This is a genomic window from Streptomyces melanosporofaciens (assembly GCF_900105695.1).
Taxonomy (GTDB): domain Bacteria; phylum Actinomycetota; class Actinomycetes; order Streptomycetales; family Streptomycetaceae; genus Streptomyces; species Streptomyces antimycoticus.
This window is the reverse complement of the sequence record NZ_FNST01000002.1, coordinates 6,751,581-6,807,347: the sequence shown is the minus strand read 5'-3', so window position 1 is coordinate 6,807,347 and position 55,767 is coordinate 6,751,581. Positions and strand designations below refer to the sequence as shown.

Below are 55,767 nucleotides of genomic sequence, written 5' to 3'. Positions count from 1 at the left end.
GTGGGCGCACGTCTCCGACCAGCTCTCCCGCTACCAGGCCACGGTCGGCATGGTCAGCGCCAACGCGGAGGGCTGGGCGCTGTACGCGGAGCGGCTCATGGACGAACTGGGCTTCCTGTCGGACCCGGAGCGGCGGCTGGGCTATCTGGACGCGCAGATGATGCGGGCGCTGCGGGTGATCGTCGACATCGGGATGCATCTGGAGCTGGAGATCCCCGCCGACTCGCCCTTCCACCCCGGTGAGCGGTGGACCCCGGAGCTGGCGCGCGAGTTCTTCGGGCTGCACTGCGGCCGTCCGGCGGAGTTCCTCGACAGTGAGCTGGTGCGCTATCTGGGCATGCCGGGCCAGGCCATCGGCTACAAGCTGGGCGAGCGGGCCTGGCTGACGGGGCGGGAGGCGGCCCGTAAGGCGCACGGCGACGCCTTCGACGCCAAGAAGTGGCATATGGCGGCGCTGTCGCAGGGCTCGCTCGGTCTCGACGACCTGGTGGAGGAGCTGTCGGCGCTCTGAGTCCGCGCTGAGCGCGCGGGGCGGGCCGCATCCTTACGGGGGTACGGCCCGCCTTACGGTGCGGCTCGCCCTCCGCTAGTGCGCGGCGGCCGTACGATGCCGTACGGCCGAGCCCTCGCGGCCCTTGACGACCTCCAGCTGGGCGGGGATCCGACGGCGCAGATCGGCGACATGGCTGACGATGCCGACCGTACGGTCCCGCTCGCGCAGCGAGTCCAGCACGTCCATGACCTCGTCCAGGGTCTGCTCGTCGAGGCTGCCGAACCCCTCGTCGATGAAGAGGGTGTCCAGGCGGACCCCGCCCGCCTCGTCGGTGACCACGTCCGCCAGACCCAGCGCGAGGGCGAGCGAGGCGGAGAAGGTCTCGCCGCCGGAGAGGGTGGCGGTGTCGCGTTCGCTGCCGGTCCAGGCGTCGATGACATGCAGTCCGAGACCGGAGCGGCCGCGTCCGCCGGAGCGGGCGTCGGAGTGCACCAGCGTGTAGCGCCCGGAGGACATATGGCGCAGCCGCGCGCTCGCCGCCGCCGCGACCTGTTCCAGCCGGGCCGCCAGCACGTACGCCTCCAGCCGCATCCTGCGCTCGTTGTCCGTGGACGTGCCCGCGGCGAGCGAGGCGAGGCGGGCGATCCGGTCGTGGTCCGCGCGCAGCGGGGCGAGCCGGCGGGCGTCGGCGACCGCCTGCGCGGAGAGCGCGTCGAGGTCCTCGCAGCGGGTGCGGGCCGCGGCGTCCGCTGCCGAGACCTCGCGCAGCGCGCGGGTCGCCGCGTCGGCTGTCGTCTGCGCCGCCGTTGGGTCGGCGGGCGGCGCCTGCGCGGCGGCGAGCACCCTGGGATCGGACAGCTCGGCCGCGGCCGCCGCCGACTCCGTCTGCCATGCGTCGAGACGGCGGCGCGCCTCGCGCTGCCGGTCCGGGGGCAGCACGGCCTCGGCGGCCTGCTCCGGGGTCTGGAACCCGGCCCGGTACGCGGCGTCGGCGAGCCGGGCGTCGGCCTCCTTCAGCCGGCTCGCGGCCACCTCGGCACCCCGCGCCGCGTCGGCGGCGCGGGCCAGCAGCCCCGCCTGCCGCTCGAGCCGCGCCGCGCGCTCGGCGACGGTGGCGTCCGCGCCGCGTGCCTGCTCCAGCTCCGCCAGCAGCGCGGCCCGCTCCCGGGCCAGGGTTTCGCGGCGCGAGGTGCGGGCGGCCGCCCGCCGCTCGGCCTCCTGCCGCTGGGCCGTACGCCGTGCGTGCTCGCCCTCGGCCCGGTCCAGGGCCTCGCGGGCGGCGTGCCCGTCGGCCGCCGCGTCACGGGCCTCGGCATACGCGGCCCGCAACTCGGCCAGGGTCCGGTCGAGTTCGGCCGCGTCCTCGCCCTCGGCCGTGGCTTCAGCGCCCGCGTGGGCCTCCCGCAGCGCGTTCCGGGTGCGCTCGGCCTCCTCGCGGAGCTCCTCGGCGCGCTGGGAGTCCGCCAGCGCGGTCTCCTCCGCCGTACGGTCCACATGCCCGGCCCCAGGCCGTGCCGGGCCCGGGTGCTCGGTCGCCCCGCACACCGCGCAGGGCTCTCCGGCGCGCAGCCCGGCCGCCAGCTCTGCGGCGATGCCGCGCAGCCGGGCCTCCTTGAGGTCGAGCCAGTTCTGCCGCGCGGCGGCGGCGCCTTCCCGCGCCCGCAACAGCTCCTCCCGCGCCTGCCGCTCCTGCCCGGCGAGCCGGTCCCGCCGCCGGGCGGCCTCGAGGCGCCGCTCGGCGGGCTCGATCCGCCCGCCGAGTTGCTCGGCCCGGGTGGCGGCCTCCTGGGCCGCCTCGACCCGCCGCTGATGCGCCCGGTGGGTCTCCTCCCACCCGGCGAGCCACTGGGCGGCCTCCTCAATGGCCTCGTCGTCGGCGCGGGCCTCCCGGTCGAGCGCGGCGATCTCGCCGACCACGGCCTCCGCCCGCGCCTCCCCCGCCGAGCGGCCCCCAACGCCCCGAGCTCCTCCCGCACCCGCCGCTCAACCCGCCCCAACCACTCGGCATCGGCCTCGCCGAGCACCGCGGACGCGTCCGAGCCGTACGGGTCACGTTCGCCCGAGGCCACCGCCTCCCGCCCCGAAGCACGCGCTTCACCGGAGGACGCCGGGCCCGGCAAAGCCCCCCGTCCGTGCCCGCCGTGCTCAACCGCCGCGCCCGGCGCGGCGGCCGCGCTCGCGTGCCGGGTGCTCTCGTTGGGGGACGCGGTGCCCTGTGCGGGCAGGGACGTGCCGGGCGATGTCGTCGGGGCGGGGGGTGTGCGCTGGTCGGGGATGTCCGGGATCGCCGCGAGGGCCGTCGCCGCCAGGCCGGGTTCGGCGGTCAGGCGGGCGCGGGCCTGGCGTTCGGTGGCCTCGGCCGCGCGGTGGTCGCGGGCGGCGGCGGTGCGCAGGTCGAGCGCGGGGACCACCGCGTCGGCCGCGCGGGCTCGTTCCAGCAGCTCGCGCAGCCGGTCGTGGTCGGGCCGCTGCCGTTCGAGGTCGTCCGCCCGGCGGCGGGCCTCGGCGTGGCGGCGCTGCAGCTCGGCCCGTTCGCGTGTCGCGTCGGCCGCCCGCTGGGCGGCGTCGTGGGCGGCCTCGGCGGCCCGTACGGCCAAGAGCGCGATGTCCCGCCGTTCGCGCGCACCGGTGCGGGCGACGGCGGCCCACTCCAGGACGGCGTCGGCCAGCCCCGGCTCACCGGGGGTCAGCTCGGGCAGCGGATGCCCGTCGAGCTCCGTGGTGCGGCCTGCCGCCTGCGCCATCCGGTGGGCGAGCGCGAGCAGCCGCTCGTCGCCGGTCGCGACCCGCTTCTCAGCCGCCCGCCGCAGCTCCGCCAGCCGTTCCTCCACGGCGGCGAAGCGGCCGGTGTCGAACAGCTTGCCCAGCAGCTTGCCGCGCGCCAGTTCGTCCGCGCGCAGAAAGCGGGCGAAGTCGCCCTGCGGCAAGAGCACCACCTGGCAGAACTGCTCCCGGCTCATGCCGAGCAGCTGCGCCATCTCCTCGCCGATCTCCTGGTGGGAGCGGCTGAGTGCCTTCCACTGCCCCGGCTCGGATGCCGAATCGGGCGCCGCCACCGGGGTGTACTCGCGCAGCAGGGTCTGCGCCTTCTCCCGCGTCATCCCGGTGCCCCGCTTCTTGGGGCGTGGCTGCTCGGGGCGCCGGGTGATCTCCAGGCGCCGCTCGCCGACGGTGAATTCGAGAACGACCTCGGTCGGGGTCAGCGGTTCGGCGTGGTCGCTGCGCAGCGAGAGCCCATTGCCCTGGCGGGCGCCGGGCACCTGGCCGTACAGCGCGTAGCAGACCGCGTCCAGGACGGACGTCTTACCGGCGCCGGTCGGCCCGTGCAGCAGGAAGAGCCCGGCGGCGGACAGCTCATCGAAGTCGATCTTCTGGGTGGCGCCGAACGGGCCGAAGGCCGTGACGGCGAGCCGGTGCAGCCTCATCGCGCCGCCTCCCCCGTCATCGCTCCCGCAGTCGCCGCCCCGGCGCCGTTCTCCTCGCCGGGCACAACGCCCTCGTGCGCCTCGCTCCGTACGGCCTCCAGCGCGTCGCCGAGCAGCGCGCGCTCCGCCTCGTCCGGGCCGCGGCCGCCCCGCACATGGGCCACGAAGTCCTCGGCGATCTGCCGGTCCGAGCGACCGCGCAGCCGCTGTGCGTACGAGGCGAGCGGATCCTCGGGGGGCCGGTCGGGGTCGAAGACCAGCGTGAGGACGTGGGGGAAGCGCCGCGCCAGCCGGGCCATCGGCTCATGCGGCCGCACCGCGTCGGTCAGCGTGGCCTCGACCCACGCTTCCTCGTGGCGGTCGAGGTCGGGGTCGTCCAGCAGCTCCTCGATCCGGCCGCGGATCCGGGCCAGCGGCCGCGGCACCGGGCAGTCCACCCGTTCGCACGACGGCGCCTCGCCCGCCGCCCCAGCTCCACCATCCACAGGGACTTGCGGTGCGCCGCCTCGGAGAAGGAGTACGCGAGCGGGGAGCCCGAGTAGCGGATGCGCTCGGTGATGGTCTGGGAGCCGTGCAGATGGCCGAGCGCGGCGTAGTCGACGCCGTCGAAGACGTCGGCGGGTACGGAGGCGACTCCGCCGACCGTGATGTCCCGCTCGCTGTCGCTGACCGCGCCACCGGTGACGAAGGCGTGCGCGAGGACGACGGAGCGGGTGCCGGACGGCCGGGTGGCGAGGTCGGCGCGCACCCGGTCCATGGCGGCGCCCAGCACCGCCGTATGACCGGCCGCGGAGGCACCCAACTCCTCGCGCACCAGGCCGGGTTCGAGATACGGCAGACCGTAGAAGGCCACCTCGCCGTGGTCATCGGAGAGGACGACGGGGGTGGCGCATCCGGCGGGGTCGGTGCGCAGGTGGATTCCGGCCCGGTCGATCAGCCCGGCGCCGACGCCGAGACGGCGGGCCGAGTCATGGTTGCCGGAGATCATGACCGTGGGCACGCCGAGGTCCGCGAGCCGGTGCAGGGCGTCGTCGAAGAGCTCGACGGCGGCGAGCGGCGGCACGGCCCGGTCGTAGATGTCACCCGCGACGACCACCGCGTCGATGTGCCGCTCGCGCACGGTGGTGACGAGGTGGTCGATGAACTCCCGCTGCGCGGCAAGGAGGCTGACCCGGTGAAAGGACCGTCCGAGGTGCCAGTCGGAGGTGTGCAGCATTCTCACAAGCGGTCTCCGACCTGCACTTCTGTCCTTCCTCCACCCCAGTGGCCGGCATCACGCCCGCGGCGTGCGTACGGCGCGGGCATCGACCACGTTAGCCGCGGTCGGTGCCCGGTCTCTCATGGACCTCGTATTTCCCACCCGTTTCGGTTCCGGGATCCCGGAGCCGTCCCGGTCTCAGGTGTCCTGGTACGCCTCGCCGCCGAGTTCCAGCGCGGCGGTGCCGGCGGTGGCGTCCGCCAGCCAGTCGCGGAAGGCGTCCACATCGGCCTCGGGCAGGCCCAGTTCGATGGTCACGGCCTCGGCGTAACGCACCTCCCGGACCGCCCGCCCCGTCGCCCGCAGATCGTTCTCCAGCTTTCCGGCCCGCTGGTGGTCGACGGTGACGGTCACCAGCCGGAACCGCTGCCGGGTGACCGTGCCCAGCGTGTCGAGCGCTTCGCCGACCGCACCGCCATAGGCCCGGATCAGACCGCCCGCGCCGAGCTTCACGCCGCCGTAGTAGCGGGTGACGACGGCCACCGCGTACCGGACCTCGCGGCGCAGCAGCATCTGCAGCATCGGCACCCCGGCCGTACCGCCCGGCTCCCCGTCGTCGCTCGCCTTCTGCACACCGCCGTCCGCGCCGATGACATAGGCGAAGCAGTTGTGGGTGGCGGTGGGGTGCTCCTTCCTGACGCGCTGGATGACGTCCTGCGCCTCCTGCTCGGTCGCGGCGGGCGCGAGCGTGCAGAGGAAGCGCGATCTGTTGATCTCGATCTCGTGCACGCCCTCGCGCGCGACCGTCCGGTACCGCTCCTGCATCAGGCCACCCTATGTCCCGGCCCGTGTGCGCTGAATCACGCGCGTGCGGTCACCGACAGCCCTGGTCGCATGCGTACGGTCACCGACGGGCCTGGTCGCGCGTGTACGGTCGCGCGCCGGTCCCGCCGTACCGTCCTGGCTCACCCTTTTTCGCCGCGGCCGAACCGGGCCGGCCTGTGCAACGGCCCCCACTCGCCCCGCTGGCGGGCCACCACGTCCTCGGCTTCGGCGATCACGCTCTCGGCGATCCAGGCGACGGGCTCCACATCGCGGACCAGGGGTTCGTTGTCCGGCCCCCGGCCGGACTCCTCCCCCTTGAGCACCCAGGGGTGGACATCGGCGGGGCCCTGGTCGTCGTCCCGGAGGTGGATGTAGTCGCACAGCCGCCGGGCGACCCAGAGGGTCGTGGGCAGATCCTTCGCCCATTCCTCGAAGACCAGAGGGTTGGCCGACAGGCCCGGCAGCTTGGTGCCGGTGAGCCCGTCCCTGCTGGCCGCGCTCCCCTCCAGGTCCGCCTGAGGCCCTCGTGACCAGCGGACGAAGACCGGAGGGCCCTGCTCGATCAACTCCACGAGCTGGTGCAGAGTGGTGTAGGTGGGGAGTGTCTGGTCTGGCATGATCGCCCTTGAGTACCCGCAGCCGTCGCCGCCAATCGCCCGCCCCCCATCAGGCGGACGCCGCCCGGCCGCGCTGTCGCGCGGGGAGGGGCGGCGCACCGCGGGAAGGGGCGGCGATATCCAGGTCAGCGGCCCAGGGCCTTGGCCAGCTGGTCCTTGGTCATGTTCGAGCGGCCCTCGATGCCGCGCTGCTTGGCCTCGTTGTACAGCTGGTCGCGCGTCGGGCCCTTGGGACCCGTCCGGTTGCCGGAACGCTGGCCGCCACGCTGCGGCGCGGACTTCCGGTCCTGGGTCGAGGTCTTGCTGGCGGACTTGGACTCGCCCGCGCGGGCGCGCTCCTTGTTCACCGTACGGGCGGCCATTTCCTTCGCCCGGCCGGTCGAGGCACCCCGCTGCTCGGCGCCTTCCTTGATGTGCTCGTACTGCCGTTCACGCTTACGGCTGGATCCTGCGGGCATGGTCTCTTCCTCTCCTTCCGCCCCCTCGGTCGGTCGCGGTCGGCGGTTGATGGTTGCCGAACGCATGAGTCGGGTTCCCCCCACGTCCGCCCCTATAACCAGCATGCGTCTCCTGGGCGTCGGCCGGATGCCGTGCGGGGTGCGCATATGGGATTGGTCTTTCGGCAGTGTCCGCCGGTCCACGGTTTTCGTAAGGTCACCTCTGCGAGTCGGCTGATCACGCAGGTGGGGGACATGACGACACACAGAACCGGATTCACCGGCCGCCCGGGAGCCCGCTGGAGCGGGCACCTTCCGCTCGCGGCCACCGTCGCCGCCGCCGGGTTGAGCGTGATCAGTCTGTGGTGGGTGGTGCCCACGGCGCTGTGCGCCTTCGTGGCGGGGTGGCGGCCCGGGCGGACGTGGTCCACGGCGGTGGGGCTGATCGGGGTGGTCGCGGGCGCTGTGGTGGCGGTCGCCGCGGTGCCGTCCTGGATCACCTGGGCCGACCGCTTCGTGGCGGTGGTGGCGGGGGCGGTCGTACTGCCGTGGTTCGTGGGGCGGTTCTGCCGTCAGTACCGGGAATTGGTCCGGGCGGGGTGGGAGCGGGCCGCGCGGCTGGAGCGCGAGCAGCGGCTGATCGCCGAGCAGGCCCGGCTGCGGGAACGGGCCCGTATCGCCCAGGACATGCACGACGTCCTGGGCCATGAGCTCAGTCTGATCGCCCTCTCGGCCGGGGCCCTCAAGCTGGCGCCCGGGTTGGCGGACGGCCACCGGGACGCCGCCCGGGACATCAGGGCCAGGGCGGCGGCCGCCGTGGACCGGCTCGGCGAGGTGATCGGCGTCCTGCGCCAGGAGCCGGACGGAGCGCCGCCGGAGCCGGGCGGCGCCGGGGTGGCGGAGCTGGTCGAGCGGGCGTCGGCGTCGGGGCTCACGGTCCGGCTGCGGACCGACGGCGAGCCCGGCGAACTGCCGGCGGACGTGGAGCGCGCCGTGCACCGTGTGGTGCGAGAAGCGCTGACCAACGTGGCCAAGCACGCCCCCGGCGCGGAGGCGGCCGTGCGGGTCCGGCATACGGCGGAGGAGACCGAGGTCCGGGTGGCGAACGGCCCCGCGCCCACCGCCGTGGCCGTCCGCTCCGGCGGCGCGGGCTTCGGTCTGATCGGCCTGGACGAGCGCGTCGGGCTGGCGGGCGGCACGTTCGGCTACGGCCCCGAGTCGGGCGGTTTCGCCGTCCGCGCCACGTTTCCCCGTACCCCCGCGCCGCGGCGAGCGGCACAGGCCACGCCCCATGCGCCCGACGGCACCGATGCCCCCGGCAGCGCGGACGGCGCGGTGGCGGATGACCACCGGCGCGCCCGCCGCCGGCTCGGCCGCACCCTGGTCGCGGCCGTCATGGTGCCCCTGGTCGCGGGCGCCCTGCTGATCGGGGCGCTGCGGGTGTGGGACACCCTGAGGGCCCGGGAGTCGGTGCTGGCACCGGACGACTACGCCCGGCTGCGCATCGGACAGGACCGTGACCGGATCACGGAGTATCTGCCCGAGCGCCAGACCGGCCACCGGCCCACGGCGGCCGAACCGAGGGGAGCCGGTCTTGACTGCGAGTACTACGCGATGACGGCCGATCCCTTCGACGACCGGTCCGGGGACGTGTACCGGCTGTGCTTCCGGCACGACACCCTGGTGACCGCCGACGCCTTCACCGGGAAGGGTGTCCGATGATCCGGGTCCTGATCGCCGACGACGAGCCGATGATCCGCGCGGGCATCCGGGCCGTGCTCACCACCGATCCGGACATCACCGTGGTCGCCGAGGCCGGCGACGGCCACCAGGCGGTGGAGCTGGTACACCGCCACCGCCCCCGGGTGGCGGTGCTGGACATCCGCATGCCCGGCACCGGCGGTATCGAGGCCGCCCGGGAGATCCACCGGACGGCGCCGGCCACCGGCGTCATCATGCTGACCACCTTCGGCGAGGACGACTACATCCTCCAGGCGCTGAGCGGCGGCGCCACGGGCTTCCTCATCAAGTCCGGTGAGCCCGCGGAGCTGATCGCGGGGGTGCGCGCGGTGGCCGATGGCGCCGCCTATCTGTCACCGAAGGTCGCGGCCCGCGTCGTGGCGCATCTCGCCTCCGGTGGCGCGGGGGCCCTGGCCGACCGCCGCACCGCCGCCCGCGAGCGGGTCGGCGCCCTGACCGCCCGGGAGCGTGAGGTGCTGGCCCACCTCGGTGGCGGGCTGTCCAACGGCCAGATCGCCCGTCGGCTCCATGTGGTGGAGGGAACGGTCAAGGCCCATGTGAGCTCGATCCTGGCCCGGCTGGGTGTGGAGAACCGGGCGGCCGCCGCCGTGGTGGCCCATGAGGCCGGGATCCTTCCCCCACCGGCGTCCGAACAGCGCTGACACCGCCCGAGCGGCCGGACGACTCGCCACGACCAGCGTCGCCACCACCACGGCGGCGCCCAGGAGCGCACCGGCGGCCACATCGTGCGGATAGTGCACCCCCACCGCCACCCGCAACAGCGCGGCCACTCCCGCCAACGGCAGCGCCACGGCGGCGAGACGGGGCCTGAGCACCGCCAGCCCGACCGCGATGCCGGTGGCCAGGGTGGCGTGGTTGCTCGGAAACGACCAGTCCCCCGCCTCGGGGCACTCCGCCAACGCCGCGACTCCCCGTACCGCCCGGCACGGCCGTTCCTCGTCCACCACCAGCTTCACCGCCTCGCTGACCACGTAGGCGGCCACGGTGCCGATACCGGTGAGGACGACTCCGGCCACGCCGGAGGCGTCCGCGCGCCGGAAGGCCGACCACCCCGTCCACAGCAGCAGCAGCCCCAGCGCCACCAGCGTGCCCGCGGTGGCCACCTCCAGCAGCGGCCCCGCCCACGAGGGCGCCCCGGCGACCGCATCGGTCACCTCGCGGTACACCGACGCCGAGGCGCCGTGCGTGACCTCCACCCGATCCGCGTCGCCCAGCCCACCGGGCGACAGCCACATCACCGCTCCCGCCCCGGCGGCGCACAGTGCCACCGAGGCCGGCAACCGACGGCCGAAGCCGTATCGCGTCCTTGATTCCATGGCCAGTGACCGTAGGAACGGCGAAGGCCCGCCACCTCTGGCGAACGGCGAAGGCGAACACCTGACCTTCGTCGGGGTTGACACCCCGGCGGGCTCACGGAAGCGCCGCGTCGGCCCGTCATGTCACCAGGGCACGACACCCCCGTCGTCGAAGAAGCCGCCGCGCGGCCCGTCGTCCGGCAGGGTGGCGAGCCGGATCGCTGTCGCGGCACCCTGCTCGGGCGTCCGCGGCGCGTTGAAGCCGGTGAAGTCGGTCGCGACATAGCCCGGGCAGGCGGCGTTCACGATGACGTTCGTGTCGGCGAGTCGGCGGGCGTACTGTGCCGTGACGCTGTTGAGCATGGACTTCGACGGTGCGTACGCGGCCATGATCGGGCCGGTCTGCAGCGTCAGCGAGCCCATGTTGCTCGACATGTTGACGATGCGCGGCGCGTCCGCGCGGCGGAGCAGCGGGAGCATCGCGTTCGTCACCCGGACGACCCCGAATACGTTGGTGTCGAGGACGGTGCGCACGACGTCGAGGTCGAGCGTCGTCGGATCTTGTGCGTCCCCGTCGGTCCGGCCGCCGATGCCCGCGTTGTTGACGAGCACGTCGAGCCGTCCTGCCGTCTCCTCGATTGCCGCCGCTGCCGCCGCGACGCTGTCATCGGAGGTGACGTCGAGCGCGACCCCCAACGCGTCGATGTCCGCGGCACGCAGACGCTCCACGGCCTCCTTGCGCCTGACATCGTCGCGGGCGCCCACCGCGACCGTGAAGCCGATCGCTCCGAGACCCTGTGCGATGGCGAAGCCAATTCCCTTGTTCGCGCCGGTGACCAGCGCGATCTTCGTGTTGTTCACCCGATCCATGCTCGACGCCTCGCGCACTCGCTGTCCAAGACCGATGGGGCAGGCTGTGATACTCGCCGGGTATCAGTCGGTAGGCTCCATCCGTGGACGATCTCGAGACCCGTCAGCTCCGCTACTTCGTCGCCGTCGCCGAGGAACTGCACTTCGGGCGGGCCGCCGATCGGCTCGGGATCGCGCAACCGCCGCTCTCCCGCGCGATCCGCCGGCTGGAGCAGCGGCTCGGTGTCCGGCTCCTCGACCGGGACCGTCGTGGAGTGGCGCTCACCGACGCCGGCAGGGTGCTGCTCCGGGAGGCCAACGTGTCCCTCGACGCGGTCGCGGCCGCCGCGCGCCGGACGCGGCGTGCCGCGGATCCGAAGCGTCCGCTGGTGCTCGTGACGAAGGCCGGAGCCTCCCACGAGCTGCTGCAACGGCTCCTCGACGCGCTGGCGAGCGAACCCGGTGCGGCACCGGTCGAGGTCCTCCTGTGTGAGGTCGGCGAGCAGGCAGGACTCCTGCGCGACGGGCGCGCCGACGTGGCACTGATGCACCGGCCGTTCGACGACCTCGCCGGGTTCGACACCGAGGACCTCCACACCGAAGGCCAGATCGCGCTCCTTCCCGCGGGGCATCCGCTCGCGTCACGCGATCAGCTCACGCTGGCGGAGGTCCGCGATGTGCCGGACCTGCCGATCGCTCGATGGCCCCGGCTCGACGGGACCTATCCGGACGGGCCCGGTCCGGAGGTGCACACCCAGTCACAGCTCGCCCAGCTCGTGGCGCTCGGCAGGACGCTGCTCGTCATCCCGGCCTCCAGCCGCGCCTGGCAGTGGCCCGATCACGTCGCGGTGCCCGTCGTCGACGCGCCGGACGTCACCACGGTGATCGCCTGGCCACCCAGCAGTCGCTCCCCGGCGGTCGCCTCCCTCGTCCGCTCGGCGGCCGGGCTCCACGGCACCACGCTGCCCGCGTCCGCGCGCTGAGAACCTCCTTACGCCGACTCGTTCGTCATCTCGCCGCCGGCGGTTCATCAGATAGTGCGAACTGGTGCTTGTCACTCTGTGGGGTCGGATGGGGCTCTCATACGCTCTGTCGCGTCGTCCCAAAGGGGGCGGCATCCGTCGCGCGCTGCCCGCGTCCCGACCGCTCCGGCCGTCTGCGCCGGCGCGGATCGCGTTCTGGCAGTTCACATGTGGAGGGGACATGACCTCGGCTCTTTGAACGTCACGCAGATGCAGTTGGAAAACATCAGCGCGACCGTCGTCGACGCCGTCACCGGACAGCCCGTCCGCGGTGTGCAGGTCCATTTCTACGCCGTCGGCGGCCGACTGCTGGGGACGGCCTACACGAACTACAGCGGCATCGCCGCGATCGCCGCATCAGAGAACCTCGGCCCCGGCACGGTCCAGGAACTGCTGGCCGGATACGACGCCGTGCTGATCGGGGACGACATCCACACCCCTGCCTCCGCTCACGGAGCGATCACCGTCGGAGACGACTTCGTGCCCCTCCGAAGTGTGCTTTTCAGTGACCGCACGCTCAAGCGGGACGTGCTCCCGGTCGACTGGAGCCGGTAGGGGTGCGGTTCTTCCGTCGGCGGTCTCGGGCGGCCGACCACAGCGCCCCGCCTCGGCCCTCGGCCGAAGCGCGGGAGAGCGGCGGTGTGGCCCCGGTCGGCGCGGTCAACGGCTACGCGGTCCTGCGGACCGTGGCCGCGCTGCCCGTCAGCACCTGGCGCTACCACTGGGAGCCCGAAAGCGTGCGTCACCTCGGACCGATGGCCCAGGACTGGCACGCTGCCTTCGGCTTCAACCAGGACGACACCACAATCCCCGTCATCGACGGCCTCGGCGTCGCCCTGGTGTGCATCCAGGCGCTGCACCGCCGCGTGGAAGAACTCACGGCCGAAGTGGACCGTCTACGGGAGGCCGCGAGCGGGAACGAGTCCGAGGCCGTGCCGTAAGCGTTCACGCATCACCGCTTTGTCAGAGCCTGTCCCGCGTACGGCAGCCGGATGTGATCCACGGCACATAGATTGCGCGAGAAACCCGCGTAAGGACTCCGCCGATGCGCCCTCTCCATGGCAGGCCCCGCCAAAAACCACGCGCGGGCCCCACCACTTGGGAGGGCTTACTCATGGGCGGTCAGATGGACCAGCGGACAGCGCTGTTGCTGCTGGCGGGCGGTGGCTCTGTGTACGTCGCATTCGAACATCCTTCCTTCGGCACCGCTGTCTTGGTCGGCGTCGGTGTGGTGACGCTGCTGCACCTTCTGCTGAAGGACCACTGACCCGTGCCTCCGGTTTGGCTGATCCTCTCCGCCAGGTCGCCCACACCGTGCTGGTCACGGTTCGAGTTCGAGGCAGAGCCCGACCTGGTGTCCGCCCGCTCGGTTCTGGAGGGCGATCGTGGTGGCCTCGCCGATCGGTGCGACGGCGGTGGCGGGGGCGGCCACCAACTGCTGTCGAAGCTCAGGCTCTGGTCCACTTCGTGTGGTCGCGTACACCCGGTGACTGTTGATCTTCGCCTCCTGGCGGGTCCAGTGGTCGTAGGGCGGTCAGTGCTCCCATGACTGGCCGGCCGCGCATGAACCTGGCTCCTCTCATCAGGCCCCTTGGAATTGAACGTCTAGGCTGGCGCGGTGACTGATGAGCAGGAGTGGGTGCGGCCGTCGGGCGTGTGGGCCACGGCGGTGGGGGTGGCCAGGGTGCGGGCGCTGGAGACCGAGCGGGAGAACGCGCTGTTCCGCGACCCACTGGCACAGGCATTCGCCGCCGCCGGCGGCCTGTGGCCCTCCTCGCCGCCGCTGCCCGATGACGAAGCGGCGCGACGCCGCCGACGGGCCGTGTCGTACTCCATCGTCATCAGGACGAAGTTCCTCGACGACCTGTTGCAGCAGGCCTCCGCGTCCGGAGTCCGGCAGGTCGTGCTGCTCGGCGCCGGCATGGACAGCCGGGCCTTCCGAATCGACTGGCCCGAGGGCACCCGGCTGTTCGAGGTCGACACTGCCGCGCCACTGGACTTCAAGGCTTCGGTGCTGCGCCGGGAGCGGGCCGTCGCACGCTGCGAGCGGATCACCGTCGCGGTGGATCTGCGTGCGGACTGGCCAGGCGCGCTGGCCGCCGCCGGGCACGACCCGACCGTGCCGACCGCGTGGATCGCCGAAGGACTACTGATCTATCTGCCCCAGGACGCGGTGGAGCTACTGCTGACCCGGATCAGCACGCAGTCGGCGGCAGGCAGCCGGATGGGGCTGACATTGGGCTCGCGCGGCGTGATCGAGCGCTTCGGCGCGGACGCCGCGCCGGGATCGGCGGCGTCCATGTGGGTCTCGGAGATGCCCGACGACCCGGTGGGCTGGCTGGCCGGGCACGGCTGGGAGGCCGACAGCCACACCCTGCGCGAGCGCGCTGCCGCCTACGGCCGTCCGATCAGCACCCCGGCGCAGCGCGAGGAGCGGCCCGGCGGACTGATCTCGGCGGTCCGCCGGTAGAGCGCCTCCCGGTTCCCTACACCGAACTGGCGGCCTATCTGTCCCGCTGGTCTGCGTGAAGACAGCGTCCTGGGCCGTCCCTGCACCGTTTACGCGCTGAGCAGCGACGACTTCGCCGCACGTGAAAACCGAACACCCGAGTAACATCGGTGCGGCTCACCCGCATGGACTGGCTTGGGTGAGACGCGTGGACTCGGTTCGTCGAGGCCTGGCGTTTGGGAATCCTTCGAATGTGCTGCCTGTTGTGCCGAAAACAGGTCCTTTCTCCCGCCCGTAGGAGGCAAGCATGTATGGCGACCCGTCGACGGTCCGCAAGATCCTCACCGAGCTGGGCGACACCTGGGCCGTCGTGGGCCTGTCGACGAACGAGCGGCGTGCCGCCTACGGCGTCGCCGACATCCTCCAGCGCTTCGGCAAGCGCATCGTGCCCGTGCACCCGAAGGCCGAGACGGTGCACGGCGAGCGGGGCTACGCCTCGCTCGCCGAAATCCCCTTCCCGGTGGGGACAGTGTCGTGAGGTCGTGATCCAACACTTAGGACGAGACGAGGGTCGATGTGGCCTTCGATTCGGAGGGGTGGCAAAGCACCAGCGGCCGGCACCGGGGTGGCCTTCTCGTCCGCCAGGAGCTCCATGGTCTCCTGCCACAGCCCCGTAGCCACCCAACGGTGGTAGCGAGACTGGAAGCCAGTCGTCGGCCACGGAGTCCCTGTGCGCGCCTTATGCAAGATCGCTTCCAAGACACTTCGATCGGGGAGCCGGTCGTTGCGCTTGCGCTGGTGCGCGGCAGCCAGAATCGGCTCGACCCTCGTCCATCCTTCCTCCGTGAGGATGGGCACAGGCCGGTTCCGTTCGCGGAACCACCGTGTGAGTGAGCAGTCCGCCTTACGGACTTTCGGCAGGGGTCCCGTGATCGTGACGCGCACATCCAACAGATCAAGAATCTCCGTCTGCTGCTCGGGCGACATACCATGCAAACGCGTCCGTGCCAGGCCAGCCAGGGCTTGGAGATCCCGGGCTCGCTGCCTGGCCGCCTCCGTCTCCGCTTGCCAGGCTTGGACCTCAGCACGCATCTTGACCAGCTGTGCCCGCCCCTCATCGAGCGTCTTGGTCGCCTTGGTAATGGCTTCCATCGAGTTCGCCTGCTTCGCGGCCACGACCATTACCGCAGCGATAGCCGCGTCCCGGGCCTCGATTTGCTTGTCCAGGTCGGCGATGCGCTGCGCATAGTTGATCTTGCTTCCGGCAGCCAACCCTGCCCAGTCCTCGGACATAGCACGGAGCCGTCCGGGGGTACCAAGCAGAGCGCAGACCTCGCTCCAGACTCGCTGCTCCAGCGCGCCCGCATGGACTCGGGGGCAGCAGCAAGTGGGAGTTTGTGCATATTTTTCGATCTTTCCGCTGCAACGGTAGACTCGCTCGGACGCCTCTTTGAGGCGGAATCCGGTGTAATGGGCACCACAGAGGCCGAAGAAGCGTCTGGAAGCGGATACGGCTGCTTCTGCTTCTTCAGACCCTCCCCTCTTCGATTGCGAGCCATGGCAGCTCGCAATTGTTTCGCCTCATCAGGTGTAAACACGGGCTCTAGGGCGATATTGACAGTCTCTCCGTGGAGTGGAGTACCATCAATACCGAGGTGGAGTACCATCAATACCGAGCTTGGCTCGCTTTGGATTGCGAAAGATCACGACTGGGTCCGACGTGGCGTCCACCAACCGTGACCAAAGATTTCTATTGGACCACGGTTTCCCGGATCGAGTGTAGCGCCCCACCGCATTGAGCCGAATGGCAGCCTGACGGACGTTGAGACCATCGACAACAATCAGTGCATGGGCGAGATGCAGCACATCGAACTCATGCGGCTGTCCGCATCCGCATGTTTCGTCACACCGATCCAGGACGACTCGGGACAGTCCTCGCTTGCCTGGGTTCTCAACGCGATACCCGTACCGGGGCCGGCCTCCGGTAAGGCCACCATCTTCCGCTTTCTCTCGGATGCCACCCTGGGTGCGCTGACGAATGCGCCCATACTCCTTGAAGGCGAAATTCGCCTCCTCTCTCATTGCCTCCTTCCCCGACTCGGTGGTGTTATCGATGTCCTTCTTCGCGTCCGCTACGTAGATCCCGAGGTCTTCCAATTCCCAGACCCAACGCCAGAACGCACGGTCCGTACGACCGATCGCCCGTGATTCAGATACCACCACCACGTCGAAGGGGCGCGGCACTTGGCGCGCCTGCCCCATCAACCGACGCCCCCTTCCACTCACCCTGCCTATTCCGGCCGATGCCCTGGTGGTGAACCGTCATGCCCGCTCTGCCCCGCCCCGCCTCCGGCCCCGGCTCGCGTTACACCGCGCGCGCCGCACTCACCCGGCCCCGGCCCACATCAGTACGGCACCGCACGGACCCTGCTGCCCTCACCCGCAGCCTCACCGCCCGCGACCTGTGGATCACCGCCATGGTCCACGAACACCGCGTCCTGACCACCACACAGATCGCCCGCATCGCCTTCACCAGCCAACGCTCCGCCCAACGGCGCCTGCGCGTCCTCCACCACCACGCCGTCCTGGACTCCTTCCGCCCCCTGACCCAGCACGGCTCCGCACCCGAGCACTACACCCTCGGCCCCACCGGCGTCAGCGTCATCGCCGCCCACGCCGCATGCGAACCCGCGACCCTCGGCTGGCGCCCCACCACCATCGGCCGCATCGCCTACTCCCCATCCCTCGGCCACGACATCGGCGTCAACGAACTCCTCACCCACCTCGCCGCCCCCACCCCAAACGCCACCCACAGCCGCCTGACGCTATGGCTGTCCGAACGGTCCTGCGCCAGACGCTGGGACGACATGATCCGCCCCGACGCCTACGCCCACTGGCACGACCCCGACCCCATCACAACCGACGCGGACAACCCGGTCCTGCTGCCGTTCTTCCTCGAATACGACACCGGCTCCCAGCCCCTGCCCCGCGTCGAAGCCAAACTCGCCGGCTACGCCGCCTTCACCACCTCCACCAACACCCGCCCCGCCCTCCTCATCCACACCCGCACCGCCTCCCGCGACCGCGCCACCCCACGCGGGAGACCCCACCATGCCAACCACCACCAACACCACAACCACCCCCAACCAACCCGACCCCCCTCAGCTATCCGGCGCCACCACCGCCGTATGGGCCGCACTGAACAACCAACCCGGCACCACCAGCACCACCCTCGCCCAGGCCGCCGGTACCGGCCAGTCCACCACGACCAAGGCCCTCCGCCACCTCGAACAGACCGGCCTCGCCCACCGAGAGAGCGCCGCTCCCGATGGCAGCGGCCGCCCCGTCAACTACTGGTACCCCACACCCACGCCCACACCCGACCCTGACACCAGCACCTCACCGGACACGACCGACGAGCCGCCGAACGCTGACAACGACGACCACGAGCAACCCACCGAGCACCACGACCACCCCGTGCCCACTGCAGAGCCGTCCGCATCCTCGGACGACACATCAGCACACAGCGGCCCTGATGAAGAAAGGGAGCGGGGTTCTGCGAGCGGACCCCCACATGGAGCAGAAAACGACGATGCGCTGGCGCCCGCGTCCGAGCCTCCGACAAGCAAGGCGGCCTCGGAGGACACAAAGACGGAGGAGACCCAGCCAACCGTCAACCAGAGCGGCTACCGGACCCGCCTCGCCCCTGGCGCCCTGCGCCAGATGGTCATCGGCCACCTCACCGCCCACCCCGACGAAGCCTTCACCGCCACACGCATCAGCCGGATCATTGAGAAAAGTTCCGGCGCCATCGCCAACGCCCTGGTCACCCTGACCAAGCAGGGCATCGCCGAACAGGTCACCGAACGCCCACGCACCTACCGCATCACCACGGCAGCAACCAGGAGCAGCGAGGCATAGACCGGCACGAACGGACCAGCGGCCGGGTACCGCCATTCAGTTGGGGGTACCCGGCACCTACCGTCCATCCGTGTCGTGTCCGATGGTTCGCTGGTGGCTTTCAGGTGATGGTGCGTTCAGCTTGGAGTCATCAGGAGCCAGCTCGGAACGCGTCGCGATAAACCCGGCGACGTCGACGGTCATCCCGGGATACTGGCCACCGTGGATGAGGTCAAGGTCGTCGTCTCCCATTCCGAGCGCGCGACCCTGCACGTCGGCGAGGTGTTCCTGAAGGTGGACGCCGATCAGGCGCGCATCGATGACCTGTCGCAGCGAAGGTTAAGCGGTTCTCACCGAACATTGAGCCGGCTCAGTGCGGCGCTCTCGCCGGGGCACATCCCGTACGACGACTCCACTTCGCTGAAGACCCTTCGCCCCGGATCAGCCAGGTCATCCTTGGTGATCCTCAAATTCACCGTCTTCGATGCGCTCCGCCTGTTCGAGGGAGCCGCCGATCTTCTCCACGATGACGTTCAGGGGGTAGGCCTCGTCCTCGTCCACGAGGCCCCTCCAGATGAGAGCCAAGCCAGGAAGCTGTGGGACGGGGCTGTCGCTGAGCCTCTCCTGCAGCCCGGTCGGCTGGAAGGGCCGTTGGCGAAGGCCCAGTGCCTGCCAACTGGTCCCTCGTGGCTTCGGCTCTCTGTACTGCCCGCCAAGCTGTTGCTAGTTGACCAGTGAGGCCAGAGCGGTGGCGATGGCGGCGGCCAGAGTGAGGGTCGTGGAGAAGGCGGTGGCCGCGCGGGTAAGGGCGGTGGGGTAGGTGGCATGGTCGCGACGGGCGAGATAGCCGGCCCCGGCCCCGACGAGGGCGGCAATCACGAGAGTCAGGGCGCAGGCGAGCAGGATCACGGCGTTACGTTCGGTCATGGCGTCAGTTCCCTCTCCGGTGAGACGGGCGTCGGTCTGATACCGAATCTCGCGAAGCGGGTGTTCGCCGTGGTGCGGGCGGTCGAAGATGAACAACGACGAACAGCGGCACGGGCAGGGGGCTGTGTGGATACGGACCGTTTCCGGGATCCAGCGGATGCGCTCGCGGAGCTGCGCGCCCGGCTGAAGGCTGGTCATGCCGCGTGGGGCGGGACCCAGGTGCAGCTGGCTCGTCGCGCCGGTCTGGGCCGCACAGTCGTAAATCAGGCGCTCAGTGACTCCGCGCCCGCGCCGTCGGCGCAGACCGTGGCCGGGCTGGCCCGTGCCCTCGGTCTCGGCAAGGAGGTCCGGTCTCTACTGGATCTGCTGGCCACCGCCTCCGGGCCACTCGAAAGCCCTGACGGCGTGGTGGGCCGGCCGATCGGTGACTGGGACCCCCACGATTTGGAAGTCCACCCGGCCGTGTACGCCTCCGTCGGCGAGGAACGCACCTGGGCGGGCGGCCCGCAGGGGCGGGGCCATGTGGCCTCTGTGCTGCCGGGCTATGTGTCCCGCCCGCACGATGGGGAACTGGCCGACCTCGTCGCTGCCGCCGCGGACGGGCACAGTCGGATGGCGGTGTTGGTGGGCTCGTCCTCGACGGGCAAGACCCGCGCCTGCTGGGAGGCCGTCCAGCCGCTCGCCCCTTTGGGGTGGAGGCTGTGGCACCCCTTCGACCCCACCCGCGCTGAAGCGGCGCTCGCCGACCTCGCGCGCGTCGCTCCTCGCACCGTGGTCTGGCTCAACGAGGCTCAGCATTATCTCGGCGCCGGCCAAGGACTCGGCGAACGCATCACCGCCGCTGTGCACTCCCTGCTCACCGACCTGAAACGTGCGCCCGTCCTGGTCCTGGGCACGCTGTGGCCCGAGTACGCCAACGCCTACACCCAACTCCCCAAACCCAGCCAGGAAGATCCGTACCCCCAGGTGCGGGAGCTTTTGGCCGTGCGGCGGATCACCCTGCCCGACAGCTTCGATACCGCCGCCACCAACGCCGCCAGAGCCCAGGCGGAGGCAGGTGACCGGCAGCTCGCGCACGCTCTGAAGCGCGCGCGTGACGGGCGGCTGACGCAGTACCTGGCAGGGGCTCCGGAACTGCTGCACCGCTACAAGACCGCCGCGCCGCCGGCCCGGGCCCTGCTGCACGCGGCCATGGACGCCCGCCGCCTCGGAGCCGGCCTCCACCTGCCCCAGGCCTTCCTCGAACACGCAGCGGCGGACTACTTCACCGACGACGAGTACGACACCCTCGCCGACAACTGGCTTGAACAAGCCCTCGCCAGCAGCACCGATGCCGTCCACGGCAACCTCGCCCCCCTGCGCCGCATCCGCCGCCGCACCCTCAGCGCTCCAGCAGGAGCCGCGCCGGACCAACCGGCCTACCGGCTGGCCGACTACCTCGAACAGCATGGCCGCAATCAGCGCAAGATGCTGTGCCCCCCGGCCTCCTTCTGGCAGGCCGCACACGACCGCCTCACCCACCCCGACAGCCTCGCCAAACTCGCCGAGGCCGCCGCCAACCGCCGCCGCGACCGCTGGGCTTACCACCTCTGGCAGAAGGCCGCAGATGCCGGCAGCACCAGCGCCCTGATCAGTCTCGCCCTGGTACGGGAGAAGGCTGGGGACCAGGACGGGGCCGAACAACTCGTCCGACAAGCCGCCGACGCCGGCGACGCCTCCGCCCCGAACTCTCTCGCCCGCTGGCGACAGTTAGTCGAGGACCAAGACAGGCTCGAACAGTTCGTCCGGCGACAGGACGAGGTCGAACAGCTTGCCCGGCAAGCCGCCGACACCGACGCCCCGAACGATCTCGCCGACTACGCCGACGCCCTGAACGATCTCGCCATCTACATCGAAGCCCAGAACCAACTCGACCTGATACGGGAGGAGACCAGGGCCCGGCCCGAGACCGAGCAGTTCGCCCGGCGAAACGCCGACGCCGGCTACGCCGCCTCCATGATCGATCTCGACGCGAGGCGGGAGAACGGAGACCTGTGGCCGTACGGACTGGACCCCGATGGCACACCATCCGCGCCCTGGGACCTCTTCACACAGCCACCTGCGGATATGTAGCAGCGGATCACGGCAAGTATCACAAACAAGCTATGAGCGAATCTTTCCCTTGCCGAACTCGACGCGCTCAGCTGCTCAATGTCCGGTGAGAACTTTGAGTGCGACAGAACACCATGCTTACCCGGCCCCTCGCCCGCCAGAAATAGCTCGCCGCCCGCGGTACCCACGAAAGCCGCGCCGCAGCGCAAGGGCGCACCATATGAACGCTGCCGTCAGTGCGGCTGCGGCCGAGGCACCCAGCACCGGTGGCTCCGGCCGAAAGCCCAGTGAGAGCCGGGTGCCCATGAACGTGAGTATGACTGCGAGCACATCCGGGCCGTGGAGCGGAACCCTGGCGGCGACAGCCCGCAGCGCGGCTGCCGCCGTCAGACCGGTCGCGGTCCAGGCCACCAGGTACGGCCGCACCTGCCCCGGAGCGGCGAGCGGCATCCCGTACTCATCGGAGCCGAGACGGAACGACGCGTCGGCCCAGCCCAGGCCGACCCCGAGGATGGTGACGCTCGCCGCCCACAAGGCATGGCGCCATAGTGGACCAGGCCGCAGGGACTCTTCGTCGCTGTCAGAGCTCGCGCAGTTGTCAGGGCTGGGGAGGCCGGGCGATTCAGTCACGCCCAGAAAAACGCGGCCCGGAAGCCGCAGGTTCCCACCCGAATCGCCGACCGATGTTTTCACGTCGGCCGAGAAGCACCGCCGAGCTCTCGGTGTTGAGCCCGTCGCTCGTTTCGTCACACCACCCTCCTCATTTCGTCGGTTCCCCCGAGGTCGAGGCGATGGCCCTGGCGCCGGTCCCGACCCCGGGGGTCCTGTGGCGCAAGCGCCCGTACTCGCGATCGCCGCGGCCCCGGGGACGGCGCTCGGCCGCCTCGGCGAGCCGTCGACCGCGTCGCCGGCGGCGTGGGCCACGGCGGGTGCCGCCATCCGGAAGTTGCACGACGCGCCGTTGCCACCGTGGCCCGGCCGGGGCCTTGACGAGTTGGCGGCGGATCTCGAAGGCGAGTGCGAGTGGCTCGTGACGAACGGCGTCCTGCCCGCCGACCTGGTCACCCGCAACCGCCAAGTCGCCGAGGACGCGCCCCGGCCGTGGACTCCGGCGTCCACGCACGGCTACCTGAAGATCACTCACGTGTTCATCGACGGCGACGAGACCACTGGCATCATCGACGAGTCCGAGGGGGCCGGGGTGATGCTCTGTTCGACCTCGCCACCTTGACGCTCGGGAGACCTCGGCGACGTCGTCGCCGGCTATGGCACCGACGTCGACCTCGACGTGATCCGCGCGTGGTGGTCGTTGCGAAGCCTGCTGGCGGTGCGCTGGCTGGTCGAGCACACGGCTTCGACCCGTACGCGCCGGGCTGTGGTCGACGTGTTGAGCTCCCGGCTGTGAGGCTGCGCGGGCCCGACTGCTACGAGTGCGTTCTGACGCATCGAGCAGGCCAGCACCTTGGCGCATTGCTTGCCCTTACTCACTCTGCTGCGCATGTCGCTGGGGTGTGCGGGGTGACCGTGTCGGGGGCCGGCAGCTGCGAGGTGACGTTGGGGTGTCAGATCTCCCGGTGCCCGCTCAGAACAGTGCCAGGCCCTCGCCGCTGGTGTCCGCGATGACTGGCCGGAACTGGGCAGGGAGGCCGTTGTCGGTGACGACGCCGGAGCCGTCGCGCTTGAGGACGGTCTCGCGGGTGTTGCAGGCGCCGCTGATGGTGATCCGGTGCGGGAACAGGTCCCGGCTGTAGCCGGTTCTGGAGTGCTCGGTTGCGACGGTGAGGGAGGCCAGGTAGGAGCGAGCGGTGGCAGCGCTGACCGGCGTGGGCAGTGCGGCCTGGGCAGGAGTGGTGCCGAGGAAGGCGAGAGCGGCGGTCGCGGAGGCCACAAAGCCGGCGAGGATGCTACGGCGAGCATTCTTGCGCATGGCGTATCGACTCCTGAGCCGAAGGGTGAGGTGAAGAAGCGCCCCCATCCTGGCCTGAGGGAATCTATGCGAGTAGGGCGCCGAAGGTGAAGAACTGATAACAGTCAACGGGTGCTGTGTGCCCAGTACGGGCGGCCGGCCTCCTCCAGGACCGCGACCGTGTTGGCGACCGGGGCACTGGTGGTGTCGGCAGACACGAATCTTGCGTCCGCCAGCTTGAAGGCCCTCGCGGACAGCGCCAGCAGCTCAGCCGCCGCGGCGGAGTTGCTCACGTTCTCCTCCGGGTCACCTCGGTGAGCTACTGGGCGGACGGCGTGAGGATCAGGCAGACGTCCCAACCGTGCAGCTGGGCCGCGCGCATCGCTTCCCGGAAGAGGCCCTGGCTCACCGCCCTACACCTACCGTGGGCCGCAACAGGGGGGCAGGGCCGTCGTGCATCACCCCCGTAACAGAATGATCCACTTCCTTGTGCGGCCTGCGTCCACGCCTGTGAGGTGGGCTGATGCACTTTCCGACGGCAGGCGGTCCGTTCTTCCGCCACCTGCGCGTGTGGCACGCCGTGGTGGCCTCTCTCGTCGTGGTGGCGGTGGTGGCGTTCCTCGTCCTTCGCCCGTCCGACGGCGTACGCCCGGTACCCGGCAGTCCCTGCCGACCGGTCGATTCCGCACGTGAAGACACGCCCGCGACCCCCGACCTCGACGGGGACGGCTCCGTCGATCTGGTGCACGAGATCTCCCGGTCGTTGAAGGTCGACGTGGTCGTCGTGCCCGGCTCCAAGCGCGGTCCGGACCACGACCGCACGACCGTCATCACCCAGGACGACCTCGGTGTGCCGGACGACATCCAGGTGGGTGACGACCCGCTCCAGCCCACGGTCGCCGACCTGGATGAGGACGGCCACGCCGATCTCGTCGTCAGCAGCGCCGCCCAGGTCCTGTGGGGAGGCCCCAAGGGCCCGCGGGCCGACGGGCCGCACGGGCGCGTCCCGCTGCCGGGCAGCGGCTACCACACCGCGCCGATCGCCGGCGACTTCGACGGGGACGGCCACACCGACCTCGCGGTCTTCAAGGACTCGGGCGACGAGCAGGGCGAACTGGTCGTCCTCAAAGGACCGTTCAAGCGCTCGGGTGCCCCCGCCCGGACCGTGAAGATCCCCAGTCCGGTCCACAAGGGCGCGACACCCGTGCTGGTCGCCGGGGACGCGAACGACGACCGCGCCACCGATCTCGCGCTCTACGACTCCCCGTGGGATCCGCCCCTGCTGTTCACCGGCGGCGCCCGTACCGCCGGCGGCCTGAGCAAGGAGCCCGAGCGGCTGCCGGAGGGCGAGAACGTCGTCTTCGGCGACTTCGACGGCGACGGTCAGCAGGACGTCGCCGTCGGCCGGAGCTTCGTCAACAGCTACGACGAGGACGACACGCCTCACCGGCGCGGTCAGGTCAGCGTCCGCTACGGGAAGGATCCGGACAAGTGGGTCACCATGGAAGGCGGCGACTTCAAGGAGGGATTCGGCACCAGGCTCGCCGCCGCAGACTTCAACGGCGATGGCTGCGACGACCTGGCCGTCCAGCTCACCAAGAAAAAGGAGGAGGGTGACGCGCGGATCGAGGTGCTGCGGGGCGGCTCCGAGCACGGGCTCGGATCGAAGCCCTGGCGCGCCACCAAGCGCTCCGTGCCGGGTGACGACGGCGCCGGCGACGGCCAGCTCTTCGACACCCACGACTGGGACGGCGACGGCCGCGCAGAGCTGGCACTCTTCGGCGGGGACAGATGGTGGATCACCGACGGCACGGACCGCGACGAGGCATCCTTCCCGCTCACCCCAAGCAAGAACCAAGGTTCGTAGACACCTGCTTGTTGTCCCAGGCCGTGAAACAGCTGGCTGTGGGTGCCGGCCGGGACCCGCACTCGGACGGAGGTTCAGGGGACTGGCCCTCCTGCCAGTGCCCCCGCACGCGATCACCCTGACCGCCGGACAGGACTCCGGCAGCCCTCCGTTCACCCCCGTTCTGGAGAAGATCCGGGACCGCGACCCGATCGGACGCCCACGCTCTCACCCCGACGCGGTCGCCGACGACAAGTCCTACCCCTCCCATGGCAACCGCGCCTACACCAGGACGCGGCCCACAGCCGGGGGCGCTCAGCCGACGGCGAACTGGACTCCCTCACCGCCGATCAGCCAGGTTGGGGTGCGGCCCAGGCCGCACCCCAACAACAATTCCGCAGAACGTGCGGCCATCGCACCTGCTGGCGTGGGAGCTGGCCCAGCTCCCGGCCGGCAAAAAGGTCACGCCGGTGGTCCTGCTGGACACCTTCGAGGACACCGGCGACCGCCACCGTGACGCCGAGCGGCTCCTGCAACGCCTGGTATGGCTCATGCCGAACTGCTTCTTCGTCATCAGCGGCCGCAACCGTCTTCAGTGGGCCGACGATGCCCTCCAGGGCCAACTCGACTACACCGGCCGCGCCGCCTGGCCCGGCCTGGCCCTCCACTCCGGGCGGCCGGCCCGGGCCACCGGGCAGGGCGGCGCCCGACAGCACCTGATCGGGGACTTCTCCGAGACCGACTGCGACACCTACCTCGCCCACCGCCTCACCCAGGGCAACCAGCCGCTGATCGGCCCCGACATCCGCGCGGTCATCACCCAGCGCTCGCACGGCCTGCCGCTCCACCTGGATCTGGCCGTCGCACGCTTCCTGGAGATCCGCCGCACCGGCCGCACCCCCACCCCCGCCGACTTCGACCACACCATCCCCGCCCTCATCGCCCGCACCCTCTCCGACCTCACCGCCGACGAGCGCCATGTCCTGCGCAGCGCCAGCCTGCTGGACGCTTTCGATCTGGGCCTGGCCACCCAAGCGGCGGGCCTGGCCACCCAAGCGGCGGGCCTGGCCCACCAGGCGGCGGCCCGCCGGCTCGTCGAGCGGCCGCTGATCACGGAGGATCCGCACGCTATCTGGCCCTACCACCTCCACGACGCCATCCGCACCGCGCTACGGGCTGATGACCACACCGAGGACCACTGGACCCCCGCCGACTGGCACCAAGCCGCCGAACGCGCCCTCGCCGCCCTTGGCCGGCAGTGGCAGGACACCAGCACCCTCCTCCCCAGCCGGACCCTCCTCATCGCGGGCCTGCGCCAGAGCCTGCGCCTGGCCCGCGACCACCACTTGGGCGACCTCGGCTGGCTCACTCCAACCCGAGCTCTACGCAGGAAGCGGCATCACCCGGTTGAACCCCACCTGAGACTCAGCGGGGGCACCGGCAACACCACTGGGCTCGGCTACGACGCTGGCCGCTTCCTCGATGCCTTCTTCGCCGCTGCCTTCTTCCCGCTGGCGCTCGTCTTCTTCGCCGCGGTCTTCTTCGCGGCCTTCTTCTTCGCCGCGGTCTTCTTCGCGGCCTTCTTCTTCGGCGCCGCCCGTTGCCCGCTGATCTCGTGCACGTCAGCCTCGTCGCCGGTGTCCTCGCCGCGGCTCTTCCTGGCGGCGCGCACGCTGTCCTGGAGGGCGGCCATGAGATCGACAACCTTGCCTTTGGGCTCGGCAGGAGCTTCCATCTCGGGCGGCTCGGCCCCTTCGGCCTTGGCTCGGATGATCGTTTCCAGCGCCTCGCGGTACTGGTCCTTGTACTGGGCGATGTCGACGTCGCCCATGGCCTCCATCAGCGTGACCGCTTCATCGACTTCGGCGTCGGAGATCTTGACCTGCTGCGGTGCGATCCCCTCGGTACTGCGGATCTCCGCAGGGGTTGGAGGGCTTGGTGGCGGTGATCCGGCCGAGCGCGCGGCCGCCGACGCCGAGCGCCCTTGGTCGCTTACCGGCTGAGCGCCATCGAGCGGCCCGCCGGCGGGGACTGCGGGCGCCTGTGAGCGGAGGTCTGGGAGCATGTCAAGCGCAGCCTGGCCAACCTCGCCCCGCGCATACAGCCGCGAGGCGCCTGCCTATGACGAAACCCCCTCGGCGACAGTGCGGCCGAGGGGGTTCAGGCATCGAGGATGCTCAGCCGTTACGGCTGATCAGACGGCGGTGACGTTGAGGCCTGCCTGGCCGCTCTGCAGGTTCGCCGCACCGTCCACGGTGACGCTGTGGCCGGCCAGCTCAGCGCCGCCGATGCCCTCCAGGTGGCCCGGGCCGCCCTGCAGGGTCAGACCGGCCGCGCCGCCGGCAACGCCGTCCAGGTCGGCGTCGGATATCTCGCGGGTCTCGATCTGGGCCTTGTTGTTCATAAAGTACGCTTCCTTCGTCAGTAATTTCTTGTATGGGGCGACCGGGACCACAACCGCGGTCCCGGGATCGGCGCCGGACTCCGGTACGGGCAGGGCTTTCCGCCCGTACCGGAGAAAGAGATCCACAGACATGAAGAGCCTGCGGATCCGACTCGCCGATAACCAGCCGCCACACTCCAACTGCGCCACGCGTCCCTCATACGTCACACCCGCACGAAACCGGTGACGTATGGCACGTCACTTACGGCCGTAGACGTGACAGAACTACTGACTTCGGCTCGACAGGGTCATTTTTGTCGATGCTGGGGCATGGCCGCTGAGCAGCTCAATCTGGCGACACCTCCAGGGCGTGCTCGATCATCTGCCTGTCTCGCAGCCACAGGGCTCGTAGCGCGGTCGTTGTCCGCGCCGCGTGAGTGAGGGCGGCGGCCTTCAGCGCGCGGTGCGGTCGCGTCGGGCAGTGACCAGGCCGCGCCACCGCCGGCGGGTGGAGTTGTCTCCGTCGATGCACTGTGTCTGTGGGGTGTGGTCGGCGGGGAGGGGGAGGCCGGCCATAAAGTGGGCGATGTCGATGTAGTAGGCGTAGTCGCCGCTCTGGGTGAGGTCGCGCAGTCGGGCGATCGCGGCCTGGATCGCGGTCTCGTCGCCGCGGACGGAGTGGTGGAAGCAGAATGCGAGTTCGAGGGTAATGCGAGTTCGAGGGTGACGTGGGCGGCGGTGACGCCGGCGGTGTGGATGTCGGCGCGGAAGACGCTGGCTCGGTCTTCGACCGCAGTCACGCACGACAACAGTCACCAGTCCGAGATGAGGCACCACTCGATCATGCCCATAAAACAGTCAGAGACACCATCCCAACCCGGTCAACCATCCCGGTCACAGCACTAGGGCGTGGTTCGAAAGTGCTGGTCACAGCCATTCGTTGATGGCCGCGACAAGCACGGTCGCCTCATAGCGGACGGCGAGCTTGTCGTACCTCGTCGCCACCGCGAAGAACGGCCGCATCACGGCCTGCCGATTCCCGGGGCCTCAGCAGGCCGAGTGACCTGCGACGTTAAAGGCCAAGCTCAGGAAGAGGGAGCTCAGACCTCGCAGTGCAGCTACCTGGAAGTCACGCAACTGGCTCCGGGGCTACTGGTGCCGTGGGAGAGCCTGTGCCTTCTGCGCCGAAAGAGTCTTGTAGACGGTACCGGCGAGGTCGGGCAGCGTGTCCCCTTCGCCAACGGCGCTGTTGACAGCAATGGCGATGATCATGCCAGTCTTCGGGAAGTACATGTGCAGCACCCGGTTTCCAAAAGTGGCCCCCTCATAGGCCCAGACCGTCCCGGCCACAGGATGGACGAACTTCACGACACCGAGCCCGAAACCGATGGGATCGTCGGCCGTGACGCTCTTGATGGGCTTACTCGTCTTCGCCGAGACCAGGGACTCCAGTTCGCGCTGCTGCGCTGAGGGCAGCAGTCGACCGCTGTACAGCGCCCTGTCCCAAGCCGTCATGTCTGTCAGTGAACTCACCAGGCCACCCGCCCCCTGCGCCCAGGACAGGCGGAGCCGAGGAAGTGACTTGTTGAGATGCTTCGGCAGGACGGAATGGGTGGAGTACGGCGTCGGCATGCGCGAGGCCGTGTCCGGAGGGCAGTCCGGGGGGAGGCAGGTGTCGTTCATTCCGAGAGGTTCGATGATGCGCTCGGCGAGCCGCTCATGGTAAGTATCGTGCGACGCTCGTTCGACAATCATCTGCGCGAGTAGGTAGTTCGTATTCGAGTACTCGTACTTCGCGGGACCCAGTGGCAGGCCCTCCACATAGGACATCAGGCGCTCCAGCGTGAAGCGCGTGGAGGGATTGGCGTCGAAATCCTTCAGGAACGCATTCTGCTCGGTGTAGCTGGGGATGCCGCTGGTCATCGACAGCAGTTGCTTGATGGTGACATCGCGCCACGCCGGATACTGGGGAAGCCACTTTCCCAGCTTGTCCCGTATGGACAGCTTTCCTTCGGCCTCCAGTTGAAGCAGCAGCACGGACGTGAACGCCTTGGTGTTGCTGCCTATCTGCCACAGCGCCTTGCTGTTCACCGGTCGACCACCGCCGTAGCGGGACGTCCCCGCATCGACCGAAATATCAGGTCGCTGATCGGCATAGGTCACCCGAAGGGAGACCGCTGAGAAATGATCCTTAGTGCCCTGAGCGTCCAGATATTTCTCGAGGTCACTTCGCAGTGACGCGGTGGCACTGCGAACGGATGGCTCCACCACTGCGTGCGCGACGGCCGGCCCACTTCCCGACACCATCATCCCCGAAACAATCGCCGCGGTGACCGTCGCCAGGGCCACGAGGCGCTTCCCTTGCTGACCACCCCGCCGACGAAGCCTGTACCTCACTGTCGCTATTCCTCCATCGAATCGAACAGAACTGGGAACGACGATCACGCTACGCAGTGGAGGCACGGCAGGTAATGGGGGTAACCCCCCGCTTGGTAGAGGTGCTGACCCCCTGAGTGAGGCCAAGTACAGCTTCGAAGGCAGCCATCTGCCCGTCGGAAGAGGAGAGACCACGACGGTCATTGACTCATCACTGAGGTGCGACAACTGACTCCTCAGAAGACATAGAGCCCTTTAGCTCTGGTGGATCTCGTGTTTCAGGAACCTCCCTATGCGATTGTCAAGCCGCGGACGCGGCTGGTTGTGCGGCTTAGGGCGTTTTCAGAAGTGGATCTTGATGTGTCAAGATCCACTTCGTGGGGAGGCACGATCTGATGAATGCGCAGTGGGCGAAGCTGGAGCCCCTGCTCCCTGCCGGGAAGAAGTCCGGACGACCGCCGGTACACACCAAGCGGCAGCTGACAGACGGCATACGCTGGCGCACCCGCGCCGGTGCTCCGTGGCGGGACGTGCCCGAGCGGTACGGCCCATGGGGGACGGTGTACTGGCTTTATTCACGAGTTGCGGCTCTGGCTCAACTTCTGTGACGCAGCCACGCTGAGTGAGGGGTTCAGATAGGAGATGACCCCATCCCGGTGGCGGGAACAAGCTGTCAGTTCTGCGCTGTCGGCCGCTTGTTCGAGAACTGTTTCGCCGCCTCGATCGCTTCTCTGCTGAGTTCTTCGAAGGAGACGCCCCAGCTCTTCTCCCAGCTCTCTAGGTTGTGCGCGCAGTGCACAAGCGGCTCCAGCTCTTCGGGGTAGCCGAGGTCATAGGCGATGTCTGCCCAGATGAGGTGAGTGCCGACGGCGGGATCCAGGGATCCGTCGGCGATCTGACCGGCGATCCAGTAGGCCATCGCCCATTTTGCGGCCCGGGGGTCCGATGGCGGGTGGAAGAGCAGTCCCAGTTCCTCCAGCACGCCACGAGCGCCCCGTAGCTGATCCCGGCGAACGCCAGTCGCTCGGTGCGCGCGATCTCCGCGGCCAGCGTGCGCATCGCGTACGCGCTCACCGAGGCGACGTCCGGGAGGGGCTCGTCGAAGAGCTGACCTTCCCGGCCGGGCAGGGCGGGCAGGACCACCTCGACACCGTCCGGCAGGTTTTCCCGCCAGCTCCGATAACGCCCCAGCCCGCCGCCGGCGTGCGGGAAGCACACCAGGGTCAGGGTCCGCAGGCCAGACATGTGAACACCTTCCGTCGACCGGTCGTTTCAGCGGCGCGTGGCGACGACCGCGGCCGGGCCTATCCAGCTCAGCAGTTCGTCCAGCGACTCGTAGAAGGCCTCGATCTCGGAGACCTCGTTGTATAGGTACGCAGAGACGCGGAGGATCTCCCCGCCAGCCAGGTCGGTGACCAGCGGCTGTGAGCACATGTGACCGCTGCGCACCATGAAGCCGTAAGAATCGCTCAGCATGCGGGCGACTTCTCCGGTGGGGACGCCATGCTCCAGGCGCAGGCTCACGAGCGAAATCCGGTCGGTCACATCCGGCGGCCCGACCAAACGCACCCTCGAGCGGATGAGCGCCCCGCCGACCAGGGCCGTGGCGAGTTCAGCCTGGACTTCCTCTATGCCCACACCGACCTGCGCAAACGCATCGAAGCCCTGCGCGGCCAGCAACGGACCGAGGACCGACCTCCCCCTCAGGCGCCCTCAGCCGACGATGGCACGGTCATCCATTCCCTTACCGAAACCCTTCGTCGTGAGCGCACCACTCACCGCGAGCGCGTCCCAAGAACTCGAACAGCGACTGGCCGCCGCACACGGCGAGATCCTGCGCTTGCAACGCGTGATCCAGTCACACGGCCCAGGGCTGTGACAGCACTCTCCGGGCTGCAGAACTTACGATCCAGAGCGCAGTCCCAGAGCACTGTGCTCCACCACACCCGAGGGAAGATCACTCCTTACCGAGGCCCTGGCAATCAACTCAACAAGGCCAGCGCGGAGTTCGGCGGCGGGCTCACCAAGGACGATCGCGCTGATGATCAGCTCCATCATCAGACAGTCGTACTCGTCGCCCATGCTCCGATAGCGCTCCCCATCGGCCTCGACCACAGCAGAGGCGATCCTCCTCCCACGACCAGCCGCAGGGGCAAAGGACACCTCATAGACGCCGTGACCGGTCCAACTTCGGTGCATGAAAAGGACATTGCCTTCAACGAAGACGTTCCACTTCTCATCCATGTCCCGGGCTCGATATCCGCGCTGGATCCGGTCCCAGTCCTCGTCAGTCCAGACACGATCCGGCAACTGAGACACCGGCCGGGGCGTGCTGATCGGGTGGAGGCGCCGGAACGACTGTCGGGTGAGCGGGGCATCGGCGGTCATGACGCGATCCTATGGAAGCACCACTCCAACAGGACGGCGGATTACCTCAAGAGCAGGCGACCTGGGAGAAGGGCGCCCTCAGCCGCCTTCCCGACGCGTCTGCAGCGTCCCGAACAGCAGCTTTGCAAGAATTCTTCGCCACTACCCCAGATAAGTTGAGAGGACTTCGACTTCGCCGCCCAGCCCGGCGTCGACGAGAAACTCATCCGCGACCTGGCCACCTTGCGCTTCCTCGACGACGCCTCCAACGTGCTGTTCGTCGGCCCGCCCGGGGTCGGCGAGACCATGCTCGCGGTCGCCCTGGCCCGGGCCGCGGTCGAGGCCGGACACCGCGTCTACTTCACCACCGCAGCCGAGCTGGCCGCCAAGTGTCACAAAACCGCACTCGAAGGCCGCTGGGAGACCTGCATGAACTTCTTCGCCGGACCGAAACTCCTGGTCATCGACGAACTCGGCTACCTCCCCCTGCCCGAAGACGGAGCATCCGCCCTGTTCCAGGTGATCAACCAGAGGTATCTGAAATCCTCGACGATCTTGACGACAAACGTCGGGAACGCCGACTGGGCCGGCGCCTTCGGTGACGCCACCGTCGCCGCCGCGATGCTCGGCCGGCTCCTGCACCGGGCCGCGGTCGCCGGCATCGACGGCCCCTCCTACTGGCTCCGCGGCCACCAACCAGGCCGAGACCACCCGAGCCGGGGTGAACGCCCGTGTCTCCTGACAACACCCCCGACACCACCGAGGTCACGTCCGAGATGGCCCGTTGCTGCCCGGTCTGCACGACCGTCTTCATCGTCGCCACCGCCACCAGCCGCCAGGTCTTCTGCTCACCCACCTGCAAAGAAACCAACCGCCAGAACAAACCCGTTCAGCAGACCTGCCCGACCTGCCACACCGCATTCACCACCACGGTCGGCCAACGCCGGATCTACTGCTCGGACGAGTGCCGGACCACCTCCCGCACCAGCGAGGACGCCCGGGAGAAACGAACCTGCCCCGTCTGCGAGGGCCCTTTCGATGCGCTCAAGACCGCCCGCCAGATCTACTGTTCACCGGCCTGCCGCAAAGACGCCGAACGCAGACGCGACCAAGCCCGGGACGAAGACCGGGCCCGCCGCCTCGGCGAGACACCGACACCGTCGCCACTGCCGGAGTTGCCACCGCAGCCCAAACCGGTCAGCCGAGCGTCATCACGCCAACCAACCCTGGAACGCGACACGTTGGAGCCGACCGCGACCCGGAACTGTCCGCACTGCCAGCAGCCGATCACCATCGTCGCGCTGCTTGCGACCCCGGAAGCCGCCCGCCCCTCTGTCCCCACGACCATCCCCGACATCGTTCCGCTGCGAAGGACTCCATGACCATCCACTGACCGTCACCGCTCACCGGGCCCGCCGACCTGACGGTCGGCGGGCCCACACCGTCAGACCGTCGAACGCAACCGGTCCAATTCGCTGCTGATCGCATCCCGCAGCACGTCATGCTGCGGACCGAGCCTGAACCCCTCATCACTCCACCGCTCATGCGGATACAGCCACACAGGCTTGCCCACCAGCTCGGCCGGCTCCCACTCGAACCGCGGCCAGACGTGGGCATGAAGAACGGGTCCGTGTTACCGAGGATCTCCAGGTTGACCCGGCGAAAATCGGGATCCAGCCGCCGACAGGCCCGCTCAACCGCTTCCCCGAGCTGGTTATGTCGGACAGAAACGCCAGCCGCTTGGCCTTCGGCAGGTCAGACAGTCGTTGAACACCGGGTTCGTCCACGAGGAGGACCGAGTAGCCCGGCAAGAACTGAACGTCCCCGATCACCGCGAATCCCGACTCAAGCCGCCGCAGCACGGTGGGAATCTCCCCTCGCAGAGCAGCCTCGATCCGATCCATCCGCCAGTCACCAGTCATGGCCAGAACCTACCCACAGGTGATCAAGACCCGATCCTCGCTCCCACTTTCCCCACACACATCAAGGACCAACCAAATGAGGCGAGAAGCGACCCCGGCCGTTTTCAGGAATCGCCATCAGTGCAGCAGGCCCGGAACGTAGCCGCCGACTTGGACACACGTATGGAATCCCTGCGGTTCCTGCTCCGTGACCGCGATGGCAAGTACGGCCAGTCCTTCGACGCCGTCTTCGAGGCCGACGGCATAGACGTGATCAAGAGCGCGCCACGAGCGCCGAGGATGAACGCCCACTGTGAACGGGTTATCGGCAGCATCCGGCACGAGGCCCTCGACCACATCCTGATCACGAACGAGTCACACGCCCGACATGTTCTTGCCGCCTACCAACGGCACTACAACACACACCGTCCTCATCGAAGCCGAGGCCAGCTACCTCCTGACACCCACCAACAGCCCACCATCCCGCACGACCGAGACGCACGCAGACTCCTGCGTACACGCGTCCTCGGCGGCGTCATCAACGAGTACCGCTATGCCACCTGATCAGCAGCGATGACTTTTCGAGCCCGACACGCTCAGGCGGCCGGCCCCTCGACTTCGCCCCGGGCCGTCCACGTCTTGCGGACGCGACGGTGGCCATCGACCCCCTCGATGAGCCGGATCACCACGGACGGGTGGGCGCCGTAGAGCCCGACCCACTCCGCATACCGCCCCTGGGCGATGCCGGGGACGGCCCACTCGCCCTCGACGGCTGGGCCTTCTCTGGGGGAGCGATGCGGCGTGATGGCGAATCGCGATGGCTTCGTGCAGCTCAGCGCCGGTACCGCCGACGTTACCAAGTGCAACAGGTGTGGGGCTATCGCTGGTTCGGGTGATGGCTGTGCACGCGAGAAGGCCCCGGGCGCTTCTTCGTGGCCCAGGTCGCAGGGTATGGGCCGGAGTGGCATGAGGAGGGGGCATGGCACAGGAACAGGCGGAGAGTCGGCACCCGCAGATCCACATGCATCGGCACAAGCGTGCCATCGCCGTGAAGTGGCTCGGGGAGGCGCAGTGGTCCCTCCTTCCAGCCCTCCCCGAGGGAGCCAGCACGAGCGTTCACCGTCGGGCGATGACGGCTCCGTAGTAGTTGGCGTCGACGGTGTCCCTGATGAACGTGGCTGTGGTGACGGGAAGGCCCCAGGTCCAGTAGGTCATCTGTAGTCGGTCGCCTGGTACCGGCTGTACCCGGGCCGTGAGGATGATGAAGTGGTTCGGGAATGCGCTGAGGATAAAGTCGCTCGACTTCTTCCCGCCACGGATGACGTCGGCCTGGTCGAGGATGTGGGCGTTGATGAGCAGGACTACGTCCTGATTGGCGCTGGGTGTGAGGTTGAGCAGGTGGTCGGTGCCTTTGGTGAAAAAGAAGTTTCCCTCGTCCGACACATCGCGATACAGGCTGGTTGCCCGCAGCCAGCCGGCGACCTCACCAGAAGTGGTGGCAGAGGAGACGTCTTCGTCCGGTCGTCCTTCGAAGTCGAAGAACACGTTTTCGGAGTCGCGGAGGGAGCAGAGGATCATCCAGTCGGCGGGCGGGCAGAAGCCAGGGCCGGCTGCCGCTGCGAGCGCGGTGTAGTCCTGGCCGAGCAGCGAGCCGTCGCCCGGCTCGACGACATAGTCGCCGCCGATGCTGGCCCTGCCGCTGTCGTACAGTTCAGCGGCGAACCGGACGACGGCGAGAGGGTCCCGCTGCAGCCACAGGGGGAGGAAAGCGGCTGGGCCACAGAGGTTGAGCGCGTCCTGGTCCACCTTGCTGGGGTCACGTACCAGCTCGGCCAGCCGGCGTGCCACCTGGCTCCGGTCGAGCCGCCAAGGGCTGGCGGCGGTACGGCCGCGGAACGCCTCGACGGCGGCCAGGGCTTCGGCGCGGGTTGATCCCCTTCGGGGCGGCGCCGATCGGCTGTCCCGCTCGGTAGGCGTGGATTCTGCACTGTCCCCCGGTGGATGAGCGCGGCGGTAGTCGTTGAGTGCGATTCGGCCCTGGCGGCGGCGCTCTCGGAACCTGGCCTGGACTGTGGGATGGTTGCGGGGTAGTACTACCCCGTTGACGATGATCGACCCAGGTCTCTCGACGTTGTAGAAGAATTCGTCGCTCGCGTCGTTGAGTGTCACAGCCGGGTTGGTAAGGATGCGCCGCACGCCGGGAAGGCCCCTCAGCTCAGCGTCGAGGTAGTCGACCTGGGCCTCCAGATCGAACAGGATCCGGGCTCCGGGTGGCCTGCCGGCAAACGCGTGGAGGAACAGGCCAGCCCGCCGCGGGGCAGTGGTCCACTGGGCCAACCCGATCCCAGCGGCCGCGGGACCCTGCTGGGTCGTGATATTGCGGTTCATGACGTCGGTCGCGGAGAAGTCGGTCCATGCGCCCGCGAAGTTGCGGGCTCGCATCGGGCTGGCAGGGCGGCTGCTCTCGATCCGGTTGGGCAGCACCGCGGACTCGGCATGGAGGTTCCCGACGATACCGGCAGCGCCATTGACCGGGAAGCCGCGGTTGATGAGCTGCTCCATTACGAACACGCGCCGTCGTGCTGCAGGCACGCTCACCCAGTTCACGATCGGCCCGTGGGCTTGGACGTGGCGGGCGAGCTCGACGACTCGGGGGTCCGCGCCGGTCACGTCACGGTCGACACACAACAGCGGGTCGTCGGTGGGCTGGCCGGGTGTGCCGATTCGACGGCTGCAGAAAAGCGATCCGGCGATCAACAAGGCGTTACGGTCTGGATCGCCGGTGAGCTGGTCGCCGAGTCCGATCCGGCCCGCGCTCTGCCATGTCTCGACGAGAGCCCAGTCATCCGTGGACAGTGGCGCTGTGAGCGGATCGCCCGCTTGCTCGGTCGTGGGCGGCTCGAGGCCCGACTGGGCCCTTGGCCGGAGAAGAAGCTGGCCGGGGGGCAGGCGGCCTGCAGTATCAAGCACGCGACGCCACACCGGGTCCGTGCGCCCGTGGCAACGCGGGCCGTCTGTGACTGCTGCGTAGTAGCCGGAACCCCCACGTTCGGCCCGGACCGGTCCGAGGCCGGTGTGCGGTGTCAGGTGCCCGTCGGAGAGGATGGCCACATGTCCCCGGCCGGGTTCTCCCAGGGCGACGCGAACGAGCACGTCACCTCCTTGAGGCGGTTCGCTGGGCCGCTCGCCGGGCCGGGCGAGCGGGACGAACATCGCGTCGAGCCGTGCCGGCGGTGAACCCTGGCTGTAGGTCAGCTCGCGATAAAGACGATCGGGATCGAACTCTTGCACGTCCGTCGGGTCGGTCGCGCGTGCCATGCTCGGCTCCTTCGGGTCTCGGCGAGGCCACATGGTTTCCCTCACGCCGACGCGGCAGGCGCCAGGTCGGATCTGGGTGAGGACGTCATCGGTCAACCGGGCGAGGTCGAGGTAGCCATGTCCTAGGCGGGCCGGGATCTCGTCGGGTGCGGTAGGTCGTCGGGTGTTGCGCAGAATCAGGTCCCGCAGCTCGTCGGCGTCGAGTCGACGGCCGAAGGCACCCAGGCACAACGCGACTGCGGAGGTCACAGCCGGGGCCGCCATGCTGGTCCCAGATCGCCGGACTAGCTCACCGGGGCTTCGCATGCTGCCGCGCGGTGCCGACCGGGCGGCCAAGACGTCAACGCCCGGGGCGAGGAGGTCCGGTTTGAGCCTGCCGTCCCGGGTCGGCCCCCAGCTGCTGAAGTCAGCGACCGGCCGGCCGGGGGTGTGGGCGTCGTACGCGCCGACGATCAGTTGGGGACCGTGGCTGTTTGCGAGGGTCCCCAGCGTGCAGAAGGGGTCGACATCGGAGTCGACGAAACGTGCCTGGCATGGCTTGCACGCCTCGTCTCGTTCGATCCAGGCGTCGAAGCGGCCGTTACGGATTCGAACCGGGTGCAGCGTGAGCCGCCAGTGGCCCGCCGGGGCCGATGGGTCGAGGAACAGGTCGACCATATGCTCACCGTTGTTGCGGTCTCGCAGGTGGTAAATCCGGCCGACCACTCGACCCTGCTCGTGGACCTCCGCGCGGCTGCCTAGAGGTACCAGGGGTGTGCGGTGCCCACTCGGTGTCTCCAGACCCAGGAACAGCTCGTCCTCGCCGCTATACCAAAGCTCGATCTCATTGGGCGTCAGGTCGGCCGGATCGGTAGTGAACGTCAGGGTTCGTGCAAGGCCGGGCGTCACGTTCCCAGAGGAATGAGTTCGTGACGATGCGTAATTCCCGGCCGAGAAAACCACGAAACGGCCGGGGGTCGCTTGAAGCCACTGACTGACCGCCAACTCCACCAAAGTACTGCCATCGTGGGGGCCTCCGTGTCGGCCTTGGCTGATGTTGATCACGCACGGACGCTGGCCCGCTGTCCGGGATACCCAGTCGATCGCTTCGAGAAGCCGACAGCTGTCACCCAATGAGGTCAGGTCATCACCGGCCAGCGCGTTCCCCCGTCGGTTGGCCAGGTGCGCGAACACCAGGTCGGCGCCCGCTGCGCCAATGCCTGAAATGTCCATGACATGAGTCCCGTGGGCGCCCATACCATCCCGGTCGGCGTCCGCGGGATGGTAGCCCAGCACCTCGTACGGGCGTCCGCTGCGCAACGCGCGGTTGATGTCGGCTCGACCGAAGCGGATTCCATAGCCATACGGCGCGAGCTCAAGCCCCGCCTCCCGGTCGCGCTGGTCCCACAGCGCCAGCAGGCGGCTTGAACCGTCGGGCCATTTGAAGGAAGGATGGTCCACATCGCAACCGGTGTCGATCACGCCGACCACTACGCCCTGCCCGGTCAGGCGCCTGTTAGCGGGTCCACAGCGGTCCGTCCGGGTGGGGGTGAGCCCGACGATGGGCTTCCCATGGCACAGCGGAGCACGCTCGGGCCCGACCAGCCGGGAGGCCTTCAGGCTGAGCACTCGCGGGTCGTTGTACACCTGTGGAATCCGTTCGACCGCGATACGGCAGGTCGCAATCTGCCCGAACCGAGCGACCAACCGAAGGCCCGGAATCTCAGCGTTGGGCCGGTCCAGACGCACGATGGCCTCGACCGCGGCCCCCCGGTTACCAATCCGGGCCAGCTCTTCCCACAGCGCCGGATCCATCGTTACCCAATCCCATGCCAGGACACTTGCTGAGGTACTTTCTGACGGCGTCAGAAGCTTTCGGAAGGGATTATGGGGCGACGTTGATCCATACAGATTTCTCGATTCCGTCGAGTTTCACCGTGATCAGACTCGGCGTTTCACTGGTGATTCCACCGGCGGCTGTGAGCGTGCCGTCCGCTGCGACATTGAGTACGTTCTTGTCGCTTGGCTCAAACGTTGGCGTCCGACTCGGGTCAGGCTTGCCGTCAACAGTGGCGAAGGCGACAATTTTGCTAGTTTTGCCCGACTTGACCGTGGTCGGAGCGCCGAGCTTGATCTCCAATTTCGGCTTGCCGAAACGCTCGCCGGCGAGGGCGATCCCGAACACGAGCGCCGCACCAGATACCCGGGGGTCTGCAAGCAGGCCCGCCACCCCGGACCCGCGGCGGCGTGGGGCCAGCATAAGCAGCGGCGCATAGGCCAGACCCGCCCGCGCCAGCGGCTTCTTGAGCATCGGGAACCGGTCCTGAAATGAATACTGGACCTGATTGGCGACGACGCCAGCTACGGTCGCCATCTCCGATCGTGCGATGCGTCGATCCTGCGCGGCCAATCTGGCGCGGAGCACGTCATTCTCGACCTTGCTTTCCAGGTCCACCCGACGCGCGGCAGCAAGCGCCGTCTGCGCCATGGGCGGACGACGGACCGGCCGTTGTTGCCGGCGCCGCGCGATCGCTTGCTCGATGCGTCGCTGCCGTTCGACCGCAGCCCGGCGTCGGAGACGTTGTGCGGCCGAGGCTTCCGCATCGTCGTATTCGATGTCGAATGCGGCCTCACCGTCTAGATATTCCTCGTCGAACTCAGCTTCGCCGATGTCGTAGGACTCCCGCTCCGGGTCGTCGAGCGCCATGTCACTTCATCCTCTCCTGATCTCGTCGGGCGTGAGATGTCGGCGGCGTGCCGATGCTCTTGCTACCGAAAGCGATCGGACGGCCGGGTAGATGTACTCGGCGAACAGGTGTCGGTCGGGCGCCATCCATGCCGACGTTCCCTCGCCGCCGCAGATCGGACAGTCAGGGTCATCGCCCCAGCAGTCGCACGCACCGACCGCGGCCGCGAGCAGGAGATTCCGGTCAACGACTGAATCGTGGCTGCACGACCTTCGCTGCTCGGCGACCTCCGCGATCGGCTCTGCAGCCCCGCTAGCCGCTGGTGTTGACCAGTTTCGCGCGATGGTGGCTACGAGGTCGTTGGCGGACGTCAGACTCGCGGGCGCAGCACCGTCGGGCGCGAAGTACTCGGCGAGGTGAGCGAGTAGCTGGTCGATCAGCGGGCCCTGATCGCGCAACACCTGCCCAATGAGTGCATCCAAGTCGAGATTCTGGTCGGTGCTCACGTAGTGCCTGCCATGAGGTCGATGTCCCCGTTTTGATCCCCAATCAGTGCCGAGTACAGCGAGGCAGCCCGTTCGGCAGGTACCACGGAATCGGTACTCCATTCGCCGTCGTTGCTGGTGATGCCCTCCTGACTCCCGTTGATCGTGTACGACATCTCGTCGGCGTCGGCCGCGGCCTGACCGAGCACGGAGCTGAGCGTGCTCAGGATCGCCCCGACCGGGACCCCGTTGATCGAGCGGCGCCCCCGATCTCCGAGCGCCACCGCGAGCAGGGCCTGCAGTACCTCCGGATGTTGGGACAGCACGAGCCCTTGCGTCGCCGCTGTGGACCCACTGGACAGCGGTGATGGCACGGGACGGACAGGCAGGGCGACAGGAGTCGGCACTGCAGTCGCCGGTACGACCGGAATCGCCCTCGCCCCAGCGGTCGGCTGTCGCCCCGTCGACAGCGCCCGTCCAGCGGCACTTCCCAACGCGCCGCCGACTGCAGTGCCAGCCGGCCCGCCGACCAGGGTGCCCACAGCGCTGCCAGTGACGGGCAACGCAGTTGCTGCGATCTGGGCGACCATCGGGTCGGAAAGTGCGCGGCTGGCCCCGCGCTCGATTTGGCGTATGGCCTTTGCCAGGTTGACGGCCTCGGCCGAGCTCATCGACCCGAACATGTCGAACAGCGCTTCTTCCAACTGCTCATCAGTGGCGCCCGCGTCGAGATCACACAGTGCGCTGCGTAGCCCGTCCACTATGTCGACTGTGTCTTCCGCAACGAATTCATCGTCAACGGACCATTCGCCCCGCGGCATGCCTAGCTCATCTTCTTCGCCGGCGAAGTCGAGCCAGTCGCTTTCTGCGTACATCCAGCCTCCATCGCGGTCGACCCTCTCAAGGACGTAGGCCGACCGTAGGTACATGTCGTGACCGGGCCGTCACCATCGCGCGCACATTCCTAACATGGTCGGAAGGATGAGCAGGGGCCACTCGGGCAATGCGAATGAGAGCCATATTGCTCCGTTCGTGGATCGGCAACGAGATTGAGCGCCACCCCTATCGCGGGTAACTGCGGAGTGTGTGCCCCGGCGTCCTATCCCTGGTCCAGGCCGCAAGGTACGGGCCGGGGTGCAGGTGACTCCCGAAGCCACGTACATCGGGTATTCGCGCGAGCGCGCGACTCCCAGTCACGCGTCGAAACGACGTCGCAACTCGCTTACGTAGCTAGGGTGAGAAGCGCGTAGCGAGCGCGGTACTCCGCCGGGGGGAATACGGGCAGCGTGCCCGGGCGCGTACGGATCCTCAAGCAGAGGTGCCAGTCACCCTCGCTGGTTCAAGGCCCGGGTCAGCTCCCGGTTGGCGGCCCGAGCGGCTTCAAGCTCTGCCTCCCGTTCCTCCAGGTTCGACGCCAGCTCGACGTTTCTCTGCTCCAGCCGGGTGATGGTGCACCGGAGCTCCTCGACGTCGGCGGGGGTGCCCAGCCCCGACTCGCGCCAGGCCTGCTCGCCCATGAGTTCCGACAGTCGTTTCTCCATCTGCTGGACCCGGGTGACGAGGCGGGTGTCGCGGGCCTGGGCGTTGGCGAGGTCGGCCTGGAGCGAGGCCAGGCTCACCGGCGAAGCGATCCGGCCACGGCGTTTTCTTCGATCACCCCGGCGCTTGGGAATCCCTGGAATGTGGTGCCCGTTGTGGCAGACAGGTCGTTTGTCGTAATCACAGGAGGCACGCATGCACAGCGACCCGGCGACGGTCCGCAAGATCCTCACAGAGCTGGGAGACACATGGGCGGTAGTCGGCCTATCTTCCAACCAGCAGCGCGCGGCCTACGGGGTCGCTGGGGTTCTCCAGCGTTACGGCAAACGGGTCATACCCGTACACCCCAAAGCCGAGTCGGTGCACGGCGAGCGGGGATTCCCGACGCTCTCTGCAATTCCATTCGAAATCGATGTCGTGGACGTGTTCGTCAACAGCGACCTGGCGGGCCCGGTCGCCGACGAGGCCGTCACCATCGGCGCCAAGGCCGTCTGGTTCCAGCTCGACGTCATCGACGAGGCCGCGTACGAGCGCACCCGCGCCGCCGGGCTCGCCATGGTCATGGACCGCTGCCCGGCCATCGAGATCCCCCGGCTGGGCTGAGCGCACCGACGTACTGTCGAGGTATGGAGTTCCGCATTACCGCGGATGAGCAGCGCGTTCTGTTCCTCATCGTTGACTATCTGGACGCCGGCGACGCTCCCACCGCCGACGAGCTGTCGCGTGCCGCTGACGGCGACGTGCTGAGGGATGTCGCGTCTCTCCGCGCCAAGGGCTGGATCCTTGTGCGCCACATCGACGAACACCCGACGGTGATCGGCCTCTCCCCCATGGCGGTGGCCGCCGTCAGGAACCTGCGCTACGGCCGACGCGGGTGAAGAGGCCCCACCCGGCGCCACGTGGGGAAGCACACGGGCAGGGTCGTGGTTGGGTCGCTGACCGGCCTACGGGACGACGCCCGCTCCGCCACACCTGGTGCACGGGATGGCGTACATAGCGCCTCCCTCTCCCACGAGCACAGTCGCCGAGAACCGGGGCCGAGGTCGACGGGGAGAACCCCACCGTCGTCGACGCCCGGCCCAGCAGCCACAGGCGTCGGCGGGAAGTGATTCCGGCGCCTGAAACCGACTCGCGAACCGGACAACGTCGACTGCACGAGGATTTACCCATTGCGACACGGCGGCCACCTCCTGTAGTCGAGAATACGGATTTCGCGTCAGCCTGTCAGGAAGGCGGCGGAGGTCGCGACACCGCTGTTGACGACGCCGCCCGCGGGCCTCAAGCCGTCACGCATCGGCCGACTGGCCATCGACGCCGCCCGCGCTCGTCTCGCGACGAAGGATCTCGTCGGTACGGAGGAGGCGCTGAAGCAAGTTTTCCGCGTCGCCCCACAGATGGCGGAGATCCACCCAATGGCGCGGGAGGTGCTGCGCGTTCCGTGGACCATGCACCAGCGCAGCCGCCGGGACCTCCTGGCCATGACGAAGCGGTCAGGGTTAGCGTCCTGATCCACGCAAACAGCCCCTGCCGGGGTCGGCAGCTCGGACGGGATCAGGCGCCGACGGCGCCGGGCGCGCCAAGGCCCTCCAGCACCACCGCGCCCGGCAACCCGGCCAGCAGCTTGCCCGGCACGATGAGTTTGCCGCGGCGGGTGCCGCTGCCGATGAGGGCGTAGGGGATGTCGGCCACGGCGGAGTCCACCAGGAGCGGCCAGGTGGCGGGCAGGCCGATGGGGGTGATGCCGCCGAACTCCATGCCGCTTTCGCCCGTCGCCGTGTCGATCGGGGCGAACGACGCCTTGCGTGCGCCGAGATGGCGGCGCACCACGCCGTTGACGTCCGCGCGGGTGTGGGCGAGGACCAGACAGGCGGCCAGGGTGGTCTCGCCGCCCCGCTTGCCCGCGACGACCACGCAGTTGGCGGACTGTTCCAGCAACCAGGGGCCGTAGTTCTCGACGAGTACGGCGGTGTCGGCCTTGTCCGGGTCCGTGTCCACGAACAGCACCTGCTCCACCGGCTCCGAGCCACGCCAGTCGCGCAGCGCCTCGGCGACGGGGGCGGTCAGCAGATCCAGGCACTCGACGGCGGGACGGACCTCGTCGAAGGCATCCATCGGCGTACTCATGCCGTCAAACTAGCAGGCCGGGAGAGGGGTCAGGGGTCGGGCCCGGCGGCCTCAGCGCGCGGGCGGTACGGAGACCGCCATGGTCATCTCCACCGGTGCCGTCCCCTCGTTGCGGTAGGTGTGCGGGGTGTTCGCCTCGAACGCCGCGGAGGTGCCGGCCGGGACGGCGTACGCCTCGCCGCCGAGCACCAGGGTGAGCTCCCCCGCCGTCACATGGATCAGCTCGACCGTGCCGGACGGATGCGGATCGGAGGCGCTCTCGTCGCCGGGCATCAGCCGCCATCCCCACATCTCCAGCGGACCGCCTGCCTCGGTGCCGACGAGCAGCGCCGTGTAGCTGCCCGCTTCGGTGGACCACATCCGCACCGCCTGCTCGGGCGGGACGAAGGTCACCCGCGGCCCGTGCTCGTAGTCGAGCAGTGTGGTGATGCTCACGCCGAGCGCGTCCGCGAGCTTGACCGTGGTGCCCACGCTCGGATTCGTACGGGCCTGCTCGATCTGGATGATCATGCCCCGGCTGACCCCGGCGCGGGCCGCGAGGGTGTCGAGGGTGAAGCCGCGTTCGTTGCGCCACCGCTTGAGGTTGCGGGCGAGCGACTGCGTGAGCTGATCGAGGTCCGTCACGATCCGGTCCGTCCAAAATAGTGAATGGCGTAGTCGAGTGCAGTGAACTACTGTGGGCTGTACTCCCACGTCCACCACACTGTACGGCGAGGTTTTCACCATGTCCGCACTCTTCGCGCTTGCCACCAGCCTGCTCTGGGGGCTGGCCGACTTCGGCGGAGGGTTGCTCACCCGGCGCACACCCGCGCTCACCGTGGTCGTCGCCTCCCAGATCATCGCGATGACCGTCCTCGGCGCCATCGTGGTGGCCACCGGCGGATGGTCACAGGCGGGCCCGCAGCTGTGGTTCGCGGCGGCGGCCGGTGTGGTCGGCCCGGCCGCGATGCTGTGCTTCTACCGGGCTCTCGCGCTCGGCCCGATGGGCGTCGTCTCCCCGCTCGGCGCGCTCGGCGGGGTCATCGTGCCGCTCGGCGTCGCGCTGATGCTCGGCGAGCGGCCCGGGCTGCTGCAGGTCTCCGGGGTCGTGGTGGCGGTCGCGGGCGTGGTCCTGGCGAGCGGTCCGCAGACCGGCGGGGCGCCGGTCCAGCGGCAGACGCTGCTGCTCACGCTGGTCGCCGCGCTGGGCTTCGGCTCGGTGATGGCGCTGATCGCCGAGGCGTCGACCACGCTGACCGGGCTCTTCCTCGCGCTGTTCGTCCAGCGGGTGTGCAATGTGGCGGTCGGCGGCACCGCGCTCCTCTTCTCCGTGCGGCGTGGAAACCCCGGGCTGCCCGAGGGCGGGATGGGCGTGGTGTGGGCGTCGCTGCCCGCGCTCGCCTTCGTGGGCCTCGCCGACGTGGCCGCGAACGGCACGTACAACCTCGCCGCCCACCACGGCCCGGTCACCGTCGCCGCGGTGCTCGCCTCCCTCTACCCCGTGGTGACCGCCCTCGCCGCCCGCGGACTGCTCGGCGAGCGGCTGCGCGTGGTCCAGGCCACGGGCGCCGGACTCGCCCTGGTCGGGACGCTGCTGCTGGCCACGGGCTGAGCGGACCGCGCCCCGGCCCCGCCATGCATGGGCGGCCCCCTCCACCCCACCGTGTCATGCATAAGCCGACGTGACCCAGGAACCCACTACGCCATGGGGCACGTGATCGAGAAGCTGTATGTGATGCGAGCCGAAGCCCGGGGGATCGTGGATGCCGCGGTGCGGGCGGGGCGGGGGCCGGGGCGGGAGCGGGATCTGCTCGTGCAGTCGCTGAAGGCGGCCGGGGCGGCCACGCTCGCCTGGGCGGTCTCGGGGTGGTGGCTGCAGGATCCGGTGGCGCTGATGGCGCCGTGGGTGGCGGTGGTCCTGGTGCAAGCCACCGTCTACCGTTCGCTGTTCAAAGGGTTGCAGCAACTGGTGGCCATCGCCGTCGGCACGCTCCTGGCGGCGGGGGCCGAAGCCCTCACGGGGAACACCCTGGCCTCGGTGGCCCTGGTCCTGCCGGTCGTAATGCTGCTCAGCAACTGGCCCCGCCTCGGCGACCAGGGCATCTACGGGCCCACCACCGCGCTGTTCACCCTCACCTCGGGTCCGGTCTCCAGCCTCACGGTCTCCCACCGGCTGCTCCAGGCGCTGCTGGGCGCCGCGATCGGCATCGCGGTCAACGCGCTGATCCTGCCGCCGGTCCATCTGCGAGACGTACGGGAGAACCTCGGCAGTGTCGCGCGCGGTGCGGAGGACGCCCTCGCGTCCATGGCCGAGGGGCTGGCTGAAGAGGGCTGGTCCGAAGATACCGCCGCCGGCTGGCAGCGGCTGTCCGACCGTCTCCAACAGCGGCAGGAGAGCCTGCGATCCGCTCGGCTGTGGAGCCATGAGAGCCTCCGGCTGAATCCCAGGCTGCCGTGGAAGTCGCGCAAGAAGCTGCCGATTCCCTCCGAGAGCGAGGACCAGCGGTGGGGATCGATCGTCGCCCAGATCGGCGCGGTCTCCGGCACGATGACCGACATCGCCGACGAGAACCGCACCATCCCATCCCCCGATCAGCAGGCACTTCACGACTACGGCCGGCTCCTGTGCGACCTGGCGGCCGCGTGCCGGGCCCGGGCGGATCTGATCTGCCTGCCCTCCGCCCCGAGGACGCGCGCGCCCGGCTGGACGAGGCCCTGGACTCCGTGGAACAGCGCCACGACGCCCTGCACAAGCGGCTCACCGACGAGCGCGGCATCTCCGCCGCCACCACCGCCGTCCTGGGCACCCTGCTGATCCAGGCCCAGAACATCTGGCATGACATCGCCCCGGAGACCTGGCCCCGCGCCGCCACCAGGGCATAGCACCCGGCCGACGGGGTACACCGGTGCAGTCCCCGCGGTGGTGTCGGGGCGGAGTGTGAGGAGTGGTGCCCATGAAGCCGATCGGCCACGCACGGCCGGGATTCCCCTGCTGGGTGAGTCTCGCCGCCCCCAGCCTCCAGGCGGCCCAGAAGTTCTACACCGCGGTGCTCGGATGGACCTGGCGCCCCACCGGGGTGGGTGAGGAGTTCCGTACGGCGCTGTTCGGCGGCGCGCCGGTGGCCGGGGTCGGAGCGCTCGCGAGCAGCCTTCGGAGCGCGACCGCCTGGACGCCGTTCTTCGCCGTGGAGGACGCGGACGCCACCGCGGCACGGATCCATGAGCGGGGCGGCACCGTCGGCGTCGGTCCGCTCCCCTTCGGCCCGGGCCGCCGCGCCGCGCTGGCCGCCGACCGCGACGGCGCCGTCTTCGGCTTCTGGGCGGGGGAGGCGCTGCCCGGCTGGCCGTCGGGTCCGGACGGCGCCCCGGCCTGGCTGGAGCTGCGGACCCGCGACGCGTTCGCGGCCGCCCTCTTCTACGGCGAGGTCTTCGGCTGGGCGTCCCCGGAGAGCAGCTGCTCGGTGGAGTACGAGAACGACGAGGTGATCGTGCGCGAGGCGGGGCGCAAGCTGGCGGTGGTCCACGGCGGCTCCGTGGAGCAGGCCCCCGACCCGGAGGTCCGGCCGCGCTGGTACGTCCACTTCCGCGTCCCCGACGTGACGGCCGCGGTGGCGGCGGCCCGTGCCGCCGGAGGCACGGTCGCCCTCGCGCCGACCGCCTCCCCCGCGGGCCGTCAGGCGATCCTGCGCGACCCGGACGGCGGGCTGTTCACCGTCACGGCCGCCTGACGGACGACCCGCCCCGGCTCGACTCGGCTCAGCCCGCCCCGCCCCGGCCTGGCTGAGCCCACGTCACCCCGCCCCGGCTCGGCGTATGGCGGAAAGACGGCGCTGACCGGTGACGAAGCCGGTCCGGCCGGGAAGCCGTGGTGGCGACGGGCGCGCGGGAACACCCTGCCGTCCGGACTGTCGGCAGGACGGAGAGCGGTGATGGCCACCACGGCGGACGAAACCCGGGCCGGTCTGCCCACGCCGCACACCATTCGGCTGCCGGGGATCGTGCTGGGCGTGGGGCTCGGCGGATTCCTCGACGGGATCCTGCTGCACCAGCTCCTGCAGTGGCACCACATGCTCAGCAGCACCAACCACGACCGCATCGGGGTCAGGTACTACAACCCGCACACCGTCCCCGGGCTGGAGATGAACACCGTGTGGGACGGGATCTTCCACGCCGTGTGCTGGATCGCGGTCCTGCTGGGGCTGGCGATCCTCTACGCCCGGGTCACCCACGACCGGCGCCGGGTGTGGGGCTCGCGCGTCCTGTGGGGCTGGATCCTGGTCGGCTGGGGCCTGTTCAACCTGGTCGAGGGGGTGCTGGACCACCAGATCCTCGGCATCCACCATGTCCGCAGCGGCCCGGAGCAGGCGTGGTGGGACGCCGGTTTCCTGATCCTGGGCGCCCTTCTGGTGGCCGGCGGCTATCTGCTGCAGCGCGGCGGGGCGCCCTTGGGCCCCGAGGCGCCCCGCGCCACCGGGCACGGGTGATGGGTGGCGGCGCGACGCATCCCGGCCATGGACACGGCGGGGGCACGGGCGGCGGCCTCCTGGACGTATGGCTGCCGGCCATCGCCCTGCTGGTGTGTGCCACCGCCTATGCGCTGGCGCTCCGCCGCGCCCGTCGCCGCAACCCCGCCCAGGGCTGGCCGGCCCCGCGCTCGATGAGCTTCGCGGCCGGGCTCGTCCTCCTGGCCGTGGCGCTGCTTCCGCCTCTCGCGCCGTTCGCCCATCGGGACTTCCGCGGCCATATGGTCCAGCATCTGCTGCTCGGGATGTACGCACCTCTCGCGCTGGTGCTCGCGGCCCCGGTCACCCTGCTGCTGCGCGCCCTGCCCCCGCACCGCGGCCGGCGGCTGACCGCCGTGCTGCGCTCCCGCCCCGCGCGGCTGCTCGCCCACCCCGTCACCGCCCTGCTGCTGACCACCGGCGGGCTGGTGCTGCTGTACTTCACCCCCCTCTACGACACCGTCATGGATCGGCCCGGGGGGCACTGGCTGACGCACGCCCATTTCCTGCTCTCGGGCTGGCTGTTCGCGTATGTCATCGCCGGTCCCGACCCGGCGCCCGCCCGGCCCGGTGTGCCGGTCCGGCTGGTGGTCCTCGGCGTCGCCATCGCGGCCCACGCGGCCATCGCCCAGTTGATGTACGGGGGCTTCTGGGTCGAGGTCCACGCCCCGATCGCCGAGGTCCAGGGCGGCGCGGAGATCATGTACTACGGCGGCGACGTCGCCGAGCTCCTGCTGGCCGCGGCCCTCGTCGCCACCTGGCGCCCCGTACGCACCCCTCGGAGGGCGTACGGGACACGGCTACGCTCGGTGCGGCGCCCGGCCGGGCGGCTCGAGGAGGGGATGCGTGATGGCGGACCGTGAGGACCTAGACGGCGTGGTGGTGTACTGGCGGCCGCTGTGCCCGTTCTGCATGCACCTGCGCACGCGGTTGCGCCTCGCCCGGCTGCGGCACGCCGAGGTGAACATCTGGAGGGATCCGGAGGCGGCCGCGTTCGTCCGCTTGGTCGCGGACGGGAACGAGACCGTGCCGACCGTGACGGTGGCCGGCCGGCCCATGGTGAACCCGTCGATGGGCGAGCTGATGGAGGCGGTCAGGACCCACGCCCCGCACGTCCTGTCCAAGGACGGATGAGGGGTGTCGTACCCGGCGGGCCGGGGTACCCGCCCCGCAAGCCGTCGGCGTACCCCCGGGGGAACTCGGTGGCCAGGCCCTTCCGGTCCAGACCACGGGCCGGAAGAGCCGCTCGGCTGATGCGTCGGCCCCAAGCCGATGCGTCAGCCGTCAATACCCCCCTGATGCGTCAGCCGTCGATTCCGCCGCTCTCGCAGATCTGCCGGGCGAGGTCGCGCAGCTTGACGTTCCGCTCCTGGGACACCCGCCGCATCAACGCGAAGGCGTCATCCTCGGTGATCTTCAGACGTTCCATGAGGATGCCCATGGCCTCCCCGATGGTGTGCCGGGTCTCGATCGCCTGCTGGAGCTGATCGGCGGTGCGGGCGCTGGAGAAGGCGACCGCGGCATGCGAGGCGAGCAGCCAGCCGGCCGTCTCGCTGGCCTTGGTGAACGCGGCGGGGCGCGCCGAGTAGAGGTTCAGGGCGCCGAGGTTCTCCTGCTCGGTGTAGAGCAGGAATCCCATCATGCTACCGATGCCGAGGTCGCGGGCCTGGCTGACGAAGGCCGGCCAGCGCTCCTCGGGCTGGGTGAAGTCCCTGATCCGGAACACCCGCTCACCGCCCAGCCGACGGGCGGCGTCGAAGCAGGGCCCCTCGCCGAGCCGCTCCTGCAGCCGGTCGGAGCGGACCACCAGGCCGTCGGTGGGCGCGAGGGACTCCACCCGCTTGCCGCGGAGCATCAGGATGCCGGCCGCGTCGCAGCCGTCCACGATGTCCACCGCGCACTCGGAGATCCGCTCGAGAGTGGCCTCCACGGATACCTGCGCCAGCAGGTCCCGCGCCATGGTGGCCATGCGCTCGGCGAAGGCTTCCCAGTCCATGCCCACCATCCGATCACATCGAGCTACTCGCCGCCTCTGAGCGCTTCCCGGTACTGCTTCGCCCGGTCCGCGTACACCTGGGCGTTGAGCTTGATGCCTTCCCGTTCCTCGTCGGTGAGGGCGCGCTTCACCCTCGCCGGCACCCCGGCCACCAGCGAGCCGGGCGGTATCTGCATCCCCTGCGGCACCAGGGCCTGGGCGGCGACCAGCGACCCGGCACCGACCCGGGCGCCGTTGAGGACCGTGGCCCCCATGCCGATCAGCACATCGTCCTCGACCGTGCAGCCGTGCACGACCGCGTTGTGCCCGACGGAGACCCGCTCACCGATCGAGACCGGGAATCCGGGGTCGACGTGCACCGTGCAATTGTCCTGGATGTTGCTGTCCGCGCCGAGGACGATGGGGCCGCCGTCGCCCCGCAGCACCGCCTGGTACCAGATGCTCGATCCCGCGGCGAGCACGACCTCGCCGATCACCACCGAGGTGGGGGCCACGAACGCCTCGGGGGCGATCTGTGGCTCCTTACCGCCGATTTCCATGATCAAGGCGTCGTGCACCGTTGCTCCCACCTGGTCGTCCCCTTCATATTCCCCGCCCTGGCCGGTCCACCGCTTCGACCGGCGGCCGCCTCAGTCGCCGGCCCGGACCGGCTCCGGCTCGGCCGTCTCGGAATCGGCCGTCGCGACCGCGGCGGCGGGCTTGGCCTTCTTGGAGCGCCACTTCATGACGAGCATCGAGCCGAGGCCGAAGAGCAGGGCCAGTACGAGCCCGAGCCAGGAGAAGCGCTTGAGCCAGTCCTCGGCGACCTTGCCCAGGGAGTAGATGACCGCGGTGGTGCCACCGGCCCAGATGATGCCGCCGAGCACATTGGCGATGAGGAACTTCCAGTACGGCATCTGCAGCACACCCGCGAGCGGGCCCGCGAAGATGCGCAGCAGCGCGATGAAACGGCCGACGAAGACCGCCCACATGCCCCACTTCTGGAAGGAGCGCTCGGCGGTCGCCACATGCTCGGCGCTGAAGTGCTTGGGGAATTTGCGGCCCAGCCAGGTGAGGAGTGGCTGTCCGCCCTTGCGGCCGATGAGATAGCCGATGGAGTCGCCGATCACCGCGCCCGCGATGGCGCTGGCGCCGAGGATGTAGGGGTTGATGTGGTCCTGCGAGGCCGCCAGCAGCGTCGCGCTGACGAGGACGATCTCACCGGGAAGCGGGATTCCCAGGCTCTCCAGGCCGATGACGAGACCCACCAGCAGATACACGCTGACCGCGGGTACGGTCTCGAGCCATTCCTCGATATGCAACGCCGGTTCCTCCCCGTGTGGCGATCGCTTCCCGGCGTGCGCCGGACGGGAGCGCGGCACACCCCGGGAAGACTACTCAATCGGCACGCGGTCGCCATCATCCCCAGGTCGTGCTCCCGCTCGCGCCGACTCCGGCGAAGGGATGACCGCTCAGGACTGGGGACGTAGGGTCCATACGATGGACATCTCGCCGGTGACCGCGCCGTCCTCCCGGGTGATCGCGATGTTCACCGGGAATTCGGGGCGCTTTCCCGCGTCCAGCTCGGCGACCACCTCGGCGGCGGTCCGGCCGAGGGTGGCGGTCGCGGTGACGGGGCCCTTGGCGAGCTTCTTGTAGCCGATCTCGGCGCGCACGGCCAGTGGCACGGCGCGGCCGAGCTGATCGCCGAACGCCGCCAGCACGATCGCGCCACTCGCGGACTCGGCCAGGGTGAACATCGCGCCCGCGTGGGGGCCGCCGACGTGGTTGTGGAAGTCGGGCTGGTCGGGCAGGCGCAGCACCGCGCGCTCGGGCGACGCCTCGAGGAACTCCAGGTTCAAGGTGCGCACCATGGGCACCGTGGCGGCGAGCATCTCACCGACGGAGGGCTGAGTTTCTGACATGCCACGGAAGTTACCACCCAGTAGTAAACGGTGGAAGGGGCGGTTGACGGGGCAGGCGTAGCAGCCGTCGTCGGCCCCCTCTATCGTTACTCGCCATGTGGCCAGGACAGCAGCCGCCCGGGGGCGAGCAGAACAACCCGCAAGGTCAGAACCCCTATCAGCAGCCGGGGTACCAGCAGCCGGGATACGACCAGTCCAACCCGTATCAGCAGCCGGGATACCAGCAGCCGAATCCCTATCAGCAGCCTCCCCAGCAGCAGCCGGGACAGCCCGGTCAGCCGGAGCAGCCGGGTTACGGCCAGCAGCCGGGTTACGGCCAGCCACAGCAACCCGGCTACGGCCCGCCGCAGCCGACCGGCCAGCAGTGGGGTGCTCCGTCCGGCCCGCCCGGCGCACCGCGGCCGCCGCGCGACAACAAGAAGCGCACGACGACCATCGCCATCGTCGCGGCGATCGCGGTCGTCGCGGCCGCCGCCATCACCGGTGCGCTGGTCCTGGGCAAGGACGACGGCGACGGCGGTGACGAGTCCAAGGGGAAGGACAAGACGCCCGCCGTCTCCTCGTCCGCCCCGACCTCCGACGAGCCGACCGAGGACCCGGGCGGCGGCGGTGCGGACAATCCGCGCGCCGGCGGTGACGCCACCGACGTGAAGGCGGTCATACCCGGCTGGAAGCCGGTCGTCAGCCCCAAGCGGCACAACGCCTTCGACGTCCCCCCGGAGTGGACGGTCGAATCGCCGGGGCTGAGCACCGGTTTCGAGGACGACAAGGGCAAGCCGCTCGTTGTCATGTCCGCTCCGGCCAGGTACAAGAAGGACTACTGCTCGGTCAAGGACAAGGACGGCTACGTCAACAAGAGCCACGCCGCCGGAGCGGGCTCCAAGGGTGCGCAGGGCGCCAAGAACGAGGCGTCGGCCGCCAAGGTCGAGGCCGAGAACTGGGTCTTCGCCGCCTTCGACCAGGACCAGACCGGGACCCGCAAGGTCACCGACGCCAAGAAGTTCACCAGCGCCCACGGCCTCAAGGGCTACACCGCGTCGGCCACCGTCACCGGGGTGAAGAAGACCGACAAGTGCTCCACCGACGGCAAGTCCGTCACGGTGACCTACACGGACACCAACGGTGACTTCGCGACGTGGGTCCTGTACTCCGTCAAGGGCACCAAGGAAGAGGTCCCGGACGCCACGATCAAGAAGATCATGAGTTCGCTGCGGCCGGTGAAGTCGGAGGTCTCATGACCACCGCCCGACCGCCGATGACGGCGGCCGGAATACGGTTGGACGCCGGGGCCCGCCCCCAGGGATAGTCCCGATGTGACGACTCCTCCGGCCCCGAGCCTCCGACCGCGCCGCCCCGCGTGGGCCGGCCGCAACTACACACTGCTGACCGCCGCCGCCGTGGTGACGGGCCTCGGGAACGCCGGAGCCCTCATCGCGGCGGCGTTCGCGGTGCTGGAGGCCGGTGGGGACGGCGGCGACGTCGGGCTGGTGGCGGCGGCCCGCACGCTTCCGCTGGTCGTCTTCCTGCTGATCGGCGGCGCGCTGGCGGACCGGCTGCCCCGCCACCGGGTGATGGTCGCCGCCAACAGCCTCAACTGCGCCTCGCAGGCGGTCTTCGCCGTGCTCGTCCTGTCCGGCGAGGCGCGGCTGTGGCAGATGGCCGTGCTCTCCGCGCTCGGCGGCACCGGGCAGGCGTTCTTCTCCCCCGCCGCCGAGGGCATGCTGCTCTCCAGCGTCACCGGCGAACAGGCGGCCCGCGCCTTCGCGCTGTTCCGGATGGGCATGAACGGTGCGCAGATCGGCGGGGCGGCGGTCGGCGGCGCGCTGATCGCGGTGGTCGGCCCCGGCTGGATGCTGGCCGTCGACGCCGCCGCGTTCGCGATCGCCGGTGCCCTGCGCGCCCTGCTCGACGTCAGCGCGGTGGCCCGGCGGAAACCCGGGGGCGGCATGCTGCGGGATCTGCGCGAGGGCTGGCACGAAGTCATCGGCCGGCCCTGGCTGTGGTCCATCATCGTGCAGTTCGCCGTCGTCAACGCCGTGGTGGGCGCGGCCGAGTCGGTGTTCGGCCCGCTGGTCGCCGAAGAGCATCTGGGCGGCGCGCGCCCCTGGGGATTCGCGCTCGCGGCGTTCGGCGCGGGCACCGTCCTGGGCGGTCTGCTGATGATGCGCTGGCGGCCGCGCCGACTGCTGCTCGCGGGCTCCTTGAGCATCCTGCCGCTCGCCCTGCCGTCGGCCGCGCTGGCCGTCCCGGTGGCGATTCCGGCGCTGGTGGTGGTGATGTTCCTGGTCGGGGTGTCGGTCGAGGTGTTCGGGGTGTCCTGGATGACCGCGCTGCACCAGGAGATCCCCGAGGACAAGCTGTCGCGGGTCTCGGCGTACGACTGGTTCGGCTCCGTCGCCATGGTGCCGGTCGCCACGGCGCTCGCGGGCCCGGCCGAGGGGGCATTCGGCCGGTCGGCCTCGCTGTGGGGCTGTTCGGCGCTGATCCTGGCGCTGACGCTGGCGGTGCTGACGGTCCCGGACGTACGGCGGCTGCGCCGGCGCGAGAGCACGCCCGTCATCGAGGGCGGACCGGCCGCCACGGACACCGCCCCGGAGCCGGTCAGCCCACGCTGAACGCCCCGTCCGGCGGCTCGGGCGACGGCGTGGCGTCCTCGTCCCGTACCGGCGCCGCGCCGCCCATGAAACGCTCCAGCGCCGCCCCGTACTCGACCCTGGCCGGGAAGGCGTCGGCCGCGGTGCGGCGGGCCAGCACGGCGACCGGGGGTTCGGACTGGGAGGCCACCAGCACGGCGTTGCCGAACCGGCGGCCGCGCAGCACGGACGGCTCCGCGATCAGAGCCAGATGCGCGAACGCCGTGCGGTAGGTGGCCAGTTGGGAGCGGAGGAAGGTGAACGGCGCCCCGTCGGCCAGATTCGCGACGTACCACCCGCCCGGCCGCAGCACCCGGGCCGCGGCGCGGGCGTACTCGACGGAGGTCAGATGCGCGGGCACCCGCGAACCGCCGAAGACATCGGCCACGATGACATCGGCGGACCCCTCGGGCGCGGTCTCCAGCGCCGTCCGGGCGTCCTGCGGCCGCACCGTGATGCCCGCCCCGGACGTCAGCGGAAGATGCTCGGCGACCAGCTCCAGCAGCCCCCGGTCGGCCTCGATCACCACCTGGTGCGAGCCGGGGCGGGTGAC

At 69.8% G+C, this 55,767-nt stretch carries 53 protein-coding genes and 10 pseudogenes (2 of these 63 running past the window's edge); 31 read left to right on the top strand and 32 right to left on the bottom strand.

Going from position 1 to position 55,767, the window contains the following annotated elements:
- Positions 1-511 carry the 3' end of a DUF885 domain-containing protein gene (locus tag BLV72_RS32370; RefSeq protein WP_093466759.1) on the top strand. 1,172 nt of this gene lie to the left of the window's left edge, so the window shows 511 of its 1,683 coding nt (coding positions 1,173-1,683); its start codon lies off the left edge, out of view; its stop codon occupies positions 509-511.
- Positions 512-586: 75 nt separating this feature from the next.
- Here the strand turns inward: BLV72_RS32370 and BLV72_RS32365 are convergent.
- The 5 genes and pseudogenes from BLV72_RS32365 to BLV72_RS32345 all read right to left on the bottom strand — a co-directional run bounded on the left by BLV72_RS32365 (position 587) and on the right by BLV72_RS32345 (position 7,016).
- Positions 587-3,918, bottom strand: a pseudogene (locus BLV72_RS32365) (AAA family ATPase).
- Positions 3,915-5,140 (bottom strand): annotated as a pseudogene (locus BLV72_RS32360) (exonuclease SbcCD subunit D). The pseudogenes BLV72_RS32365 and BLV72_RS32360 overlap by 4 nt, the downstream one beginning before the upstream one ends.
- A gap of 174 nt (positions 5,141-5,314) precedes the next feature.
- A complete protein-coding gene (locus tag BLV72_RS32355) occupies positions 5,315-5,941 on the bottom strand; it encodes a YigZ family protein (protein WP_093466757.1) in 627 nt (208 codons plus the stop codon).
- A gap of 140 nt (positions 5,942-6,081) precedes the next feature.
- Positions 6,082-6,558, bottom strand: a complete 477-nt coding sequence (locus tag BLV72_RS32350; protein WP_093466755.1) for a DUF6098 family protein — start codon at positions 6,556-6,558, stop codon at positions 6,082-6,084.
- A gap of 125 nt (positions 6,559-6,683) precedes the next feature.
- Positions 6,684-7,016 (bottom strand): plasmid stabilization protein, encoded by a 333-nt coding sequence (locus tag BLV72_RS32345; protein WP_093466753.1) that lies wholly within the window; start codon positions 7,014-7,016, stop codon positions 6,684-6,686.
- Positions 7,017-7,250: 234 nt separating this feature from the next.
- Between BLV72_RS32345 and BLV72_RS32340 the strand changes: the two genes are divergently transcribed.
- Together BLV72_RS32340 and BLV72_RS32335 are read left to right on the top strand one after the other, a co-directional pair.
- Positions 7,251-8,717, top strand: a complete 1,467-nt coding sequence (locus BLV72_RS32340; RefSeq protein ID WP_093466751.1) for a sensor histidine kinase — start codon at positions 7,251-7,253, stop codon at positions 8,715-8,717.
- Positions 8,714-9,397 (top strand): response regulator, encoded by a 684-nt coding sequence (locus BLV72_RS32335; protein ID WP_093466749.1) that lies wholly within the window; start codon positions 8,714-8,716, stop codon positions 9,395-9,397. Before BLV72_RS32340 ends, BLV72_RS32335 begins: the two co-directional genes overlap by 4 nt.
- 87 nt (positions 9,398-9,484) lie before the next feature.
- Here BLV72_RS32335 and BLV72_RS32330 read toward each other — a convergent pair.
- Together BLV72_RS32330 and BLV72_RS32325 are read right to left on the bottom strand one after the other, a co-directional pair.
- Positions 9,485-9,991, bottom strand: a pseudogene (locus tag BLV72_RS32330) (phosphatase PAP2 family protein); the annotation flags it as partial.
- Between the two features lie 204 nt (positions 9,992-10,195).
- Positions 10,196-10,921: an SDR family oxidoreductase gene (locus tag BLV72_RS32325; RefSeq protein ID WP_093470677.1), complete on the bottom strand. Its 726-nt coding sequence runs from the start codon at positions 10,919-10,921 to the stop codon at positions 10,196-10,198.
- Positions 10,922-11,004: 83 nt separating this feature from the next.
- On the opposite strand from BLV72_RS32325, the gene BLV72_RS32320 reads away from it, so the two are divergent.
- From BLV72_RS32320 to BLV72_RS32300, 6 genes and pseudogenes are all read left to right on the top strand, one after another.
- Positions 11,005-11,883: a LysR family transcriptional regulator gene (locus tag BLV72_RS32320; protein WP_093466747.1), complete on the top strand. Its 879-nt coding sequence runs from the start codon at positions 11,005-11,007 to the stop codon at positions 11,881-11,883.
- Between the two features lie 249 nt (positions 11,884-12,132).
- Positions 12,133-12,477, top strand: coding sequence for a hypothetical protein (locus BLV72_RS32315; protein WP_244321120.1), 345 nt, complete (start codon positions 12,133-12,135; stop codon positions 12,475-12,477).
- A gap of 86 nt (positions 12,478-12,563) precedes the next feature.
- A complete protein-coding gene (locus BLV72_RS32310) occupies positions 12,564-12,863 on the top strand; it encodes a tail fiber domain-containing protein (protein ID WP_244321119.1) in 300 nt (99 codons plus the stop codon).
- 173 nt (positions 12,864-13,036) lie between these two features.
- Entirely contained in the window at positions 13,037-13,189 is a 153-nt protein-coding gene (locus BLV72_RS48180; protein ID WP_167746433.1) for a hypothetical protein, read from the top strand.
- Between the two features lie 351 nt (positions 13,190-13,540).
- Positions 13,541-14,392 (top strand): class I SAM-dependent methyltransferase, encoded by an 852-nt coding sequence (locus tag BLV72_RS32305; RefSeq protein ID WP_093466741.1) that lies wholly within the window; start codon positions 13,541-13,543, stop codon positions 14,390-14,392.
- A gap of 286 nt (positions 14,393-14,678) precedes the next feature.
- Positions 14,679-14,903: pseudogene (locus BLV72_RS32300) on the top strand (CoA-binding protein); the annotation flags it as partial.
- Here BLV72_RS32300 and BLV72_RS52155 read toward each other — a convergent pair.
- On the bottom strand, positions 14,861-15,943 hold the full coding sequence (locus BLV72_RS52155; protein WP_425288543.1) for a recombinase zinc ribbon domain-containing protein: 1,083 nt from the start codon (positions 15,941-15,943) through the stop codon (positions 14,861-14,863). The pseudogene BLV72_RS32300 and the gene BLV72_RS52155 overlap by 43 nt on opposite strands.
- 72 nt (positions 15,944-16,015) lie before the next feature.
- Positions 16,016-16,657: a recombinase family protein gene (locus tag BLV72_RS32290; RefSeq protein ID WP_280143024.1), complete on the bottom strand. Its 642-nt coding sequence runs from the start codon at positions 16,655-16,657 to the stop codon at positions 16,016-16,018.
- Positions 16,658-16,695: 38 nt separating this feature from the next.
- On the opposite strand from BLV72_RS32290, the gene BLV72_RS32285 reads away from it, so the two are divergent.
- The 3 genes and pseudogenes from BLV72_RS32285 to BLV72_RS46770 all read left to right on the top strand — a co-directional run.
- Positions 16,696-17,760 carry a replication-relaxation family protein gene (locus tag BLV72_RS32285; RefSeq protein WP_093466733.1) on the top strand — a complete coding sequence of 355 codons (1,065 nt, stop codon included), beginning with the start codon at positions 16,696-16,698 and terminating at the stop codon, positions 17,758-17,760.
- Positions 17,761-18,094: 334 nt separating this feature from the next.
- The gene (locus BLV72_RS32280; RefSeq protein ID WP_093466731.1) at positions 18,095-18,292 is read left to right on the top strand and encodes a hypothetical protein; all 198 of its coding nucleotides are present in this window, start codon (positions 18,095-18,097) and stop codon (positions 18,290-18,292) included.
- 201 nt (positions 18,293-18,493) lie between these two features.
- Positions 18,494-18,592 (top strand): annotated as a pseudogene (locus BLV72_RS46770) (aminoglycoside phosphotransferase family protein); the annotation flags it as partial.
- A 402-nt stretch (positions 18,593-18,994) separates the two neighbouring features.
- Here BLV72_RS46770 and BLV72_RS32270 read toward each other — a convergent pair.
- A complete protein-coding gene (locus tag BLV72_RS32270) occupies positions 18,995-19,198 on the bottom strand; it encodes a hypothetical protein (RefSeq protein ID WP_093470676.1) in 204 nt (67 codons plus the stop codon).
- A gap of 60 nt (positions 19,199-19,258) precedes the next feature.
- Here BLV72_RS32270 and BLV72_RS32265 point away from each other — a divergent pair, with 60 nt between their 5' ends.
- Both BLV72_RS32265 and BLV72_RS32255 read left to right on the top strand, forming a co-directional pair.
- A complete protein-coding gene (locus BLV72_RS32265; RefSeq protein ID WP_143059820.1) occupies positions 19,259-21,310 on the top strand; it encodes a helix-turn-helix domain-containing protein in 2,052 nt (683 codons plus the stop codon).
- A 758-nt stretch (positions 21,311-22,068) separates the two neighbouring features.
- Positions 22,069-22,694: pseudogene (locus tag BLV72_RS32255) on the top strand (phosphotransferase); the annotation flags it as partial.
- A gap of 231 nt (positions 22,695-22,925) precedes the next feature.
- Here BLV72_RS32255 and BLV72_RS32250 read toward each other — a convergent pair.
- Both BLV72_RS32250 and BLV72_RS48175 read right to left on the bottom strand, forming a co-directional pair.
- Positions 22,926-23,216: pseudogene (locus BLV72_RS32250) on the bottom strand (hypothetical protein); the annotation flags it as partial.
- Positions 23,217-23,320: 104 nt separating this feature from the next.
- Positions 23,321-23,488 (bottom strand): hypothetical protein, encoded by a 168-nt coding sequence (locus tag BLV72_RS48175; RefSeq protein ID WP_167746274.1) that lies wholly within the window; start codon positions 23,486-23,488, stop codon positions 23,321-23,323.
- Between the two features lie 230 nt (positions 23,489-23,718).
- Here BLV72_RS48175 and BLV72_RS32245 point away from each other — a divergent pair, with 230 nt between their 5' ends.
- Entirely contained in the window at positions 23,719-25,062 is a 1,344-nt protein-coding gene (locus BLV72_RS32245; RefSeq protein WP_093466723.1) for an FG-GAP and VCBS repeat-containing protein, read from the top strand.
- Between the two features lie 383 nt (positions 25,063-25,445).
- Entirely contained in the window at positions 25,446-27,044 is a 1,599-nt protein-coding gene (locus BLV72_RS48900; RefSeq protein ID WP_208905797.1) for a hypothetical protein, read from the top strand.
- Between the two features lie 191 nt (positions 27,045-27,235).
- Here the strand turns inward: BLV72_RS48900 and BLV72_RS32235 are convergent, their stop codons facing one another.
- Together BLV72_RS32235 and BLV72_RS32230 are read right to left on the bottom strand one after the other, a co-directional pair.
- Complete coding sequence (locus BLV72_RS32235; protein ID WP_093466721.1) at positions 27,236-27,445, bottom strand: hypothetical protein; 210 nt, start codon at positions 27,443-27,445, stop codon at positions 27,236-27,238.
- A 1,128-nt stretch (positions 27,446-28,573) separates the two neighbouring features.
- Positions 28,574-29,773, bottom strand: coding sequence for a serine hydrolase domain-containing protein (locus tag BLV72_RS32230; RefSeq protein WP_244321118.1), 1,200 nt, complete (start codon positions 29,771-29,773; stop codon positions 28,574-28,576).
- A 422-nt stretch (positions 29,774-30,195) separates the two neighbouring features.
- On the opposite strand from BLV72_RS32230, the gene BLV72_RS32225 reads away from it, so the two are divergent.
- Positions 30,196-30,408 carry a transposase gene (locus BLV72_RS32225; RefSeq protein ID WP_244321117.1) on the top strand — a complete coding sequence of 71 codons (213 nt, stop codon included), beginning with the start codon at positions 30,196-30,198 and terminating at the stop codon, positions 30,406-30,408.
- Positions 30,409-30,473: 65 nt separating this feature from the next.
- Here the strand turns inward: BLV72_RS32225 and BLV72_RS32220 are convergent, their stop codons facing one another.
- The 4 genes and pseudogenes from BLV72_RS32220 to BLV72_RS32205 form a co-directional block, all read right to left on the bottom strand.
- Positions 30,474-30,782 (bottom strand): hypothetical protein, encoded by a 309-nt coding sequence (locus BLV72_RS32220; RefSeq protein WP_244321528.1) that lies wholly within the window; start codon positions 30,780-30,782, stop codon positions 30,474-30,476.
- A 59-nt stretch (positions 30,783-30,841) separates the two neighbouring features.
- Positions 30,842-31,045: pseudogene (locus tag BLV72_RS32215) on the bottom strand (thioesterase domain-containing protein); the annotation flags it as partial.
- Positions 31,046-31,072: 27 nt separating this feature from the next.
- Positions 31,073-31,480, bottom strand: coding sequence for an aminotransferase class V-fold PLP-dependent enzyme (locus BLV72_RS32210; protein ID WP_208905795.1), 408 nt, complete (start codon positions 31,478-31,480; stop codon positions 31,073-31,075).
- Positions 31,481-31,702: 222 nt separating this feature from the next.
- Positions 31,703-32,188 (bottom strand): hypothetical protein, encoded by a 486-nt coding sequence (locus BLV72_RS32205; RefSeq protein ID WP_244321116.1) that lies wholly within the window; start codon positions 32,186-32,188, stop codon positions 31,703-31,705.
- A 204-nt stretch (positions 32,189-32,392) separates the two neighbouring features.
- Here BLV72_RS32205 and BLV72_RS52150 point away from each other — a divergent pair.
- Together BLV72_RS52150 and BLV72_RS50310 are read left to right on the top strand one after the other, a co-directional pair.
- Positions 32,393-32,794 (top strand): annotated as a pseudogene (locus BLV72_RS52150) (ATP-binding protein); the annotation flags it as partial.
- 104 nt (positions 32,795-32,898) lie between these two features.
- Entirely contained in the window at positions 32,899-33,549 is a 651-nt protein-coding gene (locus tag BLV72_RS50310) for a hypothetical protein (RefSeq protein ID WP_244321114.1), read from the top strand.
- 62 nt (positions 33,550-33,611) lie between these two features.
- On the opposite strand, the pseudogene BLV72_RS50305 reads toward BLV72_RS50310, so the two are convergent.
- Positions 33,612-34,089 (bottom strand): annotated as a pseudogene (locus BLV72_RS50305) (HIT family protein).
- Between the two features lie 120 nt (positions 34,090-34,209).
- On the opposite strand from BLV72_RS50305, the gene BLV72_RS32185 reads away from it, so the two are divergent.
- Positions 34,210-34,632 carry an integrase core domain-containing protein gene (locus BLV72_RS32185; protein ID WP_093466715.1) on the top strand — a complete coding sequence of 141 codons (423 nt, stop codon included), beginning with the start codon at positions 34,210-34,212 and terminating at the stop codon, positions 34,630-34,632.
- Between the two features lie 32 nt (positions 34,633-34,664).
- Here the strand turns inward: BLV72_RS32185 and BLV72_RS32180 are convergent, their stop codons facing one another.
- From BLV72_RS32180 to BLV72_RS48890, 6 genes are all read right to left on the bottom strand, one after another.
- On the bottom strand, positions 34,665-34,934 hold the full coding sequence (locus tag BLV72_RS32180; protein WP_244321113.1) for a hypothetical protein: 270 nt from the start codon (positions 34,932-34,934) through the stop codon (positions 34,665-34,667).
- Positions 34,935-35,184: 250 nt separating this feature from the next.
- Positions 35,185-39,180, bottom strand: coding sequence for a phage tail tip lysozyme (locus tag BLV72_RS51160; protein ID WP_093466713.1), 3,996 nt, complete (start codon positions 39,178-39,180; stop codon positions 35,185-35,187).
- A gap of 70 nt (positions 39,181-39,250) precedes the next feature.
- Positions 39,251-40,072 (bottom strand): hypothetical protein, encoded by an 822-nt coding sequence (locus BLV72_RS32170; protein ID WP_093466711.1) that lies wholly within the window; start codon positions 40,070-40,072, stop codon positions 39,251-39,253.
- A 6-nt stretch (positions 40,073-40,078) separates the two neighbouring features.
- Entirely contained in the window at positions 40,079-40,558 is a 480-nt protein-coding gene (locus BLV72_RS47465; protein ID WP_143059819.1) for a hypothetical protein, read from the bottom strand.
- Complete coding sequence (locus tag BLV72_RS32165; protein ID WP_143059818.1) at positions 40,555-41,412, bottom strand: hypothetical protein; 858 nt, start codon at positions 41,410-41,412, stop codon at positions 40,555-40,557. Before BLV72_RS32165 ends, BLV72_RS47465 begins: the two co-directional genes overlap by 4 nt.
- 450 nt (positions 41,413-41,862) lie before the next feature.
- Positions 41,863-42,156, bottom strand: coding sequence for a hypothetical protein (locus BLV72_RS48890; RefSeq protein WP_244321112.1), 294 nt, complete (start codon positions 42,154-42,156; stop codon positions 41,863-41,865).
- 115 nt (positions 42,157-42,271) lie between these two features.
- Here BLV72_RS48890 and BLV72_RS32155 point away from each other — a divergent pair, with 115 nt between their 5' ends.
- The 3 genes from BLV72_RS32155 (at position 42,272) to BLV72_RS32145 (ending at position 43,584) form a co-directional block, all read left to right on the top strand.
- The gene (locus BLV72_RS32155) at positions 42,272-42,679 is read left to right on the top strand and encodes a CoA-binding protein (RefSeq protein ID WP_093466707.1); all 408 of its coding nucleotides are present in this window, start codon (positions 42,272-42,274) and stop codon (positions 42,677-42,679) included.
- A 23-nt stretch (positions 42,680-42,702) separates the two neighbouring features.
- Positions 42,703-42,954 carry a hypothetical protein gene (locus BLV72_RS32150; RefSeq protein WP_093466705.1) on the top strand — a complete coding sequence of 84 codons (252 nt, stop codon included), beginning with the start codon at positions 42,703-42,705 and terminating at the stop codon, positions 42,952-42,954.
- A 378-nt stretch (positions 42,955-43,332) separates the two neighbouring features.
- Entirely contained in the window at positions 43,333-43,584 is a 252-nt protein-coding gene (locus tag BLV72_RS32145) for a hypothetical protein (RefSeq protein ID WP_093466703.1), read from the top strand.
- Positions 43,585-43,627: 43 nt separating this feature from the next.
- On the opposite strand, the gene BLV72_RS32140 is transcribed toward BLV72_RS32145, so the two are convergent.
- Together BLV72_RS32140 and BLV72_RS32135 are read right to left on the bottom strand one after the other, a co-directional pair.
- Positions 43,628-44,200 (bottom strand): YbaK/EbsC family protein, encoded by a 573-nt coding sequence (locus BLV72_RS32140; protein ID WP_093466701.1) that lies wholly within the window; start codon positions 44,198-44,200, stop codon positions 43,628-43,630.
- A gap of 51 nt (positions 44,201-44,251) precedes the next feature.
- A complete protein-coding gene (locus BLV72_RS32135) occupies positions 44,252-44,824 on the bottom strand; it encodes a helix-turn-helix domain-containing protein (RefSeq protein ID WP_093466699.1) in 573 nt (190 codons plus the stop codon).
- A 100-nt stretch (positions 44,825-44,924) separates the two neighbouring features.
- On the opposite strand from BLV72_RS32135, the gene BLV72_RS32130 reads away from it, so the two are divergent.
- The 6 genes from BLV72_RS32130 (at position 44,925) to BLV72_RS32105 (ending at position 49,815) form a co-directional block, all read left to right on the top strand.
- Positions 44,925-45,791, top strand: a complete 867-nt coding sequence (locus tag BLV72_RS32130) for an EamA family transporter (protein WP_093470673.1) — start codon at positions 44,925-44,927, stop codon at positions 45,789-45,791.
- A 93-nt stretch (positions 45,792-45,884) separates the two neighbouring features.
- A complete protein-coding gene (locus BLV72_RS32125) occupies positions 45,885-46,994 on the top strand; it encodes an FUSC family protein (RefSeq protein WP_244321111.1) in 1,110 nt (369 codons plus the stop codon).
- A 139-nt stretch (positions 46,995-47,133) separates the two neighbouring features.
- Entirely contained in the window at positions 47,134-47,907 is a 774-nt protein-coding gene (locus tag BLV72_RS32120; protein WP_208905793.1) for a VOC family protein, read from the top strand.
- 201 nt (positions 47,908-48,108) lie between these two features.
- Positions 48,109-48,663 carry a DUF2243 domain-containing protein gene (locus BLV72_RS32115; RefSeq protein WP_093466697.1) on the top strand — a complete coding sequence of 185 codons (555 nt, stop codon included), beginning with the start codon at positions 48,109-48,111 and terminating at the stop codon, positions 48,661-48,663.
- Positions 48,663-49,544 carry a cytochrome c oxidase assembly protein gene (locus BLV72_RS32110; protein ID WP_093466695.1) on the top strand — a complete coding sequence of 294 codons (882 nt, stop codon included), beginning with the start codon at positions 48,663-48,665 and terminating at the stop codon, positions 49,542-49,544. Before BLV72_RS32115 ends, BLV72_RS32110 begins: the two co-directional genes overlap by 1 nt.
- Positions 49,531-49,815, top strand: a complete 285-nt coding sequence (locus tag BLV72_RS32105; protein WP_093466693.1) for a glutaredoxin domain-containing protein — start codon at positions 49,531-49,533, stop codon at positions 49,813-49,815. Before BLV72_RS32110 ends, BLV72_RS32105 begins: the two co-directional genes overlap by 14 nt.
- A 169-nt stretch (positions 49,816-49,984) precedes the next feature.
- Here BLV72_RS32105 and BLV72_RS32100 read toward each other — a convergent pair whose 3' ends face one another.
- The 4 genes from BLV72_RS32100 to BLV72_RS32085 form a co-directional block, all read right to left on the bottom strand.
- Positions 49,985-50,677, bottom strand: coding sequence for a GAF and ANTAR domain-containing protein (locus BLV72_RS32100; protein ID WP_093470671.1), 693 nt, complete (start codon positions 50,675-50,677; stop codon positions 49,985-49,987).
- A 23-nt stretch (positions 50,678-50,700) separates the two neighbouring features.
- Entirely contained in the window at positions 50,701-51,216 is a 516-nt protein-coding gene (locus BLV72_RS32095; protein WP_093470670.1) for a gamma carbonic anhydrase family protein, read from the bottom strand.
- Positions 51,217-51,306: 90 nt separating this feature from the next.
- Positions 51,307-51,978 carry a DedA family protein gene (locus BLV72_RS32090; RefSeq protein WP_093466691.1) on the bottom strand — a complete coding sequence of 224 codons (672 nt, stop codon included), beginning with the start codon at positions 51,976-51,978 and terminating at the stop codon, positions 51,307-51,309.
- A gap of 150 nt (positions 51,979-52,128) precedes the next feature.
- Positions 52,129-52,581 (bottom strand): DUF4442 domain-containing protein, encoded by a 453-nt coding sequence (locus tag BLV72_RS32085; protein WP_093466689.1) that lies wholly within the window; start codon positions 52,579-52,581, stop codon positions 52,129-52,131.
- Positions 52,582-52,676: 95 nt separating this feature from the next.
- On the opposite strand from BLV72_RS32085, the gene BLV72_RS32080 reads away from it, so the two are divergent.
- Entirely contained in the window at positions 52,677-53,819 is a 1,143-nt protein-coding gene (locus BLV72_RS32080; protein ID WP_093466687.1) for a DUF8017 domain-containing protein, read from the top strand.
- Between the two features lie 75 nt (positions 53,820-53,894).
- Positions 53,895-55,196, top strand: coding sequence for an MFS transporter (locus BLV72_RS32075; protein WP_093466685.1), 1,302 nt, complete (start codon positions 53,895-53,897; stop codon positions 55,194-55,196).
- Here the strand turns inward: BLV72_RS32075 and BLV72_RS32070 are convergent.
- Positions 55,183-55,767: the 3' portion of a spermidine synthase gene (locus tag BLV72_RS32070; RefSeq protein ID WP_093466683.1), read on the bottom strand. Its footprint extends 261 nt past the window's final position; 585 of the gene's 846 nt are visible here — the last part of the coding sequence; its start codon lies off the right edge, out of view — the gene reads right to left on this strand; it ends in the stop codon at positions 55,183-55,185. The genes BLV72_RS32075 and BLV72_RS32070 overlap by 14 nt on opposite strands.

What these genes read in the sequence shown, in the direction of transcription:
- BLV72_RS32355 (WP_093466757.1), bottom strand. Translation starts at nt 5,941, where the DNA reads ATGCAGGAGCGGTACCGGACGGTCGCGCGCGAGGGCGTGCACGAGATC.
- BLV72_RS32350 (WP_093466755.1), bottom strand. Translation starts at nt 6,558, where the DNA reads ATGCCAGACCAGACACTCCCCACCTACACCACTCTGCACCAGCTCGTG.
- BLV72_RS32345 (WP_093466753.1), bottom strand. Translation starts at nt 7,016, where the DNA reads ATGCCCGCAGGATCCAGCCGTAAGCGTGAACGGCAGTACGAGCACATC.
- BLV72_RS32340 (WP_093466751.1), top strand. Translation starts at nt 7,251, where the DNA reads ATGACGACACACAGAACCGGATTCACCGGCCGCCCGGGAGCCCGCTGG.
- BLV72_RS32335 (WP_093466749.1), top strand. Translation starts at nt 8,714, where the DNA reads ATGATCCGGGTCCTGATCGCCGACGACGAGCCGATGATCCGCGCGGGC.
- BLV72_RS32325 (WP_093470677.1), bottom strand. Translation starts at nt 10,921, where the DNA reads ATGGATCGGGTGAACAACACGAAGATCGCGCTGGTCACCGGCGCGAAC.
- BLV72_RS32315 (WP_244321120.1), top strand. Translation starts at nt 12,133, where the DNA reads ATGCAGTTGGAAAACATCAGCGCGACCGTCGTCGACGCCGTCACCGGA.
- BLV72_RS48180 (WP_167746433.1), top strand. Translation starts at nt 13,037, where the DNA reads ATGGGCGGTCAGATGGACCAGCGGACAGCGCTGTTGCTGCTGGCGGGC.
- BLV72_RS32285 (WP_093466733.1), top strand. Translation starts at nt 16,696, where the DNA reads ATGCCCGCTCTGCCCCGCCCCGCCTCCGGCCCCGGCTCGCGTTACACC.
- BLV72_RS32280 (WP_093466731.1), top strand. Translation starts at nt 18,095, where the DNA reads ATGGTCATCGGCCACCTCACCGCCCACCCCGACGAAGCCTTCACCGCC.
- BLV72_RS32270 (WP_093470676.1), bottom strand. Translation starts at nt 19,198, where the DNA reads ATGACCGAACGTAACGCCGTGATCCTGCTCGCCTGCGCCCTGACTCTC.
- BLV72_RS32245 (WP_093466723.1), top strand. Translation starts at nt 23,719, where the DNA reads ATGCACTTTCCGACGGCAGGCGGTCCGTTCTTCCGCCACCTGCGCGTG.
- BLV72_RS32235 (WP_093466721.1), bottom strand. Translation starts at nt 27,445, where the DNA reads ATGAACAACAAGGCCCAGATCGAGACCCGCGAGATATCCGACGCCGAC.
- BLV72_RS32225 (WP_244321117.1), top strand. Translation starts at nt 30,196, where the DNA reads ATGAATGCGCAGTGGGCGAAGCTGGAGCCCCTGCTCCCTGCCGGGAAG.
- BLV72_RS32205 (WP_244321116.1), bottom strand. Translation starts at nt 32,188, where the DNA reads ATGACCGCCGATGCCCCGCTCACCCGACAGTCGTTCCGGCGCCTCCAC.
- BLV72_RS51160 (WP_093466713.1), bottom strand. Translation starts at nt 39,180, where the DNA reads ATGGATCCGGCGCTGTGGGAAGAGCTGGCCCGGATTGGTAACCGGGGG.
- BLV72_RS32170 (WP_093466711.1), bottom strand. Translation starts at nt 40,072, where the DNA reads ATGGCGCTCGACGACCCGGAGCGGGAGTCCTACGACATCGGCGAAGCT.
- BLV72_RS32165 (WP_143059818.1), bottom strand. Translation starts at nt 41,412, where the DNA reads ATGTACGCAGAAAGCGACTGGCTCGACTTCGCCGGCGAAGAAGATGAG.
- BLV72_RS32155 (WP_093466707.1), top strand. Translation starts at nt 42,272, where the DNA reads ATGCACAGCGACCCGGCGACGGTCCGCAAGATCCTCACAGAGCTGGGA.
- BLV72_RS32150 (WP_093466705.1), top strand. Translation starts at nt 42,703, where the DNA reads ATGGAGTTCCGCATTACCGCGGATGAGCAGCGCGTTCTGTTCCTCATC.
- BLV72_RS32140 (WP_093466701.1), bottom strand. Translation starts at nt 44,200, where the DNA reads ATGAGTACGCCGATGGATGCCTTCGACGAGGTCCGTCCCGCCGTCGAG.
- BLV72_RS32130 (WP_093470673.1), top strand. Translation starts at nt 44,925, where the DNA reads ATGTCCGCACTCTTCGCGCTTGCCACCAGCCTGCTCTGGGGGCTGGCC.
- BLV72_RS32125 (WP_244321111.1), top strand. Translation starts at nt 45,885, where the DNA reads ATGGGGCACGTGATCGAGAAGCTGTATGTGATGCGAGCCGAAGCCCGG.
- BLV72_RS32120 (WP_208905793.1), top strand. Translation starts at nt 47,134, where the DNA reads ATGAAGCCGATCGGCCACGCACGGCCGGGATTCCCCTGCTGGGTGAGT.
- BLV72_RS32115 (WP_093466697.1), top strand. Translation starts at nt 48,109, where the DNA reads ATGGCCACCACGGCGGACGAAACCCGGGCCGGTCTGCCCACGCCGCAC.
- BLV72_RS32110 (WP_093466695.1), top strand. Translation starts at nt 48,663, where the DNA reads ATGGGTGGCGGCGCGACGCATCCCGGCCATGGACACGGCGGGGGCACG.
- BLV72_RS32105 (WP_093466693.1), top strand. Translation starts at nt 49,531, where the DNA reads ATGGCGGACCGTGAGGACCTAGACGGCGTGGTGGTGTACTGGCGGCCG.
- BLV72_RS32100 (WP_093470671.1), bottom strand. Translation starts at nt 50,677, where the DNA reads ATGGACTGGGAAGCCTTCGCCGAGCGCATGGCCACCATGGCGCGGGAC.
- BLV72_RS32095 (WP_093470670.1), bottom strand. Translation starts at nt 51,216, where the DNA reads ATGGAAATCGGCGGTAAGGAGCCACAGATCGCCCCCGAGGCGTTCGTG.
- BLV72_RS32085 (WP_093466689.1), bottom strand. Translation starts at nt 52,581, where the DNA reads ATGTCAGAAACTCAGCCCTCCGTCGGTGAGATGCTCGCCGCCACGGTG.
- BLV72_RS32080 (WP_093466687.1), top strand. Translation starts at nt 52,677, where the DNA reads ATGTGGCCAGGACAGCAGCCGCCCGGGGGCGAGCAGAACAACCCGCAA.